This is a genomic window from Bradyrhizobium sp. Mp27 (assembly GCF_029953005.1).
GTDB classification, from domain to species: Bacteria; Pseudomonadota; Alphaproteobacteria; order Rhizobiales; family Xanthobacteraceae; genus Bradyrhizobium; species Bradyrhizobium barranii.
This window is the reverse complement of record NZ_JASAUS010000066.1, coordinates 1-45834: the sequence shown is the minus strand read 5'-3', so window position 1 is coordinate 45834 and position 45834 is coordinate 1. Positions and strand designations below refer to the sequence as shown.

The window sequence follows — 45834 nt, the reverse complement described above, 5'->3', positions numbered from 1 at the left end:
CATAAACGTCCTGCCTGACCGGCTACTGCTGTTCAGCGGCGCTGACGGCGATCATCAGGTGGGGGAGTTTCAAGTGACCATACCCGGGGGATTTTGACCGACCCACGGGGAGACTCGGAGTTACCCGCTCGCCCCACAACTCCTCACTGTGGTTATGGGTCCCCGCGTTCGCGGGGACGACAGGGAGTGTGAGGTCGCGGCTCGCCTCTTCTATCGGGCAGTGTCCGCACCCACCGGAATCGGCTAAGCTCCCCCCATGGACAGCACCGCCCGCAACATCGCCCTGGTTCCGCCGCCCGACCGCCGCCAGTCCGAGACGGCGCTGGCGATCGCGCGCGGCACGGCGCGGCTGCTGCGCTCGCTCGGCTTTACCTGCATCAGCGAACTACCGCTGCCGTCGGGCCGGCGCGCCGATCTGGTGGCGCTGAACGAGCGCGGCGAGATCTGGATCGTGGAGATCAAATCGTCGGTCGAGGATTTGCGTGCCGACCAGAAATGGCACGAATACCGCGCCCATTGCGACCGGCTGTTCTTCGCCTTCACGCAGGATCTGCCGTGCGAGATCTTCCCGCAAGACACCGGCCTGATCATTGCGGACGCCTATGGCGCGCACATGCACTGCGAGGCGCCCGAGCACAAGATCGCCGCCGCCACGCGCAAGCAGATGACGGTGCGTTTCGCGATGGCGGCAGCGCTGCGGATCAACCGTCTGGTCGACCCGCAGGGCCACGCGGATTTTTGGGAATAACGGCGCGGCGAACGCGGACGCCGTAGGGTGGGCAAAGCGTAGCGTGCCCACCATCCAAGCCAATCAAAATTGAAGCAGAGTTGGTGGGCACGACGCTACGCGCCTTTGCCCACCCTACGAGACCGTTACCGCGGCGCGCGCTTGGCCAGAATCCGCTGCAACGTACGACGGTGCATATTCAGCCTGCGCGCCGTCTCCGAGACGTTGCGGTTGCACATCTCGTAGATGCGCTGGATGTGCTCCCAGCGGACGCGGTCGGCCGACATCGGGTTGGTCGGCAACTCGGATTTCTCCGAGCTGGTCGAGAGCAGCGCGGCGACCACGTCGTCGGCATCCGCGGGCTTCGAGAGATAATCGATCGCGCCCATCTTCACGGCGGTCACGGCGGTGGCGATGTTGCCATAGCCGGTCAGCACGATCGCGCGGGCTTCGGGGCGCTTCTTCTTCAGCGCGGAGACGACGTCGAGACCATTGCCGTCGCCGAGCCGCAGATCCACCACGGCGAAGGCTGGCGCGGCCTTGCCGATCTGCGCGAGGCCATCCGAGACGGTGTCACACGACGTCACCGCAAAGCCACGGGTCTCCATCGCGCGCGACAACCGCTCCAGGAACGGCTTGTCGTCCTCCACGATGAGAAGCGAGCGATCGGTCTGTTCGTTCAGTTCGGCGATGGCGTTCAAGGTGTTGTCCTCTCTCTGCACATCTACATATGGCGTCGCAATCAGGCGGTGCCAAGGCCGCAAATAGTCGATCGGCCCTGCTGTGCGACGCAAGGTCGCGGCCTATCCTATTGTTTCTTCGAGCGTCTCGATAGTCTCAAAACGCTCCCTCGGCCAATTGATGTGAACCACAGCACCGTGTTCCGGAAAGGTCCGGTTGGTAAACGAGACCTTGGCCCCGGTGCGTTCCAGCAAGGTGCGGGCGATGAACACGCCAAGCCCGAGCCCGCGCCGCTCGCCGCCGCCGTCATCCAGATTGCGCCGCCGCGACAAATAGGGCTCGCCGATCCGGTTAAGGATGTCGGGCGGAATGCCCGGGCCGTCGTCGGAGATCACGAGCTCGATCGTGTCCTTGTTCCACCATGCATTCACCTCGACGGTGGTGCGGGCGAAATCGACCGCGTTCTCGACGATGTTGCCGACGCCGTAGAGGATCGCCGGGTTGCGCGAGCCGATCGGCTCGGCGAAGGCCGCCACCGCGATCCGCACCTTGATGTCGACGCCGAAATCGCGGTGCGGGGCCACCACCTCCTCGATCAGCTCCGACATTTTCATGCGGTCGAACGGCGCGCCTTCGGAGGAAAGCTGGGTGATCTTGCTCAAGATGTCGCGGCAGCGCTGGGTCTGCTCGCGCAGGGTTTTCAGGTCGGCGGCGAAACTCGGGTCCTTCACCGTCTTTTCCAGCTCGCGCGAGATCAGGAAGATGGTCGCGAGCGGCGTGCCGAGCTCGTGCGCGGCTGCGGCAGCCAGGCCGTCGAGCTGGGTCAGATGCTGCTCGCGTGTCAGCACCAGCTCGGTCGCAGCCAGCGCGTCGGCGAGCTTGCGCGCCTCCTCCGTCACCTGGAACGAGTAGAGGCTGGTGACGCCGATCGCGAGCACGATCGAGAGCCAGATGCCGATGAGATAAATCGGCGGCAGCACCAGGGGATCGTCGGAATCCCAGGGCAGCGGCAGATGGAAGAAGAACAGGACCGAGGCACAGGCCACCGCGAGCAGGCCAAGGCCGAAGGTGAGGCGGGCCGGCAGCGCCGTGGCCGAGATCAGCACGGGCGCGAGGAACAGGAAGGAGAACGGGTTCTGCAGTCCGCCGGTGAAGAACAAGAGCCCCGCCAGCTCCACGATGTTCAGCGCGAGCAGTCCGGCCGCCTGCATCGGCTCCAGCCGTTGCAGCGGATTGGACACGGTCTGGAGCGCCAGGTTGAGCGCCGCCGACAGCGCGATGATGCTGACGCAGGGGACGATCTCGACGTTGAACTCCAGCCCCTGCGCCACGATGAAGATCGCCGCGAGCTGGCCGAGCACCGCCAGCCAGCGCAGCCGCAGGATCGTGTCCAGGCGGATATGCCGCTGTGCGTGGCGGAAGTCGGTATCGGCAGTCTCAGTCATCTCGGCCAATGTGGCGGTGCCTTCTCGGTCACAAACGCGGGGCTCGCGGAACCACCCGGATTACAAGCCTTGCGCTATCCGCTGCAATAGCAGAAGAACGGCTAGCATGACCGGGAACGACAAAGCTTCAAGTCCGCCGACTGTCGCGGAGCGCGGCTCCTCTGCGGCCATTGCGGTCGATCACCTCGTCAAGGTCTACAAGCAGACCCGCGCCGTCGACGATATCTCCTTTTCGCTGCCGCGTGGCAGCATCACCGGGCTCCTGGGCGGCAACGGCGCCGGCAAGACCACGACCATCGCGATGATCATGGGCCTGGTGCTGCCGACCTCCGGCCGCGTGCAGGTGCTCGGGCATCGGATGCCGGAGGAGAGCGCGGCGGTACTGGGGCGGATGAATTTCGAGAGCCCCTATGTCGACATGCCGATGCGGCTCACGGTGCGGCAGAACCTCACCGTGTTCGGCAAGCTCTATGCGGTGAAGAACGTCTCCGATCGCATCGCCAGGCTGGCCGACGAGCTTGATCTCACCGAATTCATCGACCGCGCCAACGGCAAGCTCTCCGCCGGGCAGAAGACCCGCGTCGCGCTGGCGAAGGCGCTGATCAACCAGCCCGAGCTGCTGCTGCTGGACGAGCCCACCGCCTCGCTCGACCCGGATACAGCCGACTGGGTGCGGGCGCATATGGAGCGCTATCGCAAGGAGAACAACGCCACCATCCTTCTGGCCTCGCACAACATGCTCGAGGTCGAGCGTCTCTGCGACCGCGTCATCATCATGAAGCGCGGCCGCATCGAGGACGACGACACGCCGGAGGCCATCATGGCGCGCTACAACCGCACCACGCTGGAGGAGGTGTTCCTGGACGTCGCGCGCGGGCGGGCGAACGGTGCGAAGGAGGCGGCAAGATGAGCATGCGGAGCCGTAGCCCGGATGGAATCTGTCATCCCGGGGCGCGACATAGTCGCGAGCCCGGGATCCATAACCACAGAATTGAATTTGGCGAAGACTCGGGGTTACCAGTCTCGCACCACAATCGCCGCCTATGGTTATGGATTCCGGGCTCGCGCTCCGCGCGCCCCGGAATGACGGGACCCCATCCGGGCTACGGGGCGCAGCCATGACCGAGCTCTCGCTCCACCGCGGCGTTTCCATCCATCGCATCGGCGCGATGATCCTGCGCTACTGGTACCTGTTGATGTCGTCCTGGCCGCGGCTGCTCGAGCTGCTTTATTGGCCCGCGCTCCAGGTCATCACCTGGGGCTTTCTCCAGCTCTACATCGCCGAGAACGCCAATTTCTTCGCGCGCGCCGGCGGCACGCTGATCGGCGCGGTCATCCTCTGGGACATCCTGTTCCGTGGCCAGCTCGGCTTTTCGATCTCGTTCCTCGAGGAGATGTGGGCGCGCAACATCGGCAACCTCATGATGAGCCCCTTGAAGCCGATCGAGTTTCTGCTGTCGCTGATGATCATGAGCATGATCCGGCTCGCGATCGGCGTCATCCCGATGACGCTGCTCGCGCTGTTCCTGTTTCACTTCAACGTCTATGCCCTCGGCCTGCCGCTGATCGCGTTCTTCTGCAATCTGATCTTCACGAGCTGGGCGGTCGGCATCTTCGTCTCGGGGCTGGTCTTGCGAAACGGCCTTGGCGCCGAGAGCATCGTCTGGACCCTGATGTTTGCGGTCATGCCGCTCGCCTGCGTCTACTATCCCGTCAGCGTGCTGCCGGGATGGCTGCAATACGTCGCCTGGTCGCTGCCGCCGACCTATGTGTTCGAGGGAATGCGGGCGCTCCTGATCGAACAAACCTTCCGGACCGATCTGATGTTGCGTGCGTTGGCCATCAATGCGGTGCTGCTGGTTGCATCTTTTGGGGCATTCCTTGCCCTTTTGCGGAGCGCCAAGAAACACGGCTCGCTGCTCTCGAGCGGTGAATAATCTCACTTTCCCGTGGATTCAGGCTGATTTAGCCGTTCCGGCTACGTAGATGTACGGAACCATGCATTGACGCAATATTACGCATTCGGCAGTATGTTGCGATGCGAAGAGGATTCTAGTGATGCCTATTGGTGAGTTCGGCGGCGCGCCGCCCCTGGCGGCCGAAGGCAGTCCGGTCCTGACGACGCCGATGTACTGGATGTACGAGATGGCGCAGGCCTCTCTCAATCCGGCGCGTGCGGTCACCGACGCGACCAAGCTCCTGTTTCAGAATCCCCTCAATCCGTGGGCGCGCACCGAGGTCGGCAAGTCCGTCGCCGCGGCCTGCGAATTGTTCGAACGCACCACGCGCCGTTACGGCAAGCCGGAATGGGGTCTCAACGACACCGAGGTCAACGGCATCCGCGTTCCCGTCGAGGTCCGCTCGGTCTGGGAAAAGCCGTTCTGCAAGCTGCTCTACTTCGATCGCAAGTTCGCCCGTCCCTTGCGCAGCCCGCAGCCGCGCGTGCTGATCGTGGCGCCGATGTCCGGCCACTACGCGACGCTGCTGCGCGGCACGGTCGAGGCCTTCCTGCCGGCGCATGAGGTCTACATCACCGATTGGGCCGACGCCCGCATGGTGCCCCTGAGCGAAGGCCGCTTCGATCTTGACGACTACATCGACTACGTCATCGAGATGCTGCACGTCCTTGGTGGCAACACCCATGTCATGGCGGTGTGCCAGCCCTCCGTTCCCGTCGTTGCCGCCGTCTCGATCATGGAAGCGCGGCGCGACCCCTTCGTGCCGACCTCGATGACGCTGATGGGCGGCCCGATCGACACCCGCCGCAATCCGACCGGGGTGAACAAGCTCGCCCAGGAGCGCGGCATCGACTGGTTCCGCAACACAGTCATCACCAAGGTGCCGTTCCCGCATCCGGGCATGATGCGCGACGTCTATCCGGGCTTCCTGCAGCTCAACGGGTTCATCAGCATGAACCTCGACCGGCACATGGACGCCCACAAGCGCCTGTTCGCCAATCTGGTGAAGGGCGACGGCGACCTCGTCGACAAGCATCGCGACTTCTACGACGAATATCTCGCGGTGATGGATCTCTCCGCCGAGTATTATCTGCAGACGGTCGACACCGTGTTCGTGAAGCACTCGCTGCCGAAGGGCGAGATGACCCATCGCGGAACACGCGTCGACCCCTCGAAGGTCACGCGCGTGGCGCTGATGACGGTCGAAGGCGAGAACGACGACATCTCCGGGCTCGGTCAGACCGAAGCAACGCACACATTGTGCAGCTCGATCCCCGATCATCGCCGCGTTCATTACGTCCAGAAGGGTGTCGGACACTACGGCGTGTTCAACGGCTCGCGCTTCAAGTCGGAAATCGTGCCGCGCATCCATGACTTCATGGTCTCGGCTGCGAATCCGAGCTCGTTGCAGGCTCTTGCGGCCGAATAGAGCGTTTTCGAGCGAAGTGGCGACCGGTTCGCGTAAAGAAAACGCGTCAAAATAGGAATCCAGGACCGTTCCGATTCCATCGGAACGGCTCTGGACGCGTTTTTCGGCTTTCCCGCTGAAAATCGGTGCCCTGGCGGAGGTTCCGGCAGGGGCTGGTTCCCTCCAGATTCGCGGTATTTAGGTAGCCTTATAGGAGTGAGTCCTACCTCAGCCCTTGGGGGTGCCGCATGCGTCCAGCGGGGGCGAAAAAACCGGGTTCCAACCCCAGTCTGTAGGGTCTCCCGGACGCTAGACCGCTGTATATTGGGCAAATGATTTGTTTTTGCGCCGAGCGCTTTCCCTGGCGGCAGTTATGGCAGAATCCGGGCGCCCTCCTGCCCCCCGGACTGACAGACATGGCGACTCGCGCACTCCTCTATCGGCGGCCCCACGAGCCGAAGACACTGGTCATCACCCATGGATCGCAGTTTTTTGCGATTCGATTGCGCCGGCACCGCCGCGCGCGCCGCTACACGCTCAGAATTCATCCGAGCGATCGCGAAGCCATCCTCACCATCCCGCCGCGCGGCACGCTGGTCGAAGCGAAGGACTTCGCGCAGCGTCACGGCGCGTGGATCGCCGCACGTCTCGGCCGTTTGCCGAAGGCTGCGCCGTTCCAACCCGGCACAGTGATACCGTTACGCGGCACGCCGCATCGTATCGTTCATCGTGCCGGCACGCGCGGCACGGTCTGGACGGAAGTGCGCGACAGCGGTGAACGCATTCTCTGCGTTGCCGGCGGGGTCGAGCATGTCGACCGCCGCGTCAGCGACTTCCTCAAGCGCGAGGCGCGCCACGATCTCCAGCGCTCTGCGGAGGCCTATGCCGTCGAGCTCGGCGTCAGGGTCAAGCGCCTCTCGATCCGCGATCAGTCAAGCCGTTGGGGCTCCTGCACCTCGGCCGGCTCGCTGTCGTTCTCCTGGCGCCTGATCCTCGCGCCGCCCTACGTGCTCGACTACCTCGCCGCGCACGAGGTCGCCCATCTCGTCGAGATGAACCACTCGGCGCGGTTCTGGCGCGTCTGCGGAAAGGTCTGCCCGTCGATGGAGCGCGCCAAGAAGTGGCTCGACACGCACGGCAACGACCTGCACCGCTATGGCGTCGAGGATTAGGCCTCGTCGCAGATTAGGCCTCGCTGCTAGCCCAACACTCACTGTCGTCGCCCGGCTTGACCGGGCGACCCAGTATTCCAGAGACCGATGTTGTTGAGCCGAGACGCCGCGGCCTACTGGATTCCCCGCTTTCGCGCGGAATGACAGCGGAGGACGGGGCGACATCAGTGCGTCTCGTGCCACGCATCCCGATTTTCCCGAACGACCGACACATCGGACTATCCAAGGCGATCAGCTCTCGTCGCGCGACATCGCGGGCGTTGAACGCCGACGATGTCTGCTCGTTGTTCGGCGTTAGCCGGGATGATTTTGCTTGATGTGCTTTGACAAAATTCATCGCCCGGATGCCGCGCGTCCTCAAACCATCTCTCAGGTCAAGCGCTGATATCTGCGCCTGTCCCCGGCTGCGCGCGTGTGGCGAGATAGGACGATTGCAGTTGCGCGGCGGCCTTCTGGCCCTCGGCCAGCATCGCCTGGAAGGCCGCGTCGAGTTGATCGCGACTATAGGCCGCAGAACTGCTTTGACGTGGTGTCCATTGCGATTGCGTGATCGCGGTGGACGCTTTTTCGACGGTGCCGCCAAGCAGCTTGGCGTAATTGTCGGCTCGCCATTGCGCCAGATCAGGTCCACTCAGACCGGGAGGATCCTCGAGCTTGCCGATCTTTGCGGCCGCCGCGTTGGTCATCGTCGAGGACCCGCCATTGTACAGAGTGGCCACCACCTTGCCGTCAACCTTCACCTGGGCATAGGTGTTCTCAGGTGCATCGTCCGAGACGGCCGGTTCAGTCGCGTTCGCGCCGTGGGTCATCAGCCAATTCGTTGCCATCAGGTCGCGCAGGACCGGGTTATCCGCCACCGAGATCGGCTTGGCGCCTTGCAGCGGCTTGAGTTGCGACACGCTGATTCCGGGGCTGCTGGTCGCAACGTCAGTTGCAGTCGACGCCTCCGGCTGGAGATCTGATGTCGTTGTCGCATTGGAACCGGACGTTGATGCAGGACGCAGATAGGGCAATGCCGCGCTGGATAGACCTGCAATCATGGAACGCTCCTTCCCACTAAACCCGAGTTGTCGGAACTCAACCTAAGAGAGCAATTCCTGGGCCAATGTCGGAGCCTTGAAGAGACTGGTGTTTTGGCGTTCAGGGATATCTCGGCATCGGTAAATCTTGCCGTGGGCAGGACTTGCCTTGGGCAGCACTTGCCGAAGCCGTGGCGCGATGTCAGCCCGAGCAAACGCTGCCGGCCGCATCTGTCACCCCCCGCGAAGGCGGGCGATCCAGTACGCCGCGGCAGCTGTTTTGAATCTCGACGTCTCGGCGTACCGGATTCGCCGCTGGAGCCTGTCACCGGGCTCGACGAAGGCGAGACCCGGTGGCGGGGAATGACAGTTGAGAGTGGGGCGACGTCAGCGCGCTTTGCGCGATCCCCGCCATACTTCGCGACGATTGCGCGGCACGCTCGATTTGTCCCGCCGGATCAAACGTTTCCTACAATCCACCGCGCGGCGCGCCTGATATCACCGGCTACTGTGCATGGGGTTGTTTTCGCGTTTTTTGTTTTGAGGCCCTCGGGACCTCAGCTCGAAGCTACCGATTTCCGCCGAACAGCCGGTCCATCAGCCAGCCATCGAGGCCTGCGGCGGCTTCCGGCCGCACATTGGCGCGCGTCGGAGGCGGGCGATAGCCGCCATTCGTCACCGGTGCAGGTCCGGGCGCCACCGCTGTCGGCGGCGACACCTGCGATGCTGCCTGCGCGAGGTTCGAGAGGCCCCAGCTCGCTTGCGAGTTCGGCAAGGCGGCCACCGGCACGCCCTCGTGCGCCGTACGCATGAAGCGCGACCAGACTTCGACGGGCAGGCCGCCGCCGGTCGCCTTCTTGGTCGGCGAGTTGTCGTCATTGCCGAGCCAGACGCCGGTGACGAGGTTGGCGGTGTAGCCGATGAACCAGGCGTCGCGGTAATCCTGGCTGGTACCGGTCTTGCCGGCCGCCGGCCAGCCGGGGATCTCCGCCTTCTTGGCGGTGCCTGATATCAGCGTCTCCCGCATCATCGTGTTCATCATGCCGACATAGCGTGGGTCGATCACCTGGTTGCGCTCTTCCGCTTGCCGCATGTAGAGCAGCTTGCCACTGAGCGTCCTGATCCGCGTGACGACGTGCGGCGCCACGGCGAAGCCGCCATTGGCGAAGGGGGCATAGGCGCCGACCAGCTCGACGACCGAGACTTCGGAGGTGCCGAGCGCGATCGAGGCATTGGGCTCGAGCTTCGAGGAGATGCCGAGCCGGTGCGCGGTGCGCACCACGTTCTTCGGCCCGACCTCGAGACCGAGGCGGATCGCGACAGTGTTGAGCGACATCGCCAGCCCCTGCGTCAGCGTCACCGCGCCGAAATATTCGTGGGTGTAGTTCTCGGGCTTCCAGCCCTTGACCTCGATCGGGGCGTCCTGGCGCACCGTGTCCGGCGTCAGCCCCTGCTCGAGCGCGGTCAGGTATACGACCGGCTTGAACGAGGAGCCCGGCTGGCGTTTCGCGGTGACCGCGCGGTTGTACTGGCTGTCGGAATAGTTCCGCCCGCCGACCATGGCGCGTACCGCGCCGTCGGGCGTCATCGCCACCAGCGCGCCCTGGCTGACATTGAACTTGACGCTCTTGGCCGCGAGCTCGTCGATGATGGCGGCTTCCGCCACGCTCTGCAGTTTCGGATCGATCGTGGTCTCGACCTTGATGCTCTCGTCGATCTGACCGACCAGATCGTCCAGCACCTCGCCGATCCAGTCGGCGACGTAGTTGAGCGTGCCGGCTCCGGCCGGCTTCACGTTGTAGGAGGGATGGCCGATCGAGGCCTGCGCCTGTGCTTCGGTGATGAACCTGGCATCCGCCATCGCCGCGAGCACGATCTGTGCGCGCGCTTCCGCGCCTTCCGGATTGCGGTTCGGCGCCAGCCGCGACGGCGATTTGACGAGGCCCGCCAGCATCGCGGCCTCGGCGACGGTGACGTCCTTCGCCGACTTGCCGAAATATTTCTGCGCCGCGGCCTCGACGCCATAGGCGCCCGAGCCGAAATAGACGCGGTTGAGATAGAGCTCCAGGATCTCGTTCTTGGAATGCTTGCGCTCCAGCCAGATCGCGAGCTCCGCCTCCTGCAGCTTGCGCGCCATGGTCCGCTCCTGGGTCAGGAACAGGTTTTTCGCGAGCTGCTGCGTCAAGGTCGAGCCGCCCTGCGAGACGCCGCGATGGAGCACGTTGGTGACGAGGGCCCGCAGGATGCCAATCGGGTCGATGCCGAAATGCGAGTAGAAGCGGCGGTCCTCGATGGCGATGAAGGCCTTCGGCAGATAGGGCGGCAGGTCCTTCAGCGAGACGTTGGCGCCGGCCATCTCGCCACGCTGCGCCAGCATGCTGCCGTCGATGCCGACGATCTGGATCGTCGGCGGGCGCTTGGGAATCTCCAGCGACTGGATCGGTGGCAGATGGGCGCCGACCCAGATCACGACGCCGATCACGGCGATCACGCCCCACAGGCCGAGCACCGCACCCCAATAGACGAGGCGGCCGAGGCTGAAGCCTCCGCCCGATTTCGACCGGCGCTTGGCGCCGCTGCGGCCGGCTTGTGCCTTCCGCTCGCGCGGCGGCTCGTCACCGGCATCCTCGCTCTTGCGCTTGGTGGATGATTTCGTTGATTTCTTCGGCTTGTCCTCGCCGCCGGGGACACGGTCGGCCGCGGTCAGGCGCAGATCGGCGAGCGCAGCAGGCAAGCCGAACAACGGCTCCTTCCGCCCACCCTTTTTCTTTCCCCACGCCATACGCAAAACGCCCGGTCAGCCCGCTCCGCCGCACGCTACCGGTCGCTGTTTAAGGCCCGGTTACCCAGAGCTTAACGCGAGATTAGGAGGTGCGGCATTCGCCTGCCGCAGTTCCGCTCGCCAGGCGGCAGAGCTAGGATCGCCGACATAAAACAAGAGGGAACCGGCATGGGCCATATCGATCCGAGCAAGGAGATTTTTGCGCAGTTCCGGGACAACGACCGCCCCGGCCCGATCCACATGCTCAATCTGGTGCGTTTGCGCGAAGAGGCGGCCTATCCCGACGGCCGCAAGGCGAGCGGCGCGGAAGCCTATGCCGCCTATGGCCGCGAGAGCGGCCCGGTGTTCGAGCGCCTCGGCGGCCGCATCGTCTGGCAGGGCAAGTTCGAGCTGATGCTGATCGGCCCGCAAGAGGAGCGCTGGGACCATTGCTTCATCGCCGAATATCCAAGCGTTGCCGCCTTCGTCGAGATGATCCGCGATCCCGTCTATCGCGAAGCGGTGAAGCATCGCCAGGCCGCGGTGGAGGATTCACGGCTGATCCGGCACGCGGTGCTGCCGGTGGGGAAGAATTTTGAGGAGATACCGGAGTAGGGTCGATCTCTTTCCGTCATCCTGAGGTGCGAGATCCGCGATGCGAAAGCATCGTGGGTCGAGCCTCGAAGGATGCACGGCTCGATGCTTCCGCACGGCAACAGCCGGGCCGTCACCCTTCGAGGGCCGCCGAAGAGGCGGCCACCTCAGGGTGACGGTGATGGATTGGGTGGAGCCTCAGAAAAAAATCGGCGGCCCAGAGGCCGCCGATCGCATTTCAAAATTCAACCACTAACCCGCCGGGCCGGCGTCCTCCAGGATCGGGCCGAAGAGCTCCCAGCGTTCGCCGTTGAACTTCATCATCTGAAGCTGCTTGTTAACCCGGTAGTCGGTCGCCGAGGTGTTGGCCTTGATGCCCGGCAGCGCGGTGTCGCTGGTGACGTCCTTCAGCGACGCCGCCTGCTTCATGACGTTCTCGCGCGTCAGGTCGTCGCCGCACTGCTTCAGCACATGGACCAGGAGCTGCGCCGTGCTGTAGCCGTAGGTGTTGAAGTTCGAATCCTTGTCGCCGTCCGGATAGTACTTGGCCATGAAGTCGAAATACCTCTTCAGGCCGGCGTCGTCCTTCCAGGTCGGATCGAGCGGTTCCTTGCCGTAGTTGACGCTGATCAGGCCCTTGGCGGCATCAAGGCCAGCGGGCTTCAGCACCGCGCCGACCGAGGTGGCGTTGATGTCGACGATCTGCACCGGATGCCAGCCCATCTCGGCGATCTTCTTGATCGCCTGTGCGGCCTGCTTCGGCGTCGTCGCACTGAAGAACAGGTCGGCACCGGCGTCCTTGATCTTGAGGATTTGCGAGTCGACGGTTGGATCGGACACCTCGTAGGACGCTTCCGTCACGATCATCTTGGCGGCCTTGTCGCCGAGGCCGGCCTTGATGCCGTTCAGATAGTCCTTGCCGAGGTCGTCGTTCTGATAGAGCACGCCGATCTTCGCGTTCGGATGCTCCTTCAGAATGTACTGGCCGTAGATGCGGCCTTCGACGAAGTAGTTGGGATTGAAGCCCATGGTCCACGGGAAGTTCTTCGGATCGGTGAACCGCGAGGCGCCGGTGGCCGCGAACAGCTGCGGCACCTTCTTGGAATTAAGATATTTCTGCACCGCCGCGTTCACGGGCGTGCCGATGATCTGGAAGGTCAGCAACACCTCGTCGCTCTCGACGAGCTTGCGGATCTGCTCCACGGCCTTCGGCGGCGAATAGGCGTCGTCATATTGGATCAGGTTGATCTTGCGACCATTGATGCCGCCCTGGTCGTTGATCATCTTGAAATAGGCAGCCTGGGTCTTGCCGATCGACGAATAGGCCGACGCCGGTCCCGAAAACGGCATGGTTTGTCCGACCTTGATCTCGGTGTCGCTGGCACCCGGATCATATTTTTTCTGGGCACTGGCCGCAGAGACCGACAGCGCCAGAGTCAGCGCCGTTGCCGTGGCCAGATGCAGCATTCCATTCCTCATTCGCAATTTCCTCAGTTTGTTATTGCCGATGATCTGCCCGGGTGCTCTTGCGCACAGGACGTCACCGCTGAGGGCGATTGTGGATGAGGCGTTGCTGCAACGCAAGGTGGGTGGAGACGCGCAGTTCGTAGGGTGGGGCAGCCTTGCGGCTGCGCGAAGCGCAGTCCGCCAGGCGTAACCCACCACTTCTGTTGTCGCGGATGTCGAAGAGGTGGATTACGCCGAGCAGATGCGCTTTGCGCATCTGCAGGGCTAATCCACCCTACGCAGTTACTAACCCGCCGGGCCGTTGTCCTCGATGATCGGGCCGAACAGCTCCCAACGCTCGCCGTTGAACTTCATCATCTGCATCTGCTTGTTGACGCGATAATCGTTCGGTCCGGTGTTGATCTTGATGCCGGGCAGCGCGAAGCTCGGGGTGAAGTCCTTGATGTTGGCGACCTGCTTCATCACGTTCTCACGCGACAGGTCGTCGCCGCACTGTTTCAGCACCTGCGTCAGCAATTCGGCGACCGAATAAGCGTAGGTGTTGACCGTGTTGAGCTTGTCGCCTTCGGGGAAATACTTGTCCATGAAGGCGAAGAAGGCTTTCACGCCCGGATCGTCCTTCCACTGCGGGTCACTCGGCTCCTTGCCGTATTGGGTCGAGATGATGCCCTTGGAGATGTCGAGGCCGGCCGGCTTCAGCGTCGCCGAGATCGGGCTCGCATTGATGTCGAGGATGTGCACCGGCGTCCAGCCGAGCTCGGCCACCTTCTTGATGGCCTGCGCCGCGAACTTCGGCGTCGAGGCATCGTAGAAAAGATCGGCGCCGAGCGACTTCAGCTTGACCACCTGCGAGTCGACGGTCGGGTCGGTGACCTCGTAGGACACTTCGCCGACGATCATCTTGGCGGCCTTGTCGCCGAGGCCGCTCTTGAGGCCGGCGAGATAGTCGCGGCCCATGTCGTCATTCTGGTAGAGCACGCCGATCTTGGCATTGGGGTGATTGGCGAGAATGTACTTGGCGTAGATGCGTCCCTCGGACACGTAGTTGGGATTGTAGGCGATGGTCCAGGGATAGTTCTGCGGATCGTTGAAGCGTGCGGCGCCGGTGGAGGCCAGCAGCTGCGGGATCTTCTTGCCGTTGAGATATTTCTGCACGGCGGCGTTCGCGGCCGTGCCGATGATCTGGAAGGTGAACAGCACCTCGTCGCCTTCGACGAGCTTGCGCACCTGCTCGACCGTCTTCGGCGGCGAATAGGCGTCGTCATACTGGATCAAATTGATCTTGCGGCCGTTGATGCCGCCCTGATCGTTGATCATCTTGAAGTAGGCGGCCTGGGTCTTGCCGATATTGGCGTAGACGGAATAGGCGCCGGAGAACGGCACGGTCTGGCCGATCTTGATCTCGGTGTCGCTCGCGCCGGTGTCATATTTCTTCTGGGCGAGGGCTTGATTGAAGGGGGCTTGGCTGGCGGAGAACGCGAAGGCGAGCGCCGCCGTGGCAGCTATGAAGGCTCTGCGATTGTTCATCTTGGTTGTTCCTCCTGACGGAATTTCCGGTCGACGGTCTTTTCCCGTTGATTGCAACGGTCGCCATCGCTGCCGGAGAGTGTGGAGGAAGGTCCGGCGCCGCGCAAGGATCGCGACGCTGCGCCGAAGCGTCTCAGGTCACGAGAATCAGGTCAGAAACAGCGCAACCAGCGCGATCGCCGCCGGCAGCGCCTGCACGAGCAGGATGCGGGTGCTGACGGTCATAGCACCGTAGGCGCCGGCCACGATCACGCAGAGCAGGAAGAATGCCTTGATCTGGAACGCGAAGGCCGGGTTGCCGTGGACGAGGCCCCAGATCAGGCCGGCGGCGAGGAAGCCGTTATAGAGCCCTTGGTTGGCAGCCAGCACCTTCGTGATCTCGGCCTTTTCAGGCGTATTGCGGAATGTCTTCAAGCCAAGCGGCTTGTCCCAGAGAAACATCTCCAGGATCAGGAAGTAGGCGTGCAGTGCGGCGACCAGCGCCACCAGGACATTGGTGATCAGAATCAAGTTGAGCCCCCCAAAGCGTCAGCTTTCGGGTGGACGTTAGCACGGCCGGCATGGCAAGTGCGATGGCGTGTTTCGATGGCCTGGTGTCGCAATGCCCGCTCGATCAACCAAACCGCCTGAACGATTCGGTCTCGATCGTCTGACGACGCCGATCGGGATCGCGCTGCTCGTCACCGATGCCGAGGGCGCCTTGCGTGCGCTCGACTGGGAAGACTACGAGCACCGCATGCGCGAGCTGCTGCGCCTGCAATACGGCGCCGTGGATCTGAGCGATCAGCCTGCGCCGGCGGAGATGCGGACGGCGCTGTCGGGTTACTTCGAAGGCGATCTCGGCCAGCTCTCGGGCGTCGCATGGCGCGTCGCCGGCACGCCGTTCCAGCAAAAGGTCTGGACCGCGTTGGCAAAGATCCCCGCCGGCACCACGATGAGCTATGGCGCGATGGCCGCTAGGATCGACATGCCCAAAGCCATTCGTGCCGTCGGCCATGCCAACGGCTCAAACCCGATCAGCGTGGTGCTGCCCTGTCACCGCCTGATCGGCGCGGATGGCTCGCTGGTGAAGTACGGCGGCGGGCTGGAGCGGAAGCGCTGGCTGCTGCGGCACGAGGGGGTGGAGATTTAGCTCTCTCCTCACGCCGCCGGTGCAGCAATCGCCTTGTCGCCGGCCATCACGTGGGTCAGCGCGCTCTTGATTGCGGACTGGCGCGTCGGCGCGTTGATCTGTGCGCCCAGGAGGTCGGTGACGTAGAACACGTCGCGGGCGCGCTCGCCGAAAGTCGCGACATGGGCCGAGGCGATGTTCAGATTGAGCTTCGAGATCGCGGTGGTCAGCTCGTAGAGCAGGCCGGGGCGGTCGAGGCCGGAGACCTCGATCACCGTGTAGCGGTCGGACCACTGGTTGTTGATGGTCACTTCCGGCTCGATCACGAACGGCCGCGCCTTGCTGCGCACGGTGCGTCGCGCCACAACTTCGGGCAGACGCAGCTTGCCTTCCAGCACATCCTCGATCATCTCGCCGATGCGCGTGGCGCGCCGGCCCTCGTCCTCGTCGCGATCGTATTCCCTGGAGATCGAGATCGTGTCGAGCGCGCGGCCGTCGGTCGTGGTGTAGATCTGCGCGTCGACGATGTTGGCGCCGGCCGAGGCGCAGGCGCCGGCGATGATCGAGAGCAGCCAGGGATGGTCGGCGGCGAAGATCGTCAGCTCGGTGACGCCGCGCACCTCGTCGAAGCCGACATTGATCGCGAGCTTGTGGCCGGCCTGTTCGCTGGAGCGGACGAAGCGGGCATGGCGGATCTTGCGCGGCAGTTCGACCTTGAGCCAATAGGCGGGATAGTGCCGGCCGATATAGGCATCGAGCTCGTCCGCCGGCCACTCGGCGAAGGCCATGCGGAATTCGGCGTAGGCGGCCGTCAGGCGCTTGCCGCGGTCGACTTCCGAGAAGCCGCCGGTCAGCACCGGTTCGGTCTCATAATAGAGCGAGCGCAGCAGCTGCGCCTTCCAGCCGTTCCACACGCCCGGGCCGACGCCGCGGATGTCGGCGGTGGTCAGGATCGTGAGCAATTTCATCTGCTCGACCGACTGCACCACGGCGGCGAAGTTCTCGATGGTCTTGCGGTCGGAGAGGTCTCGCGATTGCGCGACCGTGGACATCGTCAGATGCTCCTCGATCAGCCAGGCCACGAGCTCGGTGTCGGCCGCGCTGAAGCCGAGCCGCGGGCACAGCCGGCGCGCCACCTTGGCGCCCGCGATCGAGTGATCCTCCGGCCTTCCCTTGGCGATGTCGTGCAGCAGCGTCGTGATGTAGATCACCGCACGGTGCTCGGGCCGGATCTTGCGGAAGAGATCGCTGGCGAGCGTGAACTCCTCGATGCCGCCGCGCTCGATGTCCTGCAGGAAGCCGACGCAGCGGATCAGATGCTCGTCGACGGTGTAGTGATGATACATGTTGAACTGCATCATCGAGACGATCTTGCCGAAGGCGCGGATGAAATGGCCGAGCACGCCGGTCTCGTTCATCCGACGCAGCACGATCTCGGCGTTGTCGGAGGTCAGGATCTCCATGAACAGCCGGTTGGCTTCCGGGTTCTCGCGCAGCTGCGCGTTGATCAGTCCGAGCGAGCGCGTCACGTCGCGCATCGCGTCCGGATGGAAGGCGAGGTTGTTCTTCTGCGCCAGGCGGAAGATCCGGATCAAATTGACCGGATCGTGCTTGAACACGTCGGGCGCGGCGACGTTGATGCGGTTGTTGTCGACGAGGAAGTCGTCGCTGTCCGGGACGCGGCGCTTCGCGGGGGCGGGGCGCAGCCGCGCCATCATCCGGCTCAGCACCGGAGCGGGCTTGGCCTGCTGGTCCTCGAGCTTGGCGCAGAGGATGGCGGTGAGGTTGCCGACTTCCTTGGCGACCAGGAAGTAGTGCTTCATGAAGCGCTCGACGTCCTGCATGCCGGGATGCGAAGTGTAGCCGAGCCGGACCGCGATCTCGCGCTGGAGATCGAAGGAGAGGCGCTCCTCCGCGCGGCCGGAGTAGAAGTGCAGATTGCAGCGCACCGACCAGAGGAAGTCGGCGCAGCGGCGAAACGTGCGGTATTCCTGCGCGTCGAACACGCCGCGCTCGACCAGCTCGTCGGTATCACGGACGCGGTAGACGTATTTGGCGATCCAGAACAGCGTGTGCAGGTCGCGCAGGGCGCCCTTGCCGTCCTTGACGTTGGGCTCGACCAGGTAGCGCGACTGGCCGCCGCGGCGGTGGCGCTCCTCGCGCTCGGCGAGCTTTGCGGTGACGAATTCGGACGCCGTGCCCTGCACCACGTCCTTGTCGAAGCGCGCGACCAGTTCGTCATAGAGCGGCTGGTCGCCGGTCAGGAAGCGCGTTTCCAGAATCGCGGTGCGGATGGTCATGTCGCCGCGCGCCTGCCGGATCGATTCATCGACCGAGCGCGTGGCGTGTCCGACCTTCAGCCCCATGTCCCAGAGACAGTAGAGAATGGCTTCAGCCACCTGCTCACCCCAGGCGGTCTGCTTGTAGGGCAGGATGAACAGGAGATCGATGTCAGATTCCGGCGCCATCAGGCCGCGGCCATAGCCGCCGGTCGCGACCACCGCCATGCGCTCCGCGCCGCTCGGGATCGGCGAGCGGTAGAGATGCCGGGTCGCCGCCGAATACAGGATGCGGATGATCTCGTCCTGCACGTGGCACAGCCGCTCGGCGCAGCGCCTTCCATGACGGTCCTTCAGCAGGATCGCCTGCGCCGCGGCGCGCGCTGCGATCAGCTCGGCCTTCAGCATTTGCGCCATGGCCGTGCGGAACGTGTCCTCACGTCCCTGATGCTTCTCGGCAAGCGCATCGACCGCGGCGGTGATCCGCGCGGTGTCGAAGCGATCGTCCACCTCGGCCTTGTGCTCAGTCGCGACGCTGTCCATGTCTCACCGGATATAAGAGGTGACAGGCGCTGTCACCCGCCATTCTCTGGCAATAGTCGTTCCATGCTGGAAAAGGCCGGCCTCGGGCAAAATCGTTCTCGGTTGAGGGGCTTTCGGGATAGCGATTTTCTCGTTGACCTCTAGAAATAACTCATTGAAAAACAATGAAGTTTTTGAGGAGGCTGGGCATGACCGGGATTACACGACGTATTCTGTTGGCGGGCGCTGTTGCGCTCGCCATGACCCCTGCGGCACGGGCGGCGGATCCGCTCAAGGAAATCCGCATCGACTGGGCGACCTACAATCCGGTGTCGATGGTCCTGAAGCAGAAGGGTCTGCTGGAGAAGGAGTTCGCCAAGGACGGCATCAGCATCATTTGGGTGCAGTCGGCCGGCTCCAACAAGGCGCTCGAATTCCTCAACGCCGGCTCGATCGATTTCGGCTCGACCGCGGGCTCGGCGGCGCTGGTCGCGAAGATCAACGGGAACCCGATCAAGTCGATCTACGTCTATTCGCGTCCTGAGTGGACCGCGCTGGTGACATCAAAGGATTCCAAGATCGCGAGCGTTGCCGATCTCAAGGGCAAGCGCGTCGCCGTGACGCGCGGCACCGATCCGCACATCTTCCTGGTGCGCGCGCTGCTCGGTGCAGGCCTCACCGAAAAGGACATCACGCCGGTGCTGCTCCAGCACGCCGACGGCAAGACCGCGCTGATCCGCGGCGACGTCGACGCCTGGGCCGGCCTCGATCCGATGATGGCGCAGGCCGAGGTCGAGGAAGGTGCAAAACTGTTCTACCGCAAGGCGGATGCCAACACCTGGGGCATCCTCAATGTGCGCGAGCAGTTCTTGAAGGACTATCCGGACGCCGCCCGCCGCGTGCTCGCGGTGTATGAAGAGGCCCGCAAATATTCGCTGGCGAATTACGATGATCTCAAGAAGACCTTCATCGCCGTGACCAAGCTGCCGGAGGCCGTCGTCGACAAGCAGCTCAAGGAGCGCACCGAGCTCACCCACAGCCGCATCGGCGCGCCCCAGCGCGAGTCGATCCTCGCCGCAGGCCTTGCCCTCCAGCAGGCCGGTGTCGTCGACGCTAAGGTCGATGTGAAGGCGACGCTGGATGCCCTGATCGACGACCAGGTCCCGCTGCCGACGAATTGATCTGTGTCTTGTAGCCCGGATGGAGCGCAGCGAAATCCGGGACTGCTCTCCTGCGGCAACGGCCCCGGATTGCGCTTCGCTCCATCCGGGCTACGCAGGTGGATAGAGGCTCGCTGCGGCAACAAACTCCACTGTCGTCCCGGGGCGCGAAGCGAGCCCGGGACCCATAACCACAGGGCGTGGTTTGGCGCGAAGGCGGTCACTTCGAGTCCCCGTAACCATGCCTTCCTGTGGTTATGGGTCCCCGCCTTCGCGGGGACGACGCAAGAAAGCGCGGCAAGAGTAGTGTTGCATTCCCCGACCAGACGCGCTTCCTACCGGCCATGATCTCCGACGCGCCAGTGCTGCAACAGACATCGGAACCGGCCGAGAGCGCCGCCGCGCCCTCGCGGCTGTCGCGCTACGCGCGGCCGGTGCTGGGACTGTTGCTGCCGCTCATCCTCGCGGTCGGCTGGGAGCTTGTGGTCTGGCTCGGCTGGTCCAACGGCCGTCTGGTGCCGCCGCCCTCGCGCGTGTTTGCGACCATCACCGAGCTTGCGCGCTCCGGCGAGCTGGTCCGCCACATCGCCGCGACGCTATGGCGAGTCGGCCTCGGCTTCGCCTTCGGCGTGGTCGCAGGCACCGTGCTCGGCGCCATCTCCGGCTATTGGTCGCTGGCACGCCGGCTGCTTGATCCGACTGTGCAGGCGCTGCGTGCGATCCCTTCGCTCGCCTGGGTGCCGCTGTTCATCCTCTGGCTCGGCATCTTCGAGACCTCCAAGATCGCGCTGATCGCGGTCGGCGTGTTCTTCCCGGTCTATCTCGGCGTGATGGGCGCGATCCTTTCCGTCGATCGCAAGATCGTCGAGGTCGGTCGCACCTTCCGCCTCTCCGGGTTCGCCATGATCCGCCGCATCCTGCTGCCCGCGGTGCTGCCGGCCTATGTGGTGTCCCTGCGCGTCGGCCTTGGTCTGGGCTGGATGTTCGTGGTGGCAGCCGAGCTGATCGGCGCTTCCGAAGGCCTCGGCTATCTCCTGCTCGACGGCCAGCAGCTCGGCAAGCCTGCGCAGATTTTGGCCGCGATCGTGATCTTCGCCATCCTCGGCAAGCTCACCGACTGGCTGATCGAGGTCGGGGCTGCGCCGTTCCTGCGCTGGCAGGACGCCTTCGGGCGCGCGAAGGGGGCGTAACGCGATGCTGGCGCTCGACCGGGTCAGCAAGACCTATCCCAACGGCGTGCAGGCGCTGGCGCGTTTTTCCGCCGAGATCAAACAGGGCGAGATCGTCGCCATCATCGGCGGCTCCGGCTGCGGCAAGTCCACGCTCTTGCGCGCCATTGCCGGCCTCGATCGCGCGAGCGCAGGCACGGTGACGCTCGACAGCGAGGCGATCAGTTCGCCGCACGCAAAAATCGGCATCATCTTCCAGGAGCCGCGGCTTTTGCCCTGGCTCAGCGTCGCCGACAATATCGGCTTCGGCCTTGCCGACCTGCCCGCGGCTGAGCGGCGCGAGAAGGTGGCGCGCGCGCTCGCCCGCGTCGGCCTCGCCGACAAGGCGCAGGCTTGGCCGCGCGAGCTCTCGGGCGGGCAGGCACAGCGTGTCGCGATCGCGCGTGCGCTGGTGCCGCAACCGGAAGTGCTGCTGCTCGACGAGCCGTTCTCCGCGCTCGACGCCTTCACCCGCAGGGATCTCCAGGATCATTTGCTCGACCTCTGGGCCGACACCCGGCCGACGCTCATCCTCGTCACACATGACGTCGACGAGGCCGTGGTGCTGGCTGATCGCGTTTTGGTGATGCGGCCGCGGCCGGGCCGGCTGTTCGACCGGATCGAGATCAATCTCGGCCGGCCGCGCGACCGCAATTCGCCGCTGTTCGAGAATTTCAAGCGAAGTGTGCTGACATCACTCGACCGTTCGCTCGACCGCAACGTGCCCGACCGTGACGCAACCCAGGGTCCCGGTCAGGCCATGTGGTGGTGACATTTTCTCTCTGAGTCGGTACATCGAGGGACGATTTTTCCGGGAGAGAACAAGATGGACGCCGCAGCACTGCGCCAGATGCAGGCCCCGATCAAGGAACGCTACAAGACCGATCCCAAGACGGCGATGATCACGCTGAAGGCCAAGGGCTCGACCGACAGCGAAGGCATCGCCTGCAAGGTCGAGACCGGCCGCGCCATCGCGATGGCGGGTCTGCATCCCGCCACCGGCGGCTCCGGCCTCGAGCTCTGCTCCGGCGACATGCTGCTGGAAGCCTTGGTCGCCTGTGCCGGCGTCACGCTGAAATCGGTCGCGACCGCCATCGAGATTCCGCTGAAGACCGGCAACGTCTATGCCGAGGGCGATCTCGATTTCCGCGGCACGCTCGGCGTCGACAAGGAGACCCCGGTCGGCTTCGCCGAGATCCGCCTGCGCTTCGAGGTCGACACCGACGCGCCGCAGGACAAGCTCGATCTGCTGCTCAAACTCACCGAGCGCTATTGCGTGGTCTACCAGACCATCAAGAACGGCCCGAAGGTTTCGGTGTCGATGCAGCGGATGTGACTTCCTGACCCTCCCCTTGAGGGGGAGGGTCGATCGCGCGCAGCGCGAGCGAGGTGGGGTCTCTCCACTCGTCTCATATTTCGCTACGCTCCATATGAGCCGACCCTCCCATTCAGGGCAGGGTAAGAAGCCAAAAATGCCCCCCGAGCTCCACTTCATCATCCTCCTCGTCCTGCGCATGGCGATCGCCGCGGCGTTCGTCGTGTCCGCGTCGTTCATTGCCGAGCGCACCGGTCCGGTGATCGGCGGACTGGTCGCGACCTTGCCGATCTCGGCCGGTCCTTCCTACGTCTTCCTTGCGCTCGACCATGACGCCGCCTTCATCGCGCAGGGCGCGCTGTCGAGCCTTCCGGTCAACGCCGCGACGATCGTCCTTGGGCTCACCTATGTCGTGCTGGCGCAGCGGAACAATCTGCTGGTGAGTGCCGGCAGCGCGGTCGTGGTGTGGATCGTGCTGGCCTCCATCATCCGCCTGTTCGACTGGACCTTGACGGCCGGGCTCGCCGTCAACCTGGTCGCCTTCGGCATCTGCATTCCGCTGCTCGCACGGTACCGCCATGTGAAGATGCCGCTGGTGACGCGTCGCTGGTACGACATTCCATTCCGCGCCTCGCTGGTCGCGACGCTGGTTGCGATCGTGGTCTCGACCTCGGGCTGGGTCGGCCCGCGGGTGAGCGGCGTCATCGCGCTCTACCCGATCGTCTTCACCAGCATGATGGTGATCCTGCATCCGCGCATCGGCGGCCCGCCGACCGCCGCCGTGCTCGCCAACTCCGCCTGGGGCCTGCTCGGTTTCGGTCTTGCAATTGCGGTGCTGCATGTCGGCGTCACGCAGTTCGGCTCGGCGATCGGCTTGAGTTGCGCACTCGCCACCTGCATCGGCTGGAACCTGACGCTGTGGTGGATGGGACGACGGAAGAGGCCGATGCATCAGCCGCGCCGCGCTTCGTAAGGCGAGGTACGCTAGGCTTGGGACCTCAGCCCTGCGTCAGGATAGTTAGTTACCGGGGCTGGCAGACCCGCTAAACTGGCAACAGAGCAAGATCGGGGCGTGTGGTGGAGGGATTGTACAAGGTCGAATACGATATCAACGACGGCTCCGGCCGCAGCGTGCTGTACGCCCATGCCGGGAAAATGCTTGGCGGCAACACGGCCTTCGCCCACTTCGGCACCTACGAGATTGTGGATGGCGAAATCGTCGCCAGGCTCCGGACGAAGCGCCACAGCCGGTCGCCGCAGCACAGGTCGCTGGTCAGTTCCGACGCCGTCACAATCAGTATTCGCGGTCGACCGCAGGGCAAGCTCTACCGCTTCGAGGGAGAGGTGGTCGAGGACGCCTCGGTGTTTCGCGCCGTGATGACGCCGCTCGGCGACGAGGATGTTCCCCCGCCCGGTGCGGTCGGCGAGGGCGGCATCGTCAGCGGACTCTATTCGATCGACATCCGGATGCTGGATGGAATTACCGGTGGCCATACCGGCGTGATGTTGCTGCGCGACGGCCGCATCCTCGGCGGCGATGCCTTCTTCTATTATCTCGGCGCCTATTCTTCGGCGAACGGTCGCTGGAAGGGCGAATTCGTCAATCAGGAACACACGGCGGCAAAGAGCGAGCATCCCTTGTTCGGTGGCTATGAGGTAGGCATCGGCTTCTCCGGCCACTGCGATGACAAGGGCGCCGACATGGAAGCGATCGCGCTCGCCGGCAAGCGCAGCATCCGCCTCGCCGCCACCTTGAAGCTGATCGAGCCGTTCGCCAGGGCGGCCCGCTGACGGCCGGTACGCCGGCGAACACGGCCACGCCGTCGCAATTCCGCCTGCAGCACACAGCCCGGCGTCGCGGCTCGCCTCATGGCTTGTCGGTCAGAGTAACCGCCGGACGCGGAAGGTTCGCTGGCGCTACTTCGGCAGCTTGGCCTTCAACGCATAGAGCGCATCCAGCGCCTCGCGCGGGGACATCTCGTCGGGGTGCAGCGCCTTCACCGCGTCCATCAATAGCTCCGCCTCGCTCGGCGGCGCGGCTTCCGCGGCGGCGCGCGAGGGCACGGCGAACAGCGGGAGATCGTCCACCAGCGCTCGCGCGGTCTGGCCGCGGTCTTGCGCCTCCAACTTCGCCAGCACCGATTTGGCGCGCGTGATCACGGCCGGCGGCAGGCCGGCGAGCTTGGCGACCTGGATGCCGTAGGAGCGGTCGGCGGAGCCCGGCAGCACCTCGTGCAGGAACACGACATTGCCCTGCCATTCCTTCACCCGCACCGTCGCGTTGAACATTCGCGGCAGTTTTGCCGAGAGCGCGGTCAGCTCGTGATAATGCGTGGCGAACAGCGTACGGCAGCGGTTGCTCTCGTGCAGATGCTCGATCGCGGCCCAGGCGATGGAGAGGCCGTCGAACGTCGCGGTGCCGCGGCCGATCTCGTCGAGGATCACGAGCGCGCGCTCGCCGGCCTGATTGAGGATCGCTGCGGTCTCGACCATCTCCACCATGAAGGTGGAGCGGCCGCGCGCGAGGTCGTCGGCGGCGCCGACGCGCGAGAACAGGCGGTCGATGATGCCGATCCGTGCGCGCGTCGCCGGCACGAAGCTGCCGATCTGCGCCAGCAGCGCAATCAATGCGTTCTGGCGCAGGAAGGTCGATTTACCGGCCATGTTGGGACCGGTCAGCAGCCAGAGCTGGCCGGATTTTTGCGCCGGTGTTGGCGAGAGATCGCAGGCATTGGCAATGAACGGCTCGCCATTGCGCTTGAGCGCCTGTTCTACGACGGGATGGCGGCCCGCCTCGATCGCGAAGCCGAGGGATTCATCCACGTCCGGCCGCACATAATTGTCGTCGACCGCGAGCTTGGCCAGCGAGGTCGCAACGTCGAGCAGTGCAAAGGCATGGGCGGCGGCACGCAGATCGTCGCTGATATCAAGCGCCTTCGCGGACAGCCGCTCGAAGATCTCGAGCTCGAGCCCGAGCGCGCGGTCGCCGGCATTGGCGATCTTGGCCTCGATCTCGCCCAGCTCCGAGGTGGTGAAGCGCACCTGTCCTGCCAGCGTCTGGCGATGGATGAAGGTCGCGTTCAGCGGCGCCGACATCAGCTTGTCGCCGTGCTGCGCGGTGACCTCGACGAAATAGCCGAGCACGTTGTTGTGGCGGATCTTGAGGCCCTTGACGCCGGTATGATCGGCGTAGCGCGCCTGCATCGAGGCGACCACGAGACGCGAGGCGTCGCGCAGGCTTCGCGTTTCGTCGAGCGCGGGCTCGTAACCCTGACGCACGAAGCCGCCGTCGCGCTTGATCAGCGGCAGCTGGTCATCGAGGGCACTTGCGAATTCAGCGGCGAGTTCGCGCGACGGACGCTGCAGGGCCGCCATCACCACCGCGATTTCCTGCGGCGGCTGGTCGAGCTCGCCGAGGCGCGTCAGCACCTGGTCGGCGGCGATGATGCCGTCGCGCAGACCGGCGAGGTCGCGCGGTCCGCCGCGGCCGACCGAGAGGCGGGCCAGCGCCCGCGACATGTCGGGCGCGCCGCGCAGGATGCTGCGGATGTCTTCGCGCGCAGCGGAGTCCGCAACGAAGGCGCTCACGGCATCGAGCCGCCGTGCGATCGCGGGCGCGTCCGTCAGCGGGGCGGCCAGCCGCTGCGCCAGCAGGCGCGAGCCGGCCGAGGTCACCGTGCAGTCGATGGCGTCGAGCAGCGAGCCGCGCCGTTCACCCGCGAGCGTTCGCGTCAGCTCGAGATTGGCGCGCGTGGCGGGGTCGATCGCCATGGTCGCGCCCGAGGCCTCGCGCGTGGGCGGCGACAGCGGCGGATGCTTGCCGACCTGGGTGCGGTCGACATAGGTGACGGCGGCGGCTGCGGCGGTCGCTTCGAGCCGCGTCAGTTGCGCCAGCCCGTCCATGGTCGCGACGGCGAAATAATCGCACAGGCGTTTTTCCGCGGTGGCGCCATCGAAGACGTCGCGGGTCAGCGGCGTCACCGCCGGCAGCTCGCGCAAGGTCTGTCCGAGCTCGCTGTCGTTGTAGAGCGCGTCGGTGACGATCGCCTCGTTCGGATTGATGCGCGCCAGCGTCGCGGCGAGCTCACCGCTAGAGCATTCCATCACCGTGAATTCGGCGGTCGAGATGTCGATCCAGGCAAGCCCAAAACGGTCGCCGCCACCGGAGGCGCGGGCGCGCGCGATCGCCAGCAGATAATTGTTGGCGCGCGCATCGAGCAGCGTGTCCTCGGTCAGCGTGCCCGGCGTGACCAGCCGCACCACGCCACGACGCACCACGCTCTTGTTACCGCGCGCTTTGGCGGCGGCGGGGTCCTCGGTCTGCTCGCACACGGCGACCCGGTGGCCGGCGCTGATCAGGCGATGCAGATAATCCTCGGAACGCTCGACCGGCACGCCGCACATCGGGATGTCGGCGCCCTGATGCTTGCCGCGCTTGGTCAAGACGATGCCGAGCGTTTTCGACGCGATCTCGGCGTCCTCGAAGAACAGCTCGTAAAAGTCGCCCATCCGGTAGAACAGCAGCAGGCCCTGATGCGCCGCTTTGATCTCCAGATATTGTTCCATCATCGGCGTGACGCGCGCGGCAGCTTCCGCCGGCGGTGCGGGCGTGGATTCGGGTTCTGGCGCGGGGATGGGCTGTTGCATTGTCATGGGCGGCGCAACCTACAAAATTTCGCCTCCTGCTCCTACCGGTTTGGCCGGCGAGGGGAGGTTTTCCACGTTGTCCGCAGCACGGCATGCATTGGCAGCGTGTGCACCCCTCGGAACACGCGCGAAACCGTCAATTGACCTGCCGCGGGCGCCCTCCTAAAACTCCGCGGACATTGAAGAATTTGGGCCGGACCGCGGCATTCAGGGAGAACAACGATGCGTGACGTCTTTATCTGCGATGCCGTGCGGACCCCGATCGGCCGTTTCGGCGGCTCGCTCGCCAAGGTGCGCGCCGACGACCTCGCGGCGGCCCCGATCAAGGCGCTGATGGCCAAGCATCCCAATCTCGACTGGGCACAGGTCGACGAAGTCTTCTTCGGCTGCGCCAACCAGGCCGGCGAGGACAACCGCAACGTCGCGCGCATGGCGCTGCTGCTTGCGGGCCTGCCGGATTCGGTTCCCGGCCAGACCCTGAACCGGCTCTGCGCCTCCGGCCTCGATGCGGTCGGCGCGGCCGGCCGCGCCATCCGCTCCGGCGAGATCGAGCTTGCGATCGCGGGCGGCGTCGAATCCATGACCCGCGCGCCCTTCGTGATGGGCAAGGCGCAGGAAGCCTTCTCGCGCTCCGCCGAGATTTTCGACACCACCATCGGCTGGCGTTTCATCAATCCGCTGTTGAAGGCGCAGTATGGCGTCGATGCCATGCCGGAGACCGGCGAGAACGTCGCCGAGGAATTCCAGGTCTCGCGCGCCGACCAGGACGCCTTCGCGATCCGCTCGCAGCAGCGCGCGGGCGCGGCGATCGCGGCGGGTTATTTCGCCGAGGAAATCACGCCGATCACCATCCCCGGCGGCAAGGCCGGCCCGATTACAGTCGACAAGGACGAGCATCCGCGCCCGGAGACCACGCTGGAGGGCCTGGCAAAACTGAAGCCGATCGTGCGCAATCCCGGCACCGTCACCGCCGGCAACGCCTCCGGCGTCAATGACGGCGCGGCCGCGATGATCCTCGCCTCCGAGGCCGCGGTGAAGAAGCACGGCCTGACGCCCCGCGCGCGTATCCTCGGCCTCGCCTCGGCCGGCGTGCCGCCGCGCATCATGGGCATCGGCCCAGTGCCGGCGACCCGCAAGCTGATGGAGCGCCTCGGCAAGAAGATCAGCGATTTCGACCTGATCGAGCTCAACGAGGCCTTCGCCTCGCAAGGCATCGCCTGCATGCGCCAGCTCGGCGTTGCCGACGACGCCGATTACGTCAATCCGCATGGCGGCGCCATCGCGCTCGGCCATCCCCTCGGCATGAGCGGCGCGCGCCTCGCGCTCACCGCCGTCCACGGCATGGAAAAGCGCGGCGGCAAGCTGGCGCTGGCCACCATGTGCGTCGGCGTCGGCCAAGGCGTCGCGGTTGCGATCGAGAAGTTGAACTGACGGGCCACCAAGTGGCCCGTCATCCCGGAGACGGGTGCCACAGACTCGTCATGCCCGGGCTTGTCCCGGGCATCCACGTTCTTGGTGCCGCGAGAAGAAGGTCGTGGATGGCCGGGACAAGCCCGGCCATGACGCAAGGTGAGGGGACCGTCCCATGATCATCGAGCGCGAGCAGGACGTCACGGCCGCGGCACTGGCGGTGATGGAGCGGACGTCCGATCCGCGGCTGCGCCAGATCATGGTCTCGCTGGTCAAGCATCTGCACGCCTTCGTCCGCGATGTCCGCCTGACCGAGAAGGAGTTCCGGGACGTGACCGCGATCGTGGCCGAGCTCGGCAAGCTCACGACCGACACGCACAACGAAGTCGTGCTCATGGCGGGCTCGCTCGGCGTCTCGCCGCTGGTGTGCCTGCTCAACAACGGCGATCAGGGCAACACCGAAACCGATCAGTCGCTGCTCGGCCCGTTCTGGCGGCTGAACTCGCCGCGGGTCGAGAATGGCGGCTCGATCGTCCGCTCGGAAACGCCGGGTGCGCCGCTGTTCGTCAGCGGCCGCGTCGTCGACAGGGACGGCCGTCCCGTCACGGGTGCGGAGGTCGATGTCTGGCACGCCTCGCCGGTCGGGCTCTATGAGAACCAGGACCCCGAGCAGGCCGACATGAACCTGCGCGGCAAGTTCACGACTGACCAGGATGGGCGCTTCGCCTTCCGCTCGGTGATGATGGTCGGCTACCCCATCCCGACCGACGGCGTGGTCGGCCGCCTCCTGGAGGCGCAGAGCCGGCATCCCTATCGGCCCGCGCATCTGCACGCGCTGATCTTCAAGCCCGGATTCAAGGTGCTGATCTCGCAGGTCTACGACCCCGCCGACCCGCATATCGACAGCGACGTGCAGTTCGGGGTGACGCAGGCACTGATCGGTAAGTTCCAGCGCCACGACACGCCGCATCCGACCGCACGAGACGTCCCGACCCCCTGGTATTCGCTCGACCACACCTACCGGCTGGAGGCCGGTGAGGCCGTGCTGCCGCGTCCGCCGATCAAATAGCGTGGTCCTGCCGGCGCAGGACGCCTGCCAAACCCGCTTCCCTAGATTAGTTATGTTCTATAATGATCGGGGAAGCGTTGACCGGCCGGAGCAAAATGGCCGGGGAGGAGTTCGCCAATGACATTCATCTATCCCGTCGACAGCAACAAGGCGCATCCGCTGCCGCTGTCGCCCGAATACAAGAGCTCGATCAAGCGCGCGCCGAACAAGCCCTTGATCCCGATGCGCCACACGCTGTCGGAATTGACCGGCCCGGTCTACGGCCACGAGACCGTGCGCGAGGGCGATGCCGATCTCACCACCCAGCATACCGGCGAGCCGATCGGCGAGCGCATCATCGTGCATGGCCATGTGCGCGACGAGGACGGCCGCGGCGTGCCGAATTCGCTGGTCGAGATCTGGCAGGCCAATTCCTGCGGACGTTACGTTCACGTCCGCGACCAGCACCCGGCGCCGCTCGATCCGAACTTCACCGGCGCGGGCCGCACCGTGAGCGATGCCGACGGCTACTACCGTTTCGTCACCATCAAGCCTGGCGCCTATCCCTGGGGCAATCACCACAACGCCTGGCGCCCCGCGCATATACATCTGTCGGTGTTCGGCCATTCCTTCGTCACGCGCCTCGTTACGCAGATGTACTTCCCGAACGACCCGCTGTTCCCGTTCGACCCGATCTTCAACTCGGTGCCGGACGAGAAGGCGCGGGCGCGGATGGTGTCGTCATTCGACCTCGAGAACACGCAGCCCGAATGGGCGCTGTGCTACCGCTTTGACATCGTGCTGCGCGGCAAGAACGCCACGCCAATGGAGAACACTTAAGTGCAGGACAACGGTATTACCCCATCGCAGACCGTCGGTCCGTTCTTCAAATACGGCCTGACACCGACCGGCGAATACGCCTGGAACGACGCGTTCACCAACTCGACGCTGACGCCCGACGTCACCGGGGATCGCGTCCGCATCGAAGGCCGCGTGTTCGACGGCGACGGCGTCGTGGTGCCCGACGCCATGCTGGAGATCTGGCAGGCGGATGCGCAGGGCCGCTTCGCCGACCCCCAGGACAAGCGCGCATTGCCGAATGCGAGCTTCCGCGGCTTTGCCCGTTGCGGCACCGACAAGGACGGCAATTATTCCTTCGACACCATCAAGCCGGGCGCGGTGCCCGATCCCGACGGCAAGCCACAGGCGCCGCACATCGTCCTTGCGGTGTTCGGCCGCGGCATGCTGCGGCATCTCTACACCCGCATCTATTTCAGCGACGAGGCCGGCAATGCCGCCGATCCCGTGCTGGGACTGGTGCCGGCCGATCGCCGCGCGACGCTGATCGCGGCGCGCGAGGCGGGGAAGGCGGTCTATCGGCTCGACCTGCGGCTTCAGGGCGACGACGAGACGGTCTTCTTTGACATGTGAGGTAGCAACGCGTGGCGGCGATATCGACAGCCGCCACGCACTTCTCATCCAGCGCAACTGAGCTGGTTGCTGCGTTTCATCGGGCCTGAGACGTTTCTGTTCGTGCCCCGAGTCGGTCTCGCTGACTCAAAAACAACCGATTGACGTCCTGTTTCCGTAATTTTCCGGTGTCCGCGGGATACAATTTCCGCGCGAAGCAATCCCGTGTTTACCGCAGTTGTTTAGGGTCCGTTCGGATTTCGACCCGCGCCATTGGATTGTTCCATGAAAATTCGTCTCTCGCTTTCTTCTGCGGTCATTGCATTCGGGATCGTTCTCGCCATCGGCTTTACTGCCGTCGTCTCGACCAGCCTTTACGCCCTGCGCGAGCTCAAGGTCGGCGGTCCGCTTTATTCCGACATCAAGCTCGGCAACGACCTCATCGCGGACATCCTGCCGCCGCCCGAATATGTGATCGAAGCCTATCTCGAGGCCACGCTCGCCATGCGCGAGCCGGACCAGCTGTCGGCCCATGGCGAACGCCTGGTCCAGCTCCGCAAGGATTACGACGAGCGCAAGGCATTCTGGACCACCTCCAGCCTCTCCACCGATCTGAAGACGGCGCTGGTGTCGAAATCCGACGCCGAGGTCCAGAAGTTCTGGAAGCTTCTGTCCGACCAGCTCCTGCCGGCCCTCAAAGCCAAGGACGTGCCCGGCGCCGAACGCGCCTATGCGCAGCTCAAGGGCGCCTATACTGCGCACCGCGCCGTCATCGACAGCATCGTCGAGAGCGCCAACAAGCAGAATGCCGACATGGAGAAGCTGGCCGCCGAACGCGACAGCTCGATCCTCTACATTCTCCTCGGCGTCTCCGCGGCCGTCCTGGCCTTCATTGCCGCAGGCCTGCTCGGGGTCGCGCTTGGCGTGGTGCGCCCGATCGTGCGCATGACGGACACGATGCAGAAGCTCGCGACCGGCGATCTCGCCGCCGACATCCCGTTCGCGCACCGGCAGGACGAGGTCGGGTCGATGGCGGGTGCGCTCCAGGTGTTCAAGCAGGGGGCGATCGAGAATTCGCGCCTGCGCGAGGAGCAGTTGCAGAAGGAGCAGGAGGCCGCGACGGCCAAGCGTGGCGCCCTGCACCAGATGGCCGAGACCGTCGAGCGCGAGACCGGCCGCTCGGTCGATTCCGCGAGCGTGGCAAGCCAGGGCGTCGAACGGGCCGCCTCCAGCCTCTCAGAGATCGCCCGGTCGCTGTCCGCGGAGTCGCAGGCGGTGGCCTCGGCGTCCACCCAGGCGCTGGGTAGCTCGCAGACCGTCTCGGCCGCGGCCGAAGAACTGAGCGCCTCGATCCGGGACATCGCAACGCAGGTGGCACGGACCAGCACGGTCACGAAATCGGCGGTCGCGGGCCGCGAGCAGGCGCGTTCGACCATCCAGGCGCTGGCGGGCGCGGTGAAGAAGATTGCGGAAGCCTCCGACCTCATTGGCGGCATCGCCGGCCAGACCAACCTCCTGGCCCTCAATGCCACGATCGAGGCCGCGCGGGCCGGCGAGGCTGGCCGCGGCTTTGCGGTGGTTGCGGCCGAAGTGAAATCCCTGTCCGACCAGACCGCCAAATCCACCGAAGAGATCGGGCGCCTGATCGCCGAGGTGCAGGCCTCGACGAAGGCCGCAGTCGATGCCGTCGAGACGATGGGAGGCCACATCGTCGAGATCGACGGCGTGGCGACCTCGGTCGCGGCGGCGATGGAAGAGCAGGACTCCGCAACGCGGGAGATCGCGCGGTCGATTTCCGAATCGGCATCCGCTGCGAAGGAGGTCTCGGCCAAGATCGCCAATGTCAGCCGCGACGCCGCCTCGGTGGACGCGCGCGCCACGGAGGTGAGGCAGGCGATCGCGGGCATGGCGGCCAACCTGGAATCGCTGCGGTCCGTCGTCGTCCGCACCGTGCGCGACTCGACCGCTGCGGCTTGAGCCGGGTGCGAGGTCTGCGGCTGGTGCGTGGGGTCGTGATCGTGCAGTATGGCGCGAGACGGGGGCATCGTGGCTTTCATGACGAATCCGCAACTGACGGGGATCACTGAGCCTGCTCAGCTTACAGCTGCGCTACGTAAGGCAGGCGCGCTGGATCGTGGCGCTGTCCGCGAAGTGAAGGTGCTGCATGAGCGTGACACGATCCTGTCGCACATCGTGCGACTCGGCTTGCGCTATGTCGGCGAGTCTGCTGGTGCGCCGCAATCCCTGATCCTGAAGACCGCGCATTCCGCCTTCGCGAAGACGCTTGCAATGGCGGCCGGCACGAAGTGACCTTCTACACGAAGCTTGCCCCGCAGATGCCGCCGGGGCTCGTGCCGCGCTGTTTCGACGGTCATTTCGACGAAGAAAGTCAGACCTGGCATCTACTGCTCGAGGACCTCACCGACAGCCATGAGATCGCGACGCAATGGCCGCTGCCGCCCTCGCGCGCGCAGGCGATGGCGATCGTCACCACGCTGGCCCGCATGCATGCAGCGTGGTGGGACCATCCCGGTCTCGGCGAGACCGTCGGCACCTGGGCGAGCGCTGAGGACAGCGCAAGCCACATGGAGACCTTCGCCGGCCATTACGATCGCTTCGCCGACCTGCTCGGCGACCGCCTCAGCGAAGAGCGCCGCGTCCTCTACCGCCGCCTCATCGATCAGTCGGCCCGGCTATCCCAGCGTTACCACTCTCGCCGCCACGCTACGATCACTCACGGCGACGCGCATACCTGGAATTTTCTGCTTCCGCGCGCCAGCGTCGCGGATAGCGTGCGCATCTTCGATTTCGACCTCTGGGGCATCAATGTGCCTACCACCGACCTCGCCTACATGATGGCGATGCAATGGTATCCAGATCGCAGGCAGGCACTCGAGCGGGCGCTGCTCAATCGTTATCACGAGACGCTGATAGCCAACGGCGTCAGCAGCTACACGCGCGGCGCGCTCGATCAGGATTATCGTCTGTCGGTGCTCTGGCACATCACCAAGCCGGTCTGGCAGTGGAGCATCAAACTCCCCCCGTTGATCTGGTGGAATAATCTGGAGCGGGTGATGATGGCGGTGGACGATCTGGGCTGTGAGGAATTGTTGTAGAAGCTCTCGTGTCCCGGGCGCGGTGCAGCGTGTAACGCTGCGCCGCAGAACCGGGACCCAGTTTGCCGTGAACATGGGCCCCGGCTCTGCAGCGCACCGCTGAAGAAGCGCTGCGCTGCGTCCGGGGCACGAGACTTACTCCATCACCGCATGTTCCGGCCCGGCGGCCTGCTTGCGCAGCGTGGCCTTGGTCGAGCCGATCAGCAAGGCGAGCGGGATGGTGCAGAGGATGAAGATCATCACCAGCATATAGTCGTGTGCGAAGGCGATGATCTGCGCCTGCACGCTGACCATCCTGTCGGCCATGGCGCGGCCGGCGTCGGTGGAGAGATTGATCATGCCGCTGACGCTGGGCATCTGGAGCGCGTGGTTGAACGGGTTGATATACTCGGACAGGATCGCGTAGGTCCGCCGCGTTCCCTGCGTCAGCTCGGCGATGACGACGGAGATGCCGACCGAGCTCGCGACGTTGCGCATCAGGGTCAGCATCGCGGTGCCGTCGGTCCGCAGCTCGTTCGACAAGGTCAGGAACGCCACCGTCGAGAGCGGCACGAAGACGAGGCCGAAGCCAAAGCCCTGGATGACGCTGACGGTGACGATCTCCGGCACCTGGGTCAGGTCGGTCCACCCGGTCATCTGGAACAGCGAGCCCGCGGTCAGCGTCAGGCCCGTGATGATCAGCGTGCGCGCCTCGATATAGCGCATCATGCGGCCGACCAGCATCATGGCGAAGAAGGTGCCGAAGCCGCGGCTCGCCAGCAGCAGGCCGGCGGTAATGATGGGATAGCCGATCACGTTCTGCATGTAGGGCGAGGCCAGTGCCATGGTCGAGAACAGCACGAGCCCCATCACGACCATGAACATGCAGCCGGTGACGAAATTGCGATCCTTGAACAGCGCGAAACGGATGAACGGCGTCGAGGTCGTGAAGGAGTGCGCGAGGAAGAAATAGAAGGCGACGGCCGAGACGATGAATTCCGCGATGATCTCATTGGATTCGAGCCAGCCCAATTGCTCGCCCCTGTCCAGCGCGAGTTGAAGCGAGCCGATCGCGACCGCCAGCGCGGCAAAGCCGAACCAGTCGAATTTGAGGCTGATATCCTTCCTGGTCTCGTCCATGAAGATGATCAGCCCGAGCACGGTGATCACGCCGAACGGCAAATTGACGAAGAACACCCAGTGCCAGGAATAGGTCTCGGTCAGCCAGGCACCGAGGGAGGGCCCCATGATCGGGCCCATCATCACGCCCATGCCCCAGATCGACATCGCCTTGGCGCGCTCCTGGAGCGTGTAATAGTCGAGCATGACCGATTGCGACAGCGGCACCAGGGCTGCGCCGAACACGCCCTGCAGCAGGCGGAACAGCACCATCTGGTTGATGTCCTGCGCCAGCCCGCACAGCACGGACGCGAAGGTGAAGCCGGCGGCGCAGATGATGAAGATGCGCTTGCGGCCGAAGCGGTTGGCGATCCAGCCCACCGGCGCCGTCATGATCGCGGCGGCGACGATGTAGGAGGTCAGAACCCAGTTGATCTGGTCCTGCGAGGCCGACAGCGTGCCCTGCATGTAAGGCAAGGCGACGTTGGCGATGGTGGTGTCCAGCGCCTGCATGATGGTCGCGGTCATGGCGCAGATCGTCACCATGTTCCGGCGCAGGCCGGGAACCATCAGGCTGGCATTGGGGCCGGACATCGGATCAGTCCTTGTCTCAATCTTTGTCTTGGTTCGCCGTCGCCGACAATCCGAACAGGCCGGCGAGCGAGCGCTTGTGGCCGGTGTCGATGGTGGCGTAGACGCTCATGCCGGCCTTCAGCTTCCGCACGTATTTGTCGGTCTCGTCGAAATAGATCCTGATCGGCACGCGCTGCACCACCTTGACGAAATTGCCGGTGGCGTTCTGCGGCGGCAGGATCGCGAATTGCGCGCCGGTGCCGGGCGAAAGCGAGCCGATCTTGCCCTTGAAGACGTGGTTCGGGAACGCGTCGACCTCGAGGGTCACAGGCTGTCCCTCGGTGACATAGGTGAGGTCGCTCTCCTTCGGATTGGCGTCGACCCAGGGGTGGGCGACGTCGATGATGGAGAACACCGGCGTGCCGGCGGTGACGTAGCGGCCGAGCTGAATCTGCTCGACCTGCGTCGCAACGCCGCTCATCGACGCCCGCACCACGGCGTGGTCGAGATTGCGCTCGGCGTTCTCGAGCTTGGACTTGGCCTGCGCGTAAGGCGGGAATTTCTCCAGCGGCAGGTCGGTGTCGCCGAGCAGCTGCGTCTTGGCCGTCGAGATCTGCTGCTTGACGTATTGCGCGATCGAACCTGACGTGACCAGGGCGTTCGCCGCATTGTCGAGGTCGAGCTGCGAGCCGTAGCTGTTCTTCACCAGCGCCTGCTTGCGCTCGACGTCGCGCTGCTTCAGGTCGACGCCCTGTTGCGCGAGGTTGAGCATGTCGCCGTAGATCTTGATGTTGGCGCGGAGGTTGTCATAGGTCGACTGCGCCTGCATCAGCTGCGCCCTGGCCTCGTCCACCGCGAGGCGGAACGGCACGGGATCGATCTCGAACAGCTCGTCGCCTTGCTTGACGATCTGGCCTTCCCTCACGACGACCTTCTGGATCTTGCCGGAGATGTCGGGCGTCACCAGGACCTTCTGTGCGCCGACATAGGCATCGTCGGTGCCGACATAGCGGCCGCCGTTCAGATAGAAGGTGAGGCCGCCGACGGCGACGACGAGCGGCAGCACGACCAGGAGCAGGAAGCGGCGATAGCGGCGCAGGCCCGCCACCAGGCGGCGGCGCGGATCGGTGCCGGCTTTCTTGGTGGGCTTGCCGCTGTCGCTCTTTTGCTCGGGCTGGAACTTGAGGACCTGATCAGCCATAGCGCTGCTCCTTACGCGCTTGTTCCGCGCCGGATGTCTGGATCGCGTTACGCACGTTTTCCTTGATGGATTCGAGTTGGGTGAGGAGGCGGTGGGCGTCCGCCGGGCTGATGCCGTCGAGTGCGTTCGCCGTGAGTTCCGATTTCAGGCCGCTCATCTTGCCGAGCAGCGCACGGCCGGCCTTCTTGAGGTAGAGGCGCTTGACGCGGCGGTCCGAGGCGTCGCTGCGGCGCTCGATCCAGTCGCTGTCGCAGAGCTTGTCGATCAGGCGCGTCAGCGTGATCGGCTGCATCTCTAGCAACTCGGCGAGTTCCGACTGCTTCATGCCCTCGCTGCGCTCGACCTTGGCCAGGACTGCCCATTGCGCGCGGGTGATGCCGAAGCGCGATGCCTCCTTGTCGGCATAGACCCGCAGGAGGCGGTAGAGTTCACCGAGCGTGAACAGGAAGTTCTGGTCGACGGACCCGCGGGTCATAACGTTGTCTCCAATGAGCTTGACTATAATAAGCAAGCTTATGATTATTTCGTGGCGGATTAGCGGGACGCTGTCCCGCAGCAAGAGCATGGCTGACAGGCGCATTCCCGGTCGCGCTTTGGGTTCCACGGCCGAAATGCTAGAAGGCAGGCCACATGACCCTCGCAAAGCCGGCATTTCCGACGCCTGACCACGATCACGGCCGCTGCACCGCGGACGCGCTGGCGCACGCCGAGACGGTTTGCGAGGCTCGCGCGCAGAAATTCACGCCGATCCGCCGCCAGGTGCTGGGGGCGCTGCTCTCCAGCCACCGGCCGCTCGGCGCCTATGAGATCATCGACGAATTGGCAAAGTCGATGCCGCGGCCGGCGCCGATCACGGTCTACCGTGCGCTCGATTTCCTGATGGCCAACGGCCTCGTGCACCGCATCGAAAGCCGCAACGCCTATCTCGCCTGCGCCGCTCACGACCACGACGCGACCTCGGCGGTGGCGTTCCTGATCTGCGAGCGCTGCGGCCTGGTCGGCGAGATCCCGTCGGCGTCCTTCGCCAAGGACCTCAATGCCGCGGCGCGCAGCTCGGGCTTCGCGCCCAAACTGTCCGTGGTGGAGATCACGGGTGTCTGCGCCCATTGTCAGAAAGCTGCATAAAGCAACAACGGCGCTAGCCGGTATTCGGGAAGAAATGTCCTCACCACAAGCCATACCGTCCGCCGGTCGCCCCCTCAGTGCCGGCGCCATCGCCCTGATGCTCATGCTGTGCCTGACCTGGGGTTTCAATCAGATCGCGGTGAAGCTGGTGCTGCCGGAGGTGCCGCCGATGCTCCAGGCGATGATCCGCTCGATGGGTGCGTTGCCCGTGCTGTTCATTATAGGCAGCTTGCGCGGCGTCAAATTCTTCGAGCGCGATGGCACGTGGAAGGCCGGCCTGGTCGCCGGGCTGATGTTCGGCGTCGAGTTCGTGCTGATCTTCCAGGGCCTGCGCCTGACCTCGGCCTCGCGCGCGGTGGTGTTCCTCTACACGGCGCCGTTCTTCGTCGCGCTCGGGTCCTACCAGGTGCTCGGCGAGCGGCTCGGCGGCACCCAATGGCTGGGGCTGGCTGTGAGCTTTGCCGGAGTTGCGCTCGCGATCGGCGTGCCGCAGCCCAATGTGGATTCGCACATCCTGCTCGGCGACCTCCTGATCGTGGCCGGCGCAGGGCTGTGGGCGGCGACCACGCTGGTCGCCAAGGGCACAAGGCTGCGCTTCGCGGCGCCGGAAAAGGCACTCGGCTATCAAGTCGCGACCTCGATCCCGATCCTGGGCACCGCCGCCTGGCTGTTCGGGGAGACCATCACCCAGACCCCGTCGCCGCTGTCGCTCGGCCTGAGGGCCTTCCAGGCGATCTGGGTGGTCGGAACCACGTTCACGCTTTGGTTCGCGCTGGTGAAGACCTATTCGGCCAGCAAATTGTCGGCTTTTACCTTCATCACCCCTTTGTTTGGCGTGGTGGGTAGCTATTTCATCATGCACGACACCTTGAGCCTGACATTCGGGGCCGCTGCGATCCTTGTAATTGCTGGGCTTTTTCTGGTTAACCGTCCCAGCTCAACGGCTGCGGCGCCGCGCGATGCATTGCTCAACGTCACCAAAACCTGATATTTGGACCCCATGAACAAGCTCGAAAACCCTCTCGATTCCGACATCGCGGGCCCGGCGCCCCGGCACCGGACCACCCAGGTCAAGGTCGGCGACGTTGCCGTTGGCGGCGGTGCGCCGATCGTCGTGCAGTCGATGACCAACACCGACACCGCCGACATCGACGGCACCATCGCCCAGGTCGCAGCGCTCGCGCGCGCCGGCTCCGAAATGGTCCGCATCACCGTGGACCGCGAGGAGGCCGCTGCTGCCGTTCCGCATATCCGCGATGGCCTGGCCAAGCGTGGCATCACGACGCCCTTGATCGGCGACTTCCACTATATCGGCCACAAGCTGCTCGCGGCCTATCCGGCCTGCGCCGAAGCGCTCGCCAAATATCGCATCAATCCCGGCAATGTCGGCTTCAAGGACAAGCGCGACACCCAGTTCGCCGACATCATCGAGATCGCGAACAAGAACGGCAAGCCGGTCCGCATCGGCGCCAATTGGGGCTCGCTCGACCAGGAACTGCTGACCAAGCTGATGGACGAGAACGCCGCGTCCGCCAATCCGCGCGATGTGCGCGCGGTGACGCGCGAGGCGATGGTGCAGTCCGCGCTGCTCTCGGCCGCGCGCGCCGAAGAGCTCGGCATGCCCAAGGATCGCATCATCCTGTCCGCCAAGGTGTCGGCGGTGCAGGATCTGATCGCGGTCTATCAGGATCTCGCCAGCCGTTCCGACTACGCGATTCATCTCGGCCTGACCGAAGCCGGCATGGGCTCGAAGGGCATCGTCGCGTCCTCGGCTGCGCTCGGCATCCTCTTGCAGCAGGGTATCGGCGACACCATCCGCATCTCGCTGACGCCCGAGCCCGGCGGTGACCGCACCCGCGAGGTGCAGGTCGGCCAGGAGCTCCTGCAGACCATGGGCTTCCGCACCTTCGTGCCGCTGGTCGCGGCATGCCCCGGCTGCGGCCGCACCACCTCGACCACGTTCCAGGAGCTGGCGCGCTCGATCCAGGACTTCATCCGCGACGAGATGCCGAGCTGGAAGACGAAATATCCCGGCGTCGAAGAGCTCAACGTCGCGGTGATGGGCTGCATCGTCAACGGCCCCGGCGAATCCAAGCACGCCAATATCGGCATCTCGCTGCCCGGCACCGGCGAAGCGCCGGCCGCGCCTGTCTTCGTCGACGGCAAGAAGTTCCGCACGCTGCGTGGGCCCACGATCTCCGCCGACTTCAAGGCGCTGGTGATCGACTACATCGAGCAGCGCTACGGCCAGGGCGCCAGGGTCCCGGTAACCGCGGCGGAGTAGGCCTCTCCCAAACATTGGAATCGTAAGGCGGGTTCGCGAAGCGTAACCCGCCTTATTTTTTGCGCGGTCGTAGCCCGGATGGAGCGCAGCGAAATCCGGGGGCGCAGCCCACCAACGACCGTTCCCGGATTGCGCTTCGCTCCATCCGGGCTACGATGGCTCCCAATCAAGAATGATCGGGAGCAACACCCATGAGCTCGCTATCCGGCAAGCAAGGTCCGCGCTATCGCCACACGGCTGAGGAAGGCGCTGCTTACGAGACCATCGCGGTCGAAAAGCTCACCCCCATCATCGGTGCAGAAATCTCCGGTGTCGACATCGGCAAGCTCGTGTCCGGCGATGCCCGCTCCAACCGGCAGATGGACGAGATCCACCGCGCGCTCGCCGAAAACCTCGTCATCTTCTTCCGCGATCAAGAGATCACGCCAAAACAGCATCTCGCGTTCGGCCGCAAGTTCGGCGAGCTGCATTTCCATCCCGCCGCGCCGCACGAGGACGAAGATCCCGCGCTGATGAAGATCTACGCCGACAAGAACTCGCCGCGAGCGAACGGCGAGGGCTGGCATTCGGACGTGTCCTGCGATCTCGAGCCGCCGATGGGCTCGATCCTCTACATCAAGCAGTGCCCGCCGCGCGGCGGCGACACGCTGTTCGCCAACATGTACGCGGCCTATGAGGCGCTGTCGGACCGGATGAAGGCCTATCTCGACGGGCTGACCGCGCTGCACGACGGCGAGCCGATCTATCGCGGGCTTTACGCCAATTACGGCGTCGCCGATCGTCCGTCCTATCCGAGCGCCGAGCATCCGGTGGTGCGCACGCACCCGGTCACGGGCAGCAAGGCGCTCTACGTCAATCGCGGCTTCACCCGCCACATCAACGGCATCCCGCGCGACGAGAGCGACGCGATGCTCGCCTATCTCTACCAGCACGCCGAGAACCCGCTGTTCCAGTGTCGCTTCCGCTGGACCGAGAACGCCATCGCGTTCTGGGACAACCGCTGCACCCAGCACCGCGCAATGTGGGACTACTGGCCGCATACGCGCTCGGGCACGCGCGTGACGGTGAAGGGGGAAAGGCCGGTTTAAGTCGCCACCGTCGCCAATCGCTCAGTGACCTGAATCACGGACTTGGTATTGCCCCCGTCGAATGATGTGGGCTCGTGGTGCTGCTTGCAGGGGCTACAACCAGCGATATACTCGCAAAGGGCGATTTGGGGGGAATTATGCGCTGGGTGGCGGCTACCATTCTTGCGCTCGTTTTTTGCGGGTTCGCAGGTCAGGCGTTGGCCGAAAAGCGCGTCGCTCTGGTGATTGGCAATTCGTCGTACCGGAATGTCCCGAGCCTTCCGAATCCCCGGAATGACGCCGCCGAGATTGCCTCCCTGTTCAGATCTGCAGGATTTTCCGCGGTCGATGCCCGCCGTGATCTCGGGATTTCAGACATGCGGCGCGCAATCAGCGATTTCGCCGAGATGGCAAGCGATGCCAATGTGGCCGTCGTCTATTTCGCCGGCCACGGCATCGAGGTCGATGGTGCAAACTACGTCATCCCCGTCGACGCGAAGTTGTCCCGCGATTTCGACATCGAGGATGAGGCTATTTCCCTCGATCGCATTCTGAAATCGATCGAGCCCACCAAGCGGCTTCGCCTCGTCATCCTGGATGCGTGCCGGGACAACCCGTTCTTGAAGACCATGAAGCGAACCATAGCGTCCCGATCGATCGGTCGCGGGTTGGCGAAGGTCGAGCCCGCGATATCCGATACGCTGATTGCCTTCGCGGCCAAGGCCGGATCGGTTGCGTTGGACGGCGATGCCAAAAACAGTCCCTTCACGGCCGCGCTGCTGCACAACATCGCCGCTCCCGGCTTGGACTTGAGGATTGCATTCGGCCGAGTTCGCGACGAAGTGCTGAAGGTCACCAATCGTCACCAGGAGCCGTTCGTCTATGGATCACTGGGCGGCTCTGTCATCTCGATCGTCGATGCACCGAAACTGCCGCCACCGCCAACGACGGATGACATCGTTTGGAACGCCGTGAAGGATTCGACCTATCCGGCCGTGTTCGAGGAGTTCATCGCGAAGTTTCCGACGACGCCACATCTGAAGGCGGCCGAATCACGGCGTGATGAGCTCAAGCAGGCGCAAGCTGCGGCTGCCGCGCGCATACCCCCGCCGCCGACCGCCGACGAAATCGTCTGGACGGCGATCAGGGATTCGAACTATCCCGCGATCTTCGATGATTTCCTCAGTAAGTTTCCCTCCAGCAAGCATCGAGCCGAGGCGCAATCGCGTGCCGACGAGCTGCAAAAGCAGATCGCCGCCGCTGCCGCCCGCGTTCCACCGCCTCCGACCGCCGACGAGGTCGTCTGGGATGCCATCAAAGGCTCGACGTATCCGGCAATCTTCGATGATTTCGCCAGCAAGTTTCCGGCAAGCCCGCATCTGGCGGACGCCCAGAGGCGCAGGGATGAGCTGAAAAAGCAGATTGCCGCCACGCAAGCTCCGCCACCTCCCGCCGCCGAGGACATCGTCTGGGCCGCGATCAAGGGATCGCGCGATCCCGCGATCTTCGATGAATTCGTGAGTAAATATGCGGCGAGCCCGCACATCGCAGCCGCACGACAGCGCGGGGACGACCTGCGGAAGGAGATCGCCGCTGCTCAAGCGCCGCCACCTCCGCCTGCAGATGAGATCGTCTGGAACGCGATCAAGGAGTCGCACGACCCCGCGATCTTCGAGGAGTATTCCGCAAAATATTCCAGCAGTTCGCACGTCGCCGCCGCACTGTCGCGTCGTGACGAGCTGAAGAAGGAGCGTGCGGCGGCAGCGGCACCTCCTCCGCCCGCGCTTGCAACCGATGAGATCGTCTGGAACGCGATAAAGGACGGCCGGTCGCCGGCCATGTTCGAAGAATTTCTGAGCAAATTTCCCGAAAGCTCGCGGTCGGCAGAGGTTCGCGAGCGGCTCAAGGCACTCCAAGGGACGCAGTTGGCTTCCACCAATGCCACGCTCCCAGCCGTAGACGTGACCCCGCAGCGCGAAGGATCGATTGCGCTCGGCATCAAGGTGTTGTCCGATTCGGAAGAGGCGGCTCTGAAGCAGAGGGCCAGCTTCAAGGAATGTGAAAAGTGTCCGGAGATGGTCGTGGTCCCGCCGGGCGTCTTCATGATGGGGGTGTCGGAGAGTGCATCGAAGCGCACCACGGAATCGTCTCGCCACAAGGTGACGTTCGCCCATTCATTCGCGGTTGGCCGTTACGCTGTCACGTTTGCGGAATGGGACGCCTGCGTCGCCGATGGGGGATGCAATGGGTACAAGCCCTGGGACAACGGTTGGGGCCGCGGGAGACGACCGGCGATCAACATTTCCTGGTCGGATGCCAAGAGCTATGCAGCCTGGTTGTCGGCCCGCACCGGCAAGACGTACCGCCTCCTGAGTGAAGCCGAGCGGGAATATGTGACGCGAGCGGGAACGACGTCATCGTTCTGGTGGGGAGCCTCGGTGTCTCGGGGGCAGGCCAACTACGATGACAAGGCCAGCCAGGACAAGAATGCAAAGGGTGCCTCCGGGCAAAAGACGGCTCCTGTCGATTCCTTCCAGCCGAATCCGTGGGGCCTCTATCAGGTGCACGGCAATATCTGGGAATGGGTCGAGGATTGCGTCAACGACACTTATGAGGGCGCGCCTGTGGACGGGAGTCCTTGGCTGAAAGGCCGATGCGAGCAGCGTGTTCTCAGGGGAGGGTCCTGGGTCAGCAAGGCGGATGCAGTCGAAGCGGGGAGCCGATATGGCGTGCAGTCCGAAGGACGCGTGAGCAACGTTGGATTTCGAGTCGCGAGGACATTGAGATAGCCAGGTCCGAATGCATCGGCCTCGCCAGCCGGAACGATCCCATACAATAACTCTAAGATTTTTTCATTGGAGACTTTTGGAATGACAACCTACCAGGTACGCCTACCGACGGCCTTCTTGATCAAAATCACCGCGGGGCTCGTCCTGTTCTTCGGAATCCTCTGTGGCGCACATGCGGGCGGGGGGAACACGTCGCTCGTCGTTAAATCGGGCGAAGCGAAGGAAATCTGCAAATGCGGAGGACACTGGCGCGTCGACGCCAGTGGCAAGGTCTGGCCCGTCAGCATTGAAATCGTGACTCCGCCGAAGAGCGGCGCCGTGACGACGCGAGCGAGCACCGGGCAACGCAAATTGAGAAGCGGAGAGGCCAAGACCGTGCGGCTGACCAGCGTGGTGTACCAATCCAAGAAGGGGTACGTCGGTGAAGACTCCTTCACGTATCGGCGCGTGACGGCGGACCCCACCGACCCGGATAATGGCAAGGTATATACAGTCGCCGTCACCGTCAGGTAATTGCGACGGGGGCGGATAGGAGCCCTATGATCCGCCCCCCTTCGACCCGCGATAAAGACGGCTGTTACGCCGTGCCAACCCACCCCACGAAGCCGTTCTTGCGTTGACGTCTTCCCGCGTCCGCGCCAATCTTCCCGAAAGACAAATCGGGAGGATCCGCGATGCTCCGCGCCGAGGACAATAAGTTCCTGACCGAGTCCGGCTCAGGCCCGGCGGACGCTATGTCCGAGCTGCCCGATCTGATCGCAGCAGCGGAGTAGGACTTGTCGTTGGGGCGGGGCATCGTCGCAATTCTCCTCGTGTCGCTGGTCGCACTGTTGCTTCCGTCGATCGACGCGGGTCGTGCTGCCCCGGCTCGGAAGCTTGCGAAAGCGAAGCCCAGGCCTGCGCCCGCACCGGAGAAATGCGAGCCGCGAAAATTCCGGATCGTCGTCGACGTCGGGCACACCCCGGACTCCTACGGCGCGCTCAGCGCGCGCAATGATCCGGAGTTCGGCTTCAACTTCCGGCTGGCAAGGCTGGTCACGGCAAAACTCAAATCCGAAGGCTTTACCGCAACCCGGTTGCTCGTCACCGACGGCAAGGCGCGGCCGAGCCTGTTCAAGCGCGTCGGTGCCGCGAGTGACGGCCGGGCCGATCTCTTCCTCTCGATCCATCACGATTCGGTGCCGGACAAGCTGCTCGAGACCTGGGAATTCGACGGCGCAAAGAGCTATTTCAGCGACCGTTTTTCCGGTCACTCGCTGTTCGTGTCCGCGCGCAATCCGCACTTCACCACCAGCCTGAGGCTGGCCCGGATGATCGGCAGGCAGTTGAAGGAGCAGGGCCTGCACTATGCCAGCCAATACACCCTGCCGGTGATGGGCCGCTACCGGCGCCAGCTGGTCGACAAGGATGTCGGCGTCTACCGCTATGACGGGCTCGTCGTGCTGTCGCGAACGAGAAGCGCGGCAGTGCTGCTCGAAGCCGGCTCGATCATCAACCGCGACGAGGAAATGGAGATGAACTCGTCGGAGCGGCAGGAGTTGATTGCGGGCGCCGTCGCGGCGGGGGTCGGGGAATTTTGCGAGCGGCGATAGTTGGTGCTGCCGTCATTGCTGTCGATGTTCACTAATTCGCTGATTGGATCGCGGTGGTCTTGGTAGCGGCGAAGGCCTTGGGAGTTTGTCCTGCCAAGGCCTGATGGGGTCTATGGTTGT

The 45834-nt window shown here is 64.5% G+C and carries 37 protein-coding genes and 1 pseudogene; 26 read left to right on the top strand and 12 right to left on the bottom strand.

The genetic code is table 11. From position 1 onward, the window contains the following. The first annotated feature begins 256 nt into the window (after positions 1-256). Positions 257-748 carry an MmcB family DNA repair protein gene (locus QJT78_RS28325; protein WP_028149358.1) on the top strand — a complete coding sequence of 164 codons (492 nt, stop codon included), beginning with the start codon at positions 257-259 and terminating at the stop codon, positions 746-748. Between the two features lie 125 nt (positions 749-873). Here QJT78_RS28325 and QJT78_RS28320 read toward each other — a convergent pair whose 3' ends face one another. Both QJT78_RS28320 and QJT78_RS28315 read right to left on the bottom strand, forming a co-directional pair. After that, on the bottom strand, positions 874-1428 hold the full coding sequence (locus QJT78_RS28320; protein WP_014491094.1) for an ActR/PrrA/RegA family redox response regulator transcription factor: 555 nt from the start codon (positions 1426-1428) through the stop codon (positions 874-876). Between the two features lie 102 nt (positions 1429-1530). Then, entirely contained in the window at positions 1531-2853 is a 1323-nt protein-coding gene (locus tag QJT78_RS28315) for an ActS/PrrB/RegB family redox-sensitive histidine kinase (protein WP_028149359.1), read from the bottom strand. Positions 2854-2959: 106 nt separating this feature from the next. Between QJT78_RS28315 and QJT78_RS28310 the strand changes: the two genes are divergently transcribed. From QJT78_RS28310 to QJT78_RS28295, 4 genes are all read left to right on the top strand, one after another. After that, on the top strand, positions 2960-3763 hold the full coding sequence (locus tag QJT78_RS28310) for an ABC transporter ATP-binding protein (protein WP_028149360.1): 804 nt from the start codon (positions 2960-2962) through the stop codon (positions 3761-3763). A gap of 208 nt (positions 3764-3971) precedes the next feature. Beyond that, the gene (locus QJT78_RS28305; RefSeq protein WP_028149361.1) at positions 3972-4790 is read left to right on the top strand and encodes an ABC transporter permease; all 819 of its coding nucleotides are present in this window, start codon (positions 3972-3974) and stop codon (positions 4788-4790) included. Between the two features lie 121 nt (positions 4791-4911). Further along, positions 4912-6240: a polyhydroxyalkanoate depolymerase gene (gene phaZ / locus QJT78_RS28300; protein WP_028149362.1), complete on the top strand. Its 1329-nt coding sequence runs from the start codon at positions 4912-4914 to the stop codon at positions 6238-6240. Between the two features lie 311 nt (positions 6241-6551). Further along, the gene (locus QJT78_RS28295) at positions 6552-7391 is read left to right on the top strand and encodes a SprT family zinc-dependent metalloprotease (protein ID WP_028149363.1); all 840 of its coding nucleotides are present in this window, start codon (positions 6552-6554) and stop codon (positions 7389-7391) included. A 374-nt stretch (positions 7392-7765) separates the two neighbouring features. Here QJT78_RS28295 and QJT78_RS28290 read toward each other — a convergent pair whose 3' ends face one another. Together QJT78_RS28290 and QJT78_RS28285 are read right to left on the bottom strand one after the other, a co-directional pair. Next, complete coding sequence (locus QJT78_RS28290) at positions 7766-8431, bottom strand: hypothetical protein (protein ID WP_028149364.1); 666 nt, start codon at positions 8429-8431, stop codon at positions 7766-7768. A gap of 547 nt (positions 8432-8978) precedes the next feature. Beyond that, entirely contained in the window at positions 8979-11192 is a 2214-nt protein-coding gene (locus QJT78_RS28285) for a penicillin-binding protein 1A (protein ID WP_281460375.1), read from the bottom strand. Positions 11193-11360: 168 nt separating this feature from the next. Here QJT78_RS28285 and QJT78_RS28280 point away from each other — a divergent pair, with 168 nt between their 5' ends. Further along, complete coding sequence (locus QJT78_RS28280; RefSeq protein ID WP_281460374.1) at positions 11361-11786, top strand: DUF1330 domain-containing protein; 426 nt, start codon at positions 11361-11363, stop codon at positions 11784-11786. Between the two features lie 231 nt (positions 11787-12017). Here the strand turns inward: QJT78_RS28280 and QJT78_RS28275 are convergent, their stop codons facing one another. From QJT78_RS28275 to QJT78_RS28265, 3 genes are all read right to left on the bottom strand, one after another. Further along, entirely contained in the window at positions 12018-13244 is a 1227-nt protein-coding gene (locus QJT78_RS28275) for an ABC transporter substrate-binding protein (RefSeq protein ID WP_038943840.1), read from the bottom strand. A 273-nt stretch (positions 13245-13517) separates the two neighbouring features. Then, positions 13518-14759, bottom strand: coding sequence for an ABC transporter substrate-binding protein (locus tag QJT78_RS28270; RefSeq protein ID WP_028149368.1), 1242 nt, complete (start codon positions 14757-14759; stop codon positions 13518-13520). 147 nt (positions 14760-14906) lie between these two features. Beyond that, positions 14907-15263: a DUF1304 domain-containing protein gene (locus tag QJT78_RS28265; protein WP_193376107.1), complete on the bottom strand. Its 357-nt coding sequence runs from the start codon at positions 15261-15263 to the stop codon at positions 14907-14909. Positions 15264-15360: 97 nt separating this feature from the next. On the opposite strand from QJT78_RS28265, the gene QJT78_RS28260 reads away from it, so the two are divergent. Next, on the top strand, positions 15361-15891 hold the full coding sequence (locus QJT78_RS28260; RefSeq protein ID WP_028149370.1) for a methylated-DNA--[protein]-cysteine S-methyltransferase: 531 nt from the start codon (positions 15361-15363) through the stop codon (positions 15889-15891). Between the two features lie 8 nt (positions 15892-15899). Here QJT78_RS28260 and QJT78_RS28255 read toward each other — a convergent pair whose 3' ends face one another. Next, positions 15900-18692 (bottom strand): [protein-PII] uridylyltransferase, encoded by a 2793-nt coding sequence (locus QJT78_RS28255; RefSeq protein WP_028149371.1) that lies wholly within the window; start codon positions 18690-18692, stop codon positions 15900-15902. Between the two features lie 188 nt (positions 18693-18880). Here QJT78_RS28255 and QJT78_RS28250 point away from each other — a divergent pair, with 188 nt between their 5' ends. The 6 genes from QJT78_RS28250 to QJT78_RS28225 all read left to right on the top strand — a co-directional run bounded on the left by QJT78_RS28250 (position 18881) and on the right by QJT78_RS28225 (position 24145). Continuing rightward, positions 18881-19852, top strand: coding sequence for an aliphatic sulfonate ABC transporter substrate-binding protein (locus QJT78_RS28250; protein WP_038943838.1), 972 nt, complete (start codon positions 18881-18883; stop codon positions 19850-19852). 323 nt (positions 19853-20175) lie between these two features. Next, on the top strand, positions 20176-21021 hold the full coding sequence (locus QJT78_RS28245) for an ABC transporter permease (RefSeq protein WP_028149373.1): 846 nt from the start codon (positions 20176-20178) through the stop codon (positions 21019-21021). 4 nt (positions 21022-21025) lie between these two features. Beyond that, entirely contained in the window at positions 21026-21811 is a 786-nt protein-coding gene (locus QJT78_RS28240) for an ABC transporter ATP-binding protein (protein WP_028149374.1), read from the top strand. A 54-nt stretch (positions 21812-21865) separates the two neighbouring features. Next, positions 21866-22375 carry an OsmC family protein gene (locus QJT78_RS28235; RefSeq protein WP_028149375.1) on the top strand — a complete coding sequence of 170 codons (510 nt, stop codon included), beginning with the start codon at positions 21866-21868 and terminating at the stop codon, positions 22373-22375. Between the two features lie 136 nt (positions 22376-22511). After that, a complete protein-coding gene (locus tag QJT78_RS28230; protein WP_028149376.1) occupies positions 22512-23327 on the top strand; it encodes a hypothetical protein in 816 nt (271 codons plus the stop codon). 101 nt (positions 23328-23428) lie between these two features. Continuing rightward, on the top strand, positions 23429-24145 hold the full coding sequence (locus tag QJT78_RS28225; protein WP_028149377.1) for a hypothetical protein: 717 nt from the start codon (positions 23429-23431) through the stop codon (positions 24143-24145). 126 nt (positions 24146-24271) lie between these two features. Here the strand turns inward: QJT78_RS28225 and mutS are convergent, their stop codons facing one another. After that, positions 24272-27007: a DNA mismatch repair protein MutS gene (gene mutS / locus QJT78_RS28220; RefSeq protein ID WP_028149378.1), complete on the bottom strand. Its 2736-nt coding sequence runs from the start codon at positions 27005-27007 to the stop codon at positions 24272-24274. 216 nt (positions 27008-27223) lie between these two features. On the opposite strand from mutS, the gene pcaF reads away from it, so the two are divergent. The 6 genes and pseudogenes from pcaF (at position 27224) to QJT78_RS28190 (ending at position 33985) form a co-directional block, all read left to right on the top strand. Beyond that, positions 27224-28432, top strand: a complete 1209-nt coding sequence (gene pcaF / locus QJT78_RS28215; RefSeq protein WP_028149379.1) for a 3-oxoadipyl-CoA thiolase — start codon at positions 27224-27226, stop codon at positions 28430-28432. Positions 28433-28586: 154 nt separating this feature from the next. Further along, on the top strand, positions 28587-29480 hold the full coding sequence (locus QJT78_RS28210; RefSeq protein WP_028149380.1) for a dioxygenase: 894 nt from the start codon (positions 28587-28589) through the stop codon (positions 29478-29480). 117 nt (positions 29481-29597) lie between these two features. Beyond that, complete coding sequence (gene pcaH / locus QJT78_RS28205) at positions 29598-30299, top strand: protocatechuate 3,4-dioxygenase subunit beta (RefSeq protein WP_028149381.1); 702 nt, start codon at positions 29598-29600, stop codon at positions 30297-30299. Then, positions 30300-30890, top strand: a complete 591-nt coding sequence (pcaG, locus tag QJT78_RS28200) for a protocatechuate 3,4-dioxygenase subunit alpha (protein WP_028149382.1) — start codon at positions 30300-30302, stop codon at positions 30888-30890. 264 nt (positions 30891-31154) lie between these two features. Then, on the top strand, positions 31155-32846 hold the full coding sequence (locus QJT78_RS28195; protein WP_038943834.1) for a methyl-accepting chemotaxis protein: 1692 nt from the start codon (positions 31155-31157) through the stop codon (positions 32844-32846). Between the two features lie 48 nt (positions 32847-32894). After that, positions 32895-33985 (top strand): annotated as a pseudogene (locus tag QJT78_RS28190) (phosphotransferase). Between the two features lie 135 nt (positions 33986-34120). Here the strand turns inward: QJT78_RS28190 and QJT78_RS28185 are convergent. From QJT78_RS28185 to QJT78_RS28175, 3 genes are read right to left on the bottom strand one after another with little or no spacing between them, the layout of a single operon-like run. After that, positions 34121-35677: an MDR family MFS transporter gene (locus QJT78_RS28185; RefSeq protein WP_028149385.1), complete on the bottom strand. Its 1557-nt coding sequence runs from the start codon at positions 35675-35677 to the stop codon at positions 34121-34123. Between the two features lie 16 nt (positions 35678-35693). Beyond that, the gene (locus QJT78_RS28180) at positions 35694-36857 is read right to left on the bottom strand and encodes an HlyD family secretion protein (RefSeq protein ID WP_028149386.1); all 1164 of its coding nucleotides are present in this window, start codon (positions 36855-36857) and stop codon (positions 35694-35696) included. Further along, positions 36850-37332, bottom strand: a complete 483-nt coding sequence (locus QJT78_RS28175) for a MarR family transcriptional regulator (protein WP_014491125.1) — start codon at positions 37330-37332, stop codon at positions 36850-36852. Before QJT78_RS28175 ends, QJT78_RS28180 begins: the two co-directional genes overlap by 8 nt. Before the next feature lie 155 nt (positions 37333-37487). On the opposite strand from QJT78_RS28175, the gene QJT78_RS28170 reads away from it, so the two are divergent. The 7 genes from QJT78_RS28170 to QJT78_RS28140 all read left to right on the top strand — a co-directional run bounded on the left by QJT78_RS28170 (position 37488) and on the right by QJT78_RS28140 (position 45714). Then, entirely contained in the window at positions 37488-37982 is a 495-nt protein-coding gene (locus tag QJT78_RS28170) for a transcriptional repressor (protein ID WP_038943833.1), read from the top strand. 34 nt (positions 37983-38016) lie between these two features. Next, positions 38017-38970, top strand: coding sequence for a DMT family transporter (locus QJT78_RS28165; RefSeq protein WP_038943832.1), 954 nt, complete (start codon positions 38017-38019; stop codon positions 38968-38970). A gap of 12 nt (positions 38971-38982) precedes the next feature. Further along, positions 38983-40266, top strand: a complete 1284-nt coding sequence (ispG, locus tag QJT78_RS28160) for a flavodoxin-dependent (E)-4-hydroxy-3-methylbut-2-enyl-diphosphate synthase (protein WP_028149389.1) — start codon at positions 38983-38985, stop codon at positions 40264-40266. Positions 40267-40457: 191 nt separating this feature from the next. Next, a complete protein-coding gene (locus tag QJT78_RS28155) occupies positions 40458-41354 on the top strand; it encodes a TauD/TfdA family dioxygenase (protein WP_028149390.1) in 897 nt (298 codons plus the stop codon). Between the two features lie 137 nt (positions 41355-41491). Continuing rightward, positions 41492-44122, top strand: coding sequence for an SUMF1/EgtB/PvdO family nonheme iron enzyme (locus tag QJT78_RS28150; protein ID WP_080586657.1), 2631 nt, complete (start codon positions 41492-41494; stop codon positions 44120-44122). Between the two features lie 81 nt (positions 44123-44203). After that, entirely contained in the window at positions 44204-44635 is a 432-nt protein-coding gene (locus QJT78_RS28145) for a hypothetical protein (protein WP_028149391.1), read from the top strand. A 263-nt stretch (positions 44636-44898) separates the two neighbouring features. Further along, complete coding sequence (locus QJT78_RS28140; protein ID WP_028149392.1) at positions 44899-45714, top strand: N-acetylmuramoyl-L-alanine amidase; 816 nt, start codon at positions 44899-44901, stop codon at positions 45712-45714. Positions 45715-45834: the final 120 nt, after the last annotated feature.

Coding starts and splice junctions, on each gene's coding strand:
- QJT78_RS28325 (WP_028149358.1), top strand. CDS start 257: ATGGACAGCACCGCCCGCAACATCGCCCTGGTTCCGCCGCCCGACCGC.
- QJT78_RS28315 (WP_028149359.1), bottom strand. CDS start 2,853: ATGACTGAGACTGCCGATACCGACTTCCGCCACGCACAGCGGCATATC.
- QJT78_RS28310 (WP_028149360.1), top strand. CDS start 2,960: ATGACCGGGAACGACAAAGCTTCAAGTCCGCCGACTGTCGCGGAGCGC.
- QJT78_RS28305 (WP_028149361.1), top strand. CDS start 3,972: ATGACCGAGCTCTCGCTCCACCGCGGCGTTTCCATCCATCGCATCGGC.
- phaZ (WP_028149362.1), top strand. CDS start 4,912: ATGCCTATTGGTGAGTTCGGCGGCGCGCCGCCCCTGGCGGCCGAAGGC.
- QJT78_RS28295 (WP_028149363.1), top strand. CDS start 6,552: ATGATTTGTTTTTGCGCCGAGCGCTTTCCCTGGCGGCAGTTATGGCAG.
- QJT78_RS28290 (WP_028149364.1), bottom strand. CDS start 8,431: ATGATTGCAGGTCTATCCAGCGCGGCATTGCCCTATCTGCGTCCTGCA.
- QJT78_RS28285 (WP_281460375.1), bottom strand. CDS start 11,192: ATGGCGTGGGGAAAGAAAAAGGGTGGGCGGAAGGAGCCGTTGTTCGGC.
- QJT78_RS28280 (WP_281460374.1), top strand. CDS start 11,361: ATGGGCCATATCGATCCGAGCAAGGAGATTTTTGCGCAGTTCCGGGAC.
- QJT78_RS28275 (WP_038943840.1), bottom strand. CDS start 13,244: ATGAGGAATGGAATGCTGCATCTGGCCACGGCAACGGCGCTGACTCTG.
- QJT78_RS28270 (WP_028149368.1), bottom strand. CDS start 14,759: ATGAACAATCGCAGAGCCTTCATAGCTGCCACGGCGGCGCTCGCCTTC.
- QJT78_RS28260 (WP_028149370.1), top strand. CDS start 15,361: ATGCCCGCTCGATCAACCAAACCGCCTGAACGATTCGGTCTCGATCGT.
- QJT78_RS28255 (WP_028149371.1), bottom strand. CDS start 18,692: ATGGACAGCGTCGCGACTGAGCACAAGGCCGAGGTGGACGATCGCTTC.
- QJT78_RS28250 (WP_038943838.1), top strand. CDS start 18,881: ATGACCGGGATTACACGACGTATTCTGTTGGCGGGCGCTGTTGCGCTC.
- QJT78_RS28245 (WP_028149373.1), top strand. CDS start 20,176: ATGATCTCCGACGCGCCAGTGCTGCAACAGACATCGGAACCGGCCGAG.
- QJT78_RS28240 (WP_028149374.1), top strand. CDS start 21,026: ATGCTGGCGCTCGACCGGGTCAGCAAGACCTATCCCAACGGCGTGCAG.
- QJT78_RS28235 (WP_028149375.1), top strand. CDS start 21,866: ATGGACGCCGCAGCACTGCGCCAGATGCAGGCCCCGATCAAGGAACGC.
- QJT78_RS28230 (WP_028149376.1), top strand. CDS start 22,512: ATGCCCCCCGAGCTCCACTTCATCATCCTCCTCGTCCTGCGCATGGCG.
- mutS (WP_028149378.1), bottom strand. CDS start 27,007: ATGACAATGCAACAGCCCATCCCCGCGCCAGAACCCGAATCCACGCCC.
- pcaF (WP_028149379.1), top strand. CDS start 27,224: ATGCGTGACGTCTTTATCTGCGATGCCGTGCGGACCCCGATCGGCCGT.
- QJT78_RS28210 (WP_028149380.1), top strand. CDS start 28,587: ATGATCATCGAGCGCGAGCAGGACGTCACGGCCGCGGCACTGGCGGTG.
- pcaH (WP_028149381.1), top strand. CDS start 29,598: ATGACATTCATCTATCCCGTCGACAGCAACAAGGCGCATCCGCTGCCG.
- QJT78_RS28195 (WP_038943834.1), top strand. CDS start 31,155: ATGAAAATTCGTCTCTCGCTTTCTTCTGCGGTCATTGCATTCGGGATC.
- QJT78_RS28185 (WP_028149385.1), bottom strand. CDS start 35,677: ATGTCCGGCCCCAATGCCAGCCTGATGGTTCCCGGCCTGCGCCGGAAC.
- QJT78_RS28180 (WP_028149386.1), bottom strand. CDS start 36,857: ATGGCTGATCAGGTCCTCAAGTTCCAGCCCGAGCAAAAGAGCGACAGC.
- QJT78_RS28175 (WP_014491125.1), bottom strand. CDS start 37,332: ATGACCCGCGGGTCCGTCGACCAGAACTTCCTGTTCACGCTCGGTGAA.
- QJT78_RS28170 (WP_038943833.1), top strand. CDS start 37,488: ATGACCCTCGCAAAGCCGGCATTTCCGACGCCTGACCACGATCACGGC.
- QJT78_RS28165 (WP_038943832.1), top strand. CDS start 38,017: ATGTCCTCACCACAAGCCATACCGTCCGCCGGTCGCCCCCTCAGTGCC.
- ispG (WP_028149389.1), top strand. CDS start 38,983: ATGAACAAGCTCGAAAACCCTCTCGATTCCGACATCGCGGGCCCGGCG.
- QJT78_RS28155 (WP_028149390.1), top strand. CDS start 40,458: ATGAGCTCGCTATCCGGCAAGCAAGGTCCGCGCTATCGCCACACGGCT.
- QJT78_RS28150 (WP_080586657.1), top strand. CDS start 41,492: ATGCGCTGGGTGGCGGCTACCATTCTTGCGCTCGTTTTTTGCGGGTTC.
- QJT78_RS28145 (WP_028149391.1), top strand. CDS start 44,204: ATGACAACCTACCAGGTACGCCTACCGACGGCCTTCTTGATCAAAATC.